The 43,763-nt window shown below is 42.1% G+C and carries 40 protein-coding genes (1 of these 40 only partly in view); 17 read left to right on the forward strand and 23 right to left on the reverse strand.

Features of this window, described 5'->3' with window-relative positions:
- Nucleotides 1-173, reverse strand: partial view of an endonuclease/exonuclease/phosphatase family protein gene (locus ABIX36_RS26825; protein ID WP_128535987.1) — the 5' end (the start) only. The gene continues 925 nt to the left of window position 1, outside the view; the window shows 173 of its 1,098 coding nt (coding positions 1-173); the start codon lies at nt 171-173; its stop codon lies beyond the left edge, outside the window.
- A 197-nt stretch (nt 174-370) separates the two neighbouring features.
- On the opposite strand from ABIX36_RS26825, the gene ABIX36_RS26830 reads away from it, so the two are divergent.
- The 4 genes from ABIX36_RS26830 (at nt 371) to ABIX36_RS26845 (ending at nt 4,436) form a co-directional block, all read left to right on the forward strand.
- On the forward strand, nt 371-1,042 hold the full coding sequence (locus ABIX36_RS26830) for a CatB-related O-acetyltransferase (RefSeq protein ID WP_348085248.1): 672 nt from the start codon (nt 371-373) through the stop codon (nt 1,040-1,042).
- 61 nt (nt 1,043-1,103) lie between these two features.
- The gene (locus tag ABIX36_RS26835) at nt 1,104-2,387 is read left to right on the forward strand and encodes a hypothetical protein (RefSeq protein ID WP_348085249.1); all 1,284 of its coding nucleotides are present in this window, start codon (nt 1,104-1,106) and stop codon (nt 2,385-2,387) included.
- Complete coding sequence (locus tag ABIX36_RS26840) at nt 2,341-3,249, forward strand: glycosyltransferase family 2 protein (protein WP_348085250.1); 909 nt, start codon at nt 2,341-2,343, stop codon at nt 3,247-3,249. Before ABIX36_RS26835 ends, ABIX36_RS26840 begins: the two co-directional genes overlap by 47 nt.
- Nucleotides 3,246-4,436: a glycosyltransferase family 4 protein gene (locus ABIX36_RS26845; protein ID WP_348085251.1), complete on the forward strand. Its 1,191-nt coding sequence runs from the start codon at nt 3,246-3,248 to the stop codon at nt 4,434-4,436. The genes ABIX36_RS26840 and ABIX36_RS26845 overlap by 4 nt, the downstream gene beginning before the upstream one ends.
- A gap of 10 nt (nt 4,437-4,446) precedes the next feature.
- Here the strand turns inward: ABIX36_RS26845 and ABIX36_RS26850 are convergent, their stop codons facing one another.
- From ABIX36_RS26850 to ABIX36_RS26870, 5 genes are all read right to left on the reverse strand, one after another.
- Nucleotides 4,447-5,850 carry an undecaprenyl-phosphate glucose phosphotransferase gene (locus tag ABIX36_RS26850; RefSeq protein WP_348085252.1) on the reverse strand — a complete coding sequence of 468 codons (1,404 nt, stop codon included), beginning with the start codon at nt 5,848-5,850 and terminating at the stop codon, nt 4,447-4,449.
- A gap of 427 nt (nt 5,851-6,277) precedes the next feature.
- A complete protein-coding gene (locus ABIX36_RS26855) occupies nt 6,278-7,690 on the reverse strand; it encodes an undecaprenyl-phosphate glucose phosphotransferase (protein WP_348085253.1) in 1,413 nt (470 codons plus the stop codon).
- Between the two features lie 193 nt (nt 7,691-7,883).
- Nucleotides 7,884-8,813 carry a GDP-L-fucose synthase gene (locus tag ABIX36_RS26860; RefSeq protein WP_348085254.1) on the reverse strand — a complete coding sequence of 310 codons (930 nt, stop codon included), beginning with the start codon at nt 8,811-8,813 and terminating at the stop codon, nt 7,884-7,886.
- An 8-nt stretch (nt 8,814-8,821) separates the two neighbouring features.
- Nucleotides 8,822-9,940, reverse strand: a complete 1,119-nt coding sequence (gene gmd, locus ABIX36_RS26865; RefSeq protein WP_348085255.1) for a GDP-mannose 4,6-dehydratase — start codon at nt 9,938-9,940, stop codon at nt 8,822-8,824.
- Between the two features lie 225 nt (nt 9,941-10,165).
- Nucleotides 10,166-11,038: an SMP-30/gluconolactonase/LRE family protein gene (locus ABIX36_RS26870; RefSeq protein WP_348085256.1), complete on the reverse strand. Its 873-nt coding sequence runs from the start codon at nt 11,036-11,038 to the stop codon at nt 10,166-10,168.
- Nucleotides 11,039-11,144: 106 nt separating this feature from the next.
- On the opposite strand from ABIX36_RS26870, the gene ABIX36_RS26875 reads away from it, so the two are divergent.
- On the forward strand, nt 11,145-12,272 hold the full coding sequence (locus ABIX36_RS26875) for a glycosyltransferase (RefSeq protein ID WP_348085257.1): 1,128 nt from the start codon (nt 11,145-11,147) through the stop codon (nt 12,270-12,272).
- Between the two features lie 189 nt (nt 12,273-12,461).
- Nucleotides 12,462-13,643 carry a hypothetical protein gene (locus tag ABIX36_RS26880; RefSeq protein ID WP_348085258.1) on the forward strand — a complete coding sequence of 394 codons (1,182 nt, stop codon included), beginning with the start codon at nt 12,462-12,464 and terminating at the stop codon, nt 13,641-13,643.
- Nucleotides 13,644-13,655: 12 nt separating this feature from the next.
- Here the strand turns inward: ABIX36_RS26880 and ABIX36_RS26885 are convergent, their stop codons facing one another.
- The 13 genes from ABIX36_RS26885 to ABIX36_RS26945 all read right to left on the reverse strand — a co-directional run bounded on the left by ABIX36_RS26885 (nt 13,656) and on the right by ABIX36_RS26945 (nt 27,896).
- Nucleotides 13,656-14,534, reverse strand: coding sequence for a glycosyltransferase family 4 protein (locus tag ABIX36_RS26885; RefSeq protein WP_348085259.1), 879 nt, complete (start codon nt 14,532-14,534; stop codon nt 13,656-13,658).
- A 264-nt stretch (nt 14,535-14,798) separates the two neighbouring features.
- Nucleotides 14,799-15,302 carry a DapH/DapD/GlmU-related protein gene (locus ABIX36_RS26890; protein ID WP_348085260.1) on the reverse strand — a complete coding sequence of 168 codons (504 nt, stop codon included), beginning with the start codon at nt 15,300-15,302 and terminating at the stop codon, nt 14,799-14,801.
- A 10-nt stretch (nt 15,303-15,312) separates the two neighbouring features.
- Nucleotides 15,313-16,116, reverse strand: a complete 804-nt coding sequence (locus tag ABIX36_RS26895; protein ID WP_348085261.1) for a glycosyltransferase family 2 protein — start codon at nt 16,114-16,116, stop codon at nt 15,313-15,315.
- A gap of 30 nt (nt 16,117-16,146) precedes the next feature.
- Nucleotides 16,147-16,950: a 6-hydroxymethylpterin diphosphokinase MptE-like protein gene (locus ABIX36_RS26900; RefSeq protein ID WP_348085262.1), complete on the reverse strand. Its 804-nt coding sequence runs from the start codon at nt 16,948-16,950 to the stop codon at nt 16,147-16,149.
- Nucleotides 16,937-18,250, reverse strand: coding sequence for an O-antigen ligase family protein (locus ABIX36_RS26905; protein WP_348085263.1), 1,314 nt, complete (start codon nt 18,248-18,250; stop codon nt 16,937-16,939). The genes ABIX36_RS26900 and ABIX36_RS26905 overlap by 14 nt, the downstream gene beginning before the upstream one ends.
- Nucleotides 18,251-18,278: 28 nt before the next feature.
- On the reverse strand, nt 18,279-19,709 hold the full coding sequence (locus tag ABIX36_RS26910; RefSeq protein WP_348085264.1) for a hypothetical protein: 1,431 nt from the start codon (nt 19,707-19,709) through the stop codon (nt 18,279-18,281).
- Between the two features lie 16 nt (nt 19,710-19,725).
- Entirely contained in the window at nt 19,726-20,466 is a 741-nt protein-coding gene (locus ABIX36_RS26915) for an SDR family oxidoreductase (protein WP_348085265.1), read from the reverse strand.
- A complete protein-coding gene (locus tag ABIX36_RS26920; RefSeq protein WP_348085266.1) occupies nt 20,467-21,402 on the reverse strand; it encodes a phosphoglycerate dehydrogenase in 936 nt (311 codons plus the stop codon).
- Nucleotides 21,402-22,085 carry an acylneuraminate cytidylyltransferase family protein gene (locus ABIX36_RS26925; RefSeq protein WP_348085267.1) on the reverse strand — a complete coding sequence of 228 codons (684 nt, stop codon included), beginning with the start codon at nt 22,083-22,085 and terminating at the stop codon, nt 21,402-21,404. The genes ABIX36_RS26920 and ABIX36_RS26925 overlap by 1 nt, the downstream gene beginning before the upstream one ends.
- A gap of 60 nt (nt 22,086-22,145) precedes the next feature.
- A complete protein-coding gene (locus ABIX36_RS26930) occupies nt 22,146-23,102 on the reverse strand; it encodes a glycosyltransferase family 2 protein (RefSeq protein ID WP_348085268.1) in 957 nt (318 codons plus the stop codon).
- A 56-nt stretch (nt 23,103-23,158) separates the two neighbouring features.
- Nucleotides 23,159-24,556, reverse strand: a complete 1,398-nt coding sequence (locus ABIX36_RS26935; protein WP_348085269.1) for a UDP-glucose 6-dehydrogenase — start codon at nt 24,554-24,556, stop codon at nt 23,159-23,161.
- Between the two features lie 133 nt (nt 24,557-24,689).
- The gene (locus ABIX36_RS26940) at nt 24,690-27,095 is read right to left on the reverse strand and encodes a polysaccharide biosynthesis tyrosine autokinase (protein ID WP_348085270.1); all 2,406 of its coding nucleotides are present in this window, start codon (nt 27,093-27,095) and stop codon (nt 24,690-24,692) included.
- A 21-nt stretch (nt 27,096-27,116) separates the two neighbouring features.
- Complete coding sequence (locus ABIX36_RS26945) at nt 27,117-27,896, reverse strand: polysaccharide biosynthesis/export family protein (protein WP_348085271.1); 780 nt, start codon at nt 27,894-27,896, stop codon at nt 27,117-27,119.
- 363 nt (nt 27,897-28,259) lie between these two features.
- On the opposite strand from ABIX36_RS26945, the gene ABIX36_RS26950 reads away from it, so the two are divergent.
- The 4 genes from ABIX36_RS26950 (at nt 28,260) to ABIX36_RS26965 (ending at nt 32,739) form a co-directional block, all read left to right on the forward strand.
- Nucleotides 28,260-28,997, forward strand: a complete 738-nt coding sequence (locus ABIX36_RS26950) for a ChbG/HpnK family deacetylase (RefSeq protein ID WP_348085272.1) — start codon at nt 28,260-28,262, stop codon at nt 28,995-28,997.
- A 425-nt stretch (nt 28,998-29,422) separates the two neighbouring features.
- Nucleotides 29,423-30,190, forward strand: a complete 768-nt coding sequence (locus ABIX36_RS26955) for a WecB/TagA/CpsF family glycosyltransferase (RefSeq protein ID WP_348085273.1) — start codon at nt 29,423-29,425, stop codon at nt 30,188-30,190.
- 138 nt (nt 30,191-30,328) lie between these two features.
- Complete coding sequence (locus tag ABIX36_RS26960) at nt 30,329-31,273, forward strand: right-handed parallel beta-helix repeat-containing protein (RefSeq protein ID WP_348085274.1); 945 nt, start codon at nt 30,329-30,331, stop codon at nt 31,271-31,273.
- A 104-nt stretch (nt 31,274-31,377) separates the two neighbouring features.
- The gene (locus ABIX36_RS26965) at nt 31,378-32,739 is read left to right on the forward strand and encodes an oligosaccharide flippase family protein (RefSeq protein ID WP_348085275.1); all 1,362 of its coding nucleotides are present in this window, start codon (nt 31,378-31,380) and stop codon (nt 32,737-32,739) included.
- 74 nt (nt 32,740-32,813) lie between these two features.
- Here ABIX36_RS26965 and ABIX36_RS26970 read toward each other — a convergent pair whose 3' ends face one another.
- Complete coding sequence (locus tag ABIX36_RS26970) at nt 32,814-33,317, reverse strand: hypothetical protein (RefSeq protein ID WP_348085276.1); 504 nt, start codon at nt 33,315-33,317, stop codon at nt 32,814-32,816.
- Between the two features lie 179 nt (nt 33,318-33,496).
- On the opposite strand from ABIX36_RS26970, the gene ABIX36_RS26975 reads away from it, so the two are divergent.
- Together ABIX36_RS26975 and ABIX36_RS26980 are read left to right on the forward strand one after the other, a co-directional pair.
- Nucleotides 33,497-33,658, forward strand: a complete 162-nt coding sequence (locus ABIX36_RS26975; protein WP_348085277.1) for a hypothetical protein — start codon at nt 33,497-33,499, stop codon at nt 33,656-33,658.
- A 139-nt stretch (nt 33,659-33,797) separates the two neighbouring features.
- Complete coding sequence (locus ABIX36_RS26980; protein WP_348085278.1) at nt 33,798-34,235, forward strand: 5-fold beta-flower protein; 438 nt, start codon at nt 33,798-33,800, stop codon at nt 34,233-34,235.
- Nucleotides 34,236-34,458: 223 nt separating this feature from the next.
- Here the strand turns inward: ABIX36_RS26980 and ABIX36_RS26985 are convergent, their stop codons facing one another.
- The 3 genes from ABIX36_RS26985 to ABIX36_RS26995 form a co-directional block, all read right to left on the reverse strand.
- Complete coding sequence (locus tag ABIX36_RS26985; RefSeq protein WP_348085279.1) at nt 34,459-37,170, reverse strand: PQQ-dependent sugar dehydrogenase; 2,712 nt, start codon at nt 37,168-37,170, stop codon at nt 34,459-34,461.
- 429 nt (nt 37,171-37,599) lie between these two features.
- Nucleotides 37,600-38,772 (reverse strand): TlpA disulfide reductase family protein, encoded by a 1,173-nt coding sequence (locus tag ABIX36_RS26990; RefSeq protein ID WP_348085280.1) that lies wholly within the window; start codon nt 38,770-38,772, stop codon nt 37,600-37,602.
- Between the two features lie 243 nt (nt 38,773-39,015).
- Entirely contained in the window at nt 39,016-39,273 is a 258-nt protein-coding gene (locus ABIX36_RS26995) for a hypothetical protein (protein ID WP_348085281.1), read from the reverse strand.
- Between the two features lie 146 nt (nt 39,274-39,419).
- Here ABIX36_RS26995 and ABIX36_RS27000 point away from each other — a divergent pair, with 146 nt between their 5' ends.
- The 5 genes from ABIX36_RS27000 (at nt 39,420) to ABIX36_RS27020 (ending at nt 43,605) form a co-directional block, all read left to right on the forward strand.
- Nucleotides 39,420-39,659 carry a helix-turn-helix transcriptional regulator gene (locus tag ABIX36_RS27000; protein ID WP_348085282.1) on the forward strand — a complete coding sequence of 80 codons (240 nt, stop codon included), beginning with the start codon at nt 39,420-39,422 and terminating at the stop codon, nt 39,657-39,659.
- A 120-nt stretch (nt 39,660-39,779) separates the two neighbouring features.
- Nucleotides 39,780-40,001 carry a helix-turn-helix transcriptional regulator gene (locus ABIX36_RS27005; protein WP_348085283.1) on the forward strand — a complete coding sequence of 74 codons (222 nt, stop codon included), beginning with the start codon at nt 39,780-39,782 and terminating at the stop codon, nt 39,999-40,001.
- A 131-nt stretch (nt 40,002-40,132) separates the two neighbouring features.
- Nucleotides 40,133-40,744, forward strand: coding sequence for a hypothetical protein (locus ABIX36_RS27010; protein ID WP_348085284.1), 612 nt, complete (start codon nt 40,133-40,135; stop codon nt 40,742-40,744).
- Nucleotides 40,741-41,043: a transcriptional regulator gene (locus ABIX36_RS27015; RefSeq protein WP_348085285.1), complete on the forward strand. Its 303-nt coding sequence runs from the start codon at nt 40,741-40,743 to the stop codon at nt 41,041-41,043. Before ABIX36_RS27010 ends, ABIX36_RS27015 begins: the two co-directional genes overlap by 4 nt.
- Nucleotides 41,044-41,094: 51 nt before the next feature.
- On the forward strand, nt 41,095-43,605 hold the full coding sequence (locus ABIX36_RS27020; RefSeq protein ID WP_348085286.1) for an XrtN system VIT domain-containing protein: 2,511 nt from the start codon (nt 41,095-41,097) through the stop codon (nt 43,603-43,605).
- Nucleotides 43,606-43,763: the final 158 nt, after the last annotated feature.

Raw genomic sequence — 43,763 nt, forward strand, 5'->3', positions numbered from 1 at the left:
CCAAACGCTAAGTATAAATACCCAAAACCTAATAGTGCTATGAAATCGTAATCGCGTGGATCGGTTACCGGTGACAAATAGGACAATAAAAGCGCTACTACTACAAAAATATTCAGGCCTAAAACAATCTTATCAAAAAGGGTGAATCTTTTGTTGTTTTTCGAAGGTTTCATCGGAAAGGGTAAGTTATAAAATTTCCTAAAAATACTGTTTCTCGGTATTTAAAAGAAGCGGTGTAATAAACAAATGCATTAAAAACAATAAAGAAAGTCGCCTATTATTAAAAAAATTACAAATTTTGTGTTTGTTATTTATATTTATCACCACTATTGGCGACAAAATCTTTTTTATTTATGTTTACCCTTATAAAATGAGGAAGTGGCTTAAGCGTAATTACTACCGGTTGATCAACTACAACAACAGTGTTAAAATTGGCGGCGGCGTAGAATTTAACATCCACAATTTTTTTGAAGGGCATAACATTGTTGGGCCCAATGCCATCATTGGCTCAACGCACATAGGCTATGGTACTTATATATCAAGCGCATCTGTAATAAAAAGCACCCTTATTGGCAAATTTTGCTCTATTGGCAGTAACATACAAACGGGGTTGGGCCGCCATCCTTCAAAAGATTTTGTGTCTACCCACCCGGCTTTTTTTTCGACAAAGATGCAGGCGGGATTCTCCTTTGTAGAAGAAGATATTTTTGAAGAACATCTGTTTTTAGATGCCGAACGAAAGTACGTTGTAACCATAGGCAACGATGTGTGGATAGGTAACAACGTAATGATTATGGATGGCGTTAAAATTGGCGATGGTGCAATTGTTGCGGCCGGCGCAATTGTTACCAGGGATGTGCAGCCCTATGAAATTGTTGCCGGTATACCCGCGAAATTTGTAAGAAACAGGTTCGGCGCCGAAGAAATTGCCGCGCTTTTACGTATTAAATGGTGGGACTGGAGCCCCGAAAAAATAAAGGCCAACAGCCATCTTTTTAAAAATATAACCCAATTTATTACAACTGCCGTAGAGCAGGATTGATCAACAGGTTTAACCCAATACTACAAGCCTTTTTATATCAAACAACAAACACCTTAACTGAATGAAGCGCAAGAGAAAAATAGATGTAAATTATATTATAATGCTGGCGTTTTTGCTGTTATCGGCAAATGCGAATATACTTTCATCCACTATGGTAGCCTGGGGCGTAGCTATTGTATCGTTAATGGGCTATGCTATAACCAAAAAGCTAATTACCCGCAGGGATGTAAATATCATCGCGATATTTTCGGGCGTGTACCTGCTGTTTGTAAGCTTACGCTTCTTGTTGGTTAACGATCTGGAGGTGGATTATTTATACAGCGACTACATCTTCCTGTTTAAATATATTTTATTAAGTTTTATAGTATGCACCATACTGCGCGATAAGCTGCTGGCTTACTTTGTAAAAGTAATGGTACACCTCACCATTATATCGTTGGTGTTTTTCGCATTGCAGCTGCTTTCGCCGGTTACCATGTTTAAAATGTTTACCACGTTAAATTTCCCAACCGGTAATACCATCCCGGGATATACAAACGCATTGGTGTTTACCTATACGCAGGGCTTTCACGATTTTAGCAACTCGGGCTTTGTGTGGGAGCCTGGTGCATTTGGCTGTTTTTTGGTGTTAACATTAATGTTCCACTTCTTTTTAAACAGCTTTAAATACGATAAAGTAACCATATTGCTCATCATAGCCAATATCACCACTTTTTCTACAACCAATTACCTTGGGTTACTGGTGCTTATATTTTTATCGTATAGGTTTAAGGTGCCAAAAATCAATTTATACGTGTTGATACTGGTGCCGGCAATCATTTTAGCATTTATTTTTATCCCCTTTTTGGCAGATAAGATAGTTGATACTTACCAGGAAGATATGCGCGACCTTAAGCATTTAAAGGTGCTTGAGAAATACTATCACCATAACCGTATGGAAATACCCTTAAACCGTTTCTCGAGCATGTGGCATATCCTTGATACGTTTGGCAATAAACTTATCTTAGGCGTTAGCAATAAATATAACGAGGTGCTAAATAAATCGTACACGGTGAATATATCTAACGGCGTGTTTGATTTTATTGCAAAATTTGGGGTGGTGGGTTTACTCTTCCTGCTGTATAAGTACATTAGGTTTTGCAAGCCATACCTGCGCAATTGGGAAAATATAGTTTATTGCGTTGTTATTTTACTGGTACTGAGTTTTGGCGAGCCGATCTTGTTTTTGCCTATCATCATGATGTTCCTGTTTATAAGGTTTAAGCAAAAGGGCTTTAACAGGTATAAGAGCGAAGAAGATGAGGAGGAGGAAGTGGATCCCCATGCATATGCAAAAGGAGCTTAATAACGGTAACTGCGCGGTTCTTATTGCCTGTTATAATCGCAGGGAAAAAACCGTGGGCTTTCTTCATAGCTTAACCGGGCAGGATGGCTTTGGAAGCCTCAACCCCGATATATACCTGCTGGATGATGGATCTACTGATGGTACTGCCGAGGACGTAGCAGCCGCTTTTCCGGCAGTGAAGGTTGTTAGAGGAAGCGGTAATTTATTTTGGGCAGGCGGTATGCGCACCGTTTGGAGCCATGCAATTGCCCAAAAGCATTACGATGTTTTTTTGCTTTATAATGATGATGTGGTATTGCTCGATGGTTCGCTTAAGCGATTTGTCACCTCTTATACCGAATTAGGTACTACGGGCGTAGTGCTGGTAGGTTCAACATTAAGCCCGGTGAGCAAACAAATGTCGTACGGTGGGCGGGCTTTGTATAATACAAGGCATGCGGCCTATTACCCGCTTACGCCGCCCGAAGTAACGCCCATTCCCTGCCACCTGGGTAATGCCAACGTTTTTTTGGTTGATGCAGAGGTAGTAGAAAAGATCGGTGTTTTTTGCGATGCCTACACCCACTTCCTGGCCGATTATGATTACACGTTAACCGCTTTTAAAGCCGGGCTGCAGGTATTGCTTGCACCGGGTTTTTACGGCTATTGCGAGCACGATCATGGCGTTAACTGGCTCTCGGGCAAGCAACACCTTAAAAAGCGAATAAACTACCTCTATAGCGTAAAAGGACTGGCGTATAAAGAATACCTGTTTTATATTAAAAAGCACTTCCCGGCCGATTACGTTGGCGCTTTTATTAAATTGTGGATGAAAACACTGTTCCCGGTTATTTGGGATAAGTTTAAAAAAACAGCCGATTGAAAGTAGTAATATTAAATAACGACTTTAGGGCGTACTGGAAAGGCAGGCTTGTTTACCTGCATCAAAGTATGGCTACCCAGGGCGTAAGCATTTTCGCGGTGGAGCTGTTTGGCAAAGGATCACCGTATGCATTTGATACCGTAAACGCCGGCAACGATTGGTGGAGCTGTTTATTCCCCGATAAAAGCGCGGATGAACTGCCCAAAGAAGAGATTAAAAAAAGCATCTTTTTAGCACTCGATAAAATAAACCCGGATGTTATTATAGCGCCTTCTATTGTGTTTTATGCAGGGGCGCTGGGTATTGCATGGGCAAAAAAACGCAGGCGTAAGTTTGTCATGTTTGATGATGCCCGCCCCGCGCAGGTTAAACGCAATTTTGTGGTACAATGGGTTAAAAACCTTATCACCAGCAAGGCCGACGCTTTTTGGCTCCCTACCAAAAGTTATGACAGCGCTTACGCGAATTTTAAACAACAGGGCCTTCATTACTTTTACGGATTTGCGTGTATAAATAACGAATTGTTTAAGCGTAGCCCAGGCACTCCGCCGGCCGGTAAAATCATTATTTGTGTTGCCCGGCTGGTATCCATAAAAAATATTGATGGCTTATTGGCCGCATGGAAAATTGTGGAACAGCAAAATACCGGTTACCGCCTGCTGATAGTAGGCGATGGGCCCGAAGGAGCAAAACTAAAGCAGCAGATGCAGGCGCTTAAATTAAGCACTGTTGAGTTTGCAGACGCTGTGGATAACAATACTCTGCCCGCGTATTTTGCGCAGGCAGAGGCCTTTATTTTGCCCAGTTTTTCTGAAACCTGGGGCCTGGTGGTTAACGAGGCTATGGCCGCGGGTTTGCCTGTGTTACTTAGCCGTACCGTAAATGCCGCTACCGACCTTTTACAGGGGGGGCAAAATGGCTTTGGGTTTGACGCATTTGATACTAACGACATTGCCGCAGCCATACTAAAATATACCGGCTTAGATGACGCTACTAAAGCAAAAATGAGTGAAAACTCACTGGCTGTAATTGGAGGCATGAGCTACGAAAAAATGGCTGCACAGTTAATAGCGGCGTTAGCTGTTATTATAGCTAAGCCATATAAAAGCCCGGGGATTGTTGGTGCCGCTATAATTAGCAACTGGCACGGCAGATACAATACATCCGGTTGGGATAAGTTGTTATAGCCGGCAGGGGTTAAAACGCGTTCTCGTCGCCTTTAAGGCTGTTCCACACGGTGAGGAAGATGATCTTCATATCAAACAGGAACGACCAGTTCTCCAGGTACCATACATCAGCCTCTACACGTTTAAGCATGGCCTCGGTGGTTACGGTTTCGCCACGTAAACCATTCACCTGTGCCCAGCCGGTGATACCGGGCTTTAAGAAATGCCTAACCATAAACCTGTCTATCAATTGTGAGTACTGTATGGTGTGGCTCAGCATATGAGGGCGTGGGCCAACGGTAGACATGTTGCCTATCAATACATTAAAAAACTGCGGTAACTCGTCGATACTTGTTCGGCGCAAAATGGCACCTAAGCGGGTTATGCGCGAATCGTTCCTGGAGGCCTGTCTACTATCGCTGTGGTTGTTGATGCGCATACTCCTGAATTTATAACACCAAAACGGGTTATTATCGCGCCCGGAGCGCAGCTGCTTAAATAATACAGGGCCTTTAGATTCTAATTTTATCAATACGGCCAGGATGGGGAACAGCCAGCTGAAGAAGAAGATGATAACGATCAACGAAAAGCAGATATCGAACAAGCGCTTTAAAGATCGGTTGAGCATGTTCTCTAAAGGTTCTGCCCGTACCGATATTACCGGGATATGCCCAAAACTTTGTATTAAAACGGGTTTAATACCGTAATCATAATATTCGGGTATTATTTTAAACCGGATCAGGTTCTTTTCGGCGCCCGATAATAGTTTTTCTATTTTTTGAGTTTCGGCAACCGGGAGGGTACAAAATATTTCATCTATTTTATTGTTGAGTACATAGTTAATGCACTCATCGGTAGAGCCGAGGTATTTGCCGGTTTGGCCGGTTTGTACAGGGTTGTCATCAAAAAAGCCAATAAGCTTATACCCTCTGTCTGGATTGCCGGCAAAAAAGCGCTGCAAATCGTTACTTATGCGGCCACTGCCAACAATGATCACCTTTCTCGAGTCGAAGAGGGACGCCCTGTCGCTTTTGCGGATAGCTAAAAATATGATTTTCCAAAGCCACAGTAATATCCCAATTAATGCAGAGGCGTAAATGAGGTAAGTGTGCGTTATGTAATAAGCTTTTATACCTACAACAGCTACTATTATAGCAATAAGGGTTACAAAAATAAGGTAGGTTTTTATAACGTTTCTAAAGGTGTTTACCGAATCCTTATTTAAAACCTCATCGTACAAGCGCGTTAAATTTGCCGATAACAGCCAGGTAAGGTTAAAAACCAATACAATGGGAAGGTAGTGCTGGCTGGGCGGCCATAAGATATCTTTTTCGGTGGCTACAATATAATAAGCTATCACCATACCCATGTTTAAAACTATGTAATCAGTAACCAGATTGATAGTTTTAAAGAATGTAGCGTAACGATGAACCATTTATTACAATATTTAACTGATAACAGGCAATTTTAATTAACAACCCTTCATCAAACGTTTGCGCCCTGCATGGGCAAGTAACTTTGCTGAAGTTTGTATGCGTTTAATACAAGAGGGAATTTAATTTGACGGCAATATCCCATTTTAATAGGTATAATGCCCTCATTACTTTATTCGTTCTCGTTGTAGGTTAACTCATGCATAAGCAGTTGCTCATTTGCTTATTATTTTGAGCCCTAAATTATACATTTTTACGAAACTATACTTTATAAGTTCTGCGTTAATTTTAATGTTATACGCAGCTTAATTATTACTATAAAATGCCCGATGTTTAAGCACAGGCTAATACAAATTATTGCGCTTTAATGCGCTTTATATACAGGGGGGAGTGGCAGGTAATTATTTGCGGGCATCATTAAACATGCTTTTAAAAAGCATGTTTATCGCCAACCAAGGTTTTCCAAAAAGTAAGGAAAATGATCTTAACGTCGAGCAGCAGGCTCCAGTTTTCGATATACCAGATGTCATAGTTAACACGGGCCATCATCAGCGAGGGGTCGCTGGTTTCGCCTCTGAAACCATTTACCTGTGCCCAGCCGGTTATGCCCGGTTTAACCAGGTGCCTTACCAGGTAATTATCTATAACCTCTTTCGATTCGAGGTTTAACGGCGTAGGGTGAGGGCGGGGGCCCACTACCGACATATTGCCTATTAGTACGTTGATGAATTGGGGGAACTCATCAAGGTTTGATTTTCTTAAGAAAGCACCAACCCTGGTTATCCTCGGGTCGTTCTTTTTCGCTTGCTGGTATTTACCGCTGTTTTCATCAACGTCTTTAGACATCATCTTCATCGAGCGGAACTTAAAGCATTTTATTTTTTCGTTCTTTTTGCCCCAGCGTTCCTGAATAAAAAATACGGGGCCCGGCGAACTTAGTTTAATAGCTAATGCAATAAGCGGGAAGAGCCACGAACATACCAAAACCAATACAAGGGAGCTGAACAGGATATCGAAAACCCGCTTTATCGACCGCAAGTGGATCTCATCCAAAGGCTCGTGCCTCAAGGTTATCATCGGGAAGCCATTAAAGATGCTTACGTTGTATTGCGAGTTTATCAATTCATGATAAGCCGGTATAATACGCAGCTTTACCGTGTTGCGGCCAACTACGCTGGCAATATGCTTAATTTTATTGTGAGCCCTGTTAGGTAAGGCAACTACCACCTCGTCAAATTCTACCGAGTGGCTTTCCATCATTTCGTCAATTTTATCAACGGTGCCTAAGTACTTACCATTAAGGTAAGGCTTTTGCTCGTCATCCAAAAAACCAATAATTTCATAGCCCAGGTGCATGTTGCCATCAATAATGTTAGAAAACTCCATGCCTGTTTTACCGCCGCCTATAACCAATATGCGTTTTTTGTTCATCCCCTTTTTTTGCAGGAAAACCATCAGGCGCTTATAAAAAAGCTTTTCTAATGGGATGAGTATGCTAAGGAACAATACATAAAAAAATAAAAAGCTCTTACTGTTATAGGTTTGGTGGGAAGTGAAAAAGAAAAGTATAACCAAACAAGCTTGTATAAATATGCTGTTTGCAGTTTTATACAGGTTGGCAGTTAACGATTTTGAGTTAAGATCGTCGGATGTTTTTGTAGAGCGCGAAGAAAAATACCATCCTATTACAAGCAGGGGAAGCATCCAAACATTCAAAAGGATAAAATTGCGGTTATATACCCTGGTGAGGATATAAAATGCAAGAATGAAGCAGACGGTCAGAAGAAGTACCTCGTTAACAAAACGAAAGAAATTGAACCGATATTTATATCTTAATTCCATATACTGTGCAAATAGTCTATTTTGTTGTTAAGAAAATAAATTATTAAATTATACTAATGTTAATAGGGCAGATTAAAGTTAATCATATTCGGAACATTTTTGCTAATTATTAATAATAAGGAATAATAATCAAATAGTTATCTGATTATTACTCGTTAGCAATATTGTTAGGTACATAACCTTTAGTGTGCGTTTAAACTGCAATTTTTAAAAAATCGGCATAGGCTAAAGTTATGCCTTTTTCTAAATCTGTTTTATACTGCCATCCCAGGTCGCGTAACTTGCTTACGTCCATTAATTTTCGGGGCGTACCATCTGGCTTAGTATGATCAAATAAGATCTCCCCCTCGTAACCAACAATTTTTTTAATGAGCACCGCCAGATCTTTTATCGATATATCTTCGCCGGTACCAATGTTAATTAAGCCGTTTTGGTTGTGTGTTTGCATTAAATAAAAACAAGCTTCTGCCAAATCTTCGGCAAACAAAAACTCACGCTTTGGTGTGCCCGTACCCCAAATAGTAACAGAACCCGCCTGTTGCTGCTTGGCTTCGTGAAACCGCCTTATTAAAGCTGGCAGAACATGAGAGTTTTCCGGGTGATAATTATCGTTATACCCATATAAGTTAGTAGGCATAACAGATACAAAATTGCATCCGTACTGTGCAACGTAAGCGTCACACATTTTTATGCCTGCTATCTTGGCGATGGCGTAAGGTTCGTTTGTTGGTTCCAGCAGGCCGGTTAACAAATATTCTTCTTTTAATGGCTGCGGTGCAAGTTTGGGATAAATACAACTCGAGCCCAAAAACATCAATTTCTTAACCTTATTTACAAAAGACGAATGAATAACATTATTTTGTATTTGTAAATTATCATACAAAAAATCGGCGCGATAAATGTTGTTTGCCATGATGCCACCCACCTTGGCCGCTGCCAAAAACACATAGTCGGGTTTTTCTAATTCGAAAAAATCGGCCACTTGTTGTTGGTTACGTAGATCCAGATCTGCCGAAACGCGCGTTACAATGTTGTTAAATCCTTCTTTTTTAAGGAAGGCTACAATTGCAGACCCCACCATGCCACGATGGCCCGCAACATAAACTTTATCGGTTTTTTCCATTCGTGCTATTATTCGAATTGATTTTTGATCTTATAGCCAGAGTCTTTCAGCAATTTCTCGCGCTGGAATAATTCAAGATCAGCAGCAACCATTTCCTTAACCAAAGCCTGTAGGTCATATTTTGGTTTCCAGCCTAATTTTTCGTTGGATTTGGTAGGGTCGCCAATTAGTAATTCAACTTCTGTTGGCCTGAAGTATTTAGAATCAACAGATACAACTTCGGTTCCGGCTTCTAACTGGAAATCCGGGTTGTTGCACTTCACAACAAATCCTTTTTCATTTTCGCCAGTACCCTTAAATGCAACTTCGATGCCAACTTCAGCAAACGCCAGGCGAACAAATTCGCGTACCGTTGTAGTTACACCGGTTGCTATAACAAAGTCTTCTGCAACTTCCTGCTGTAAAATAAGGTACATTGCTTCCACATAGTCCTTAGCGTGGCCCCAATCGCGTTGGGCATCTAAGTTTCCTAAAAATAATTTCCCTTGCAATTTCATAGCAATTTTAGCTACGGCCCGGGTAATTTTACGGGTAACAAAGGTTTCGCCTCTTAAAGGGCTTTCGTGGTTAAACAATATTCCGTTGCAGGCAAACATATTGTATGCCTCGCGGTAATTTACGGTTATCCAATAAGCGTAAAGCTTTGCCACCGCATACGGCGACCGTGGATAAAACGGTGTAGTTTCTGATTGTGGAACCGCTTGCACCAAACCATATAGTTCTGATGTAGATGCCTGGTATATTTTTGTTTTTTTAGTAAGGTTTAGTAACCTAACTGCCTCAAGTATCCTGAGTGTGCCTATACCATCTGCGTTAGCAGTGTATTCTGGTGTATCAAAACTTACTTTAACGTGAGACATAGCCCCAAGATTATAAATTTCGTCTGGTTGTACCTGTTGTATAATACGTATCAGGTTAGTTGAGTCGGACAAATCACCGTAATGAAGTACAAAGCGTTGATCTTCATCATGTGGATCATGGTATATATGATCGATACGATCGGTATTAAATAATGAGCTACGACGTTTTATGCCGTGAACTTCATAGCCTTTAGATAATAACAAGTCGGCTAAATAAGCTCCATCCTGTCCAGTGATACCAGTTACTAAAGCAATTTTTTTATTCATACAAATTTTAGTAGTGTAATTAATCAAATAATTCAAATATACTAAAATTTAAGCCAATTGGTAGTGAAATTCGAAATTTTAATTATTAAATATTAACATAATAAATATTTAACAGGTTAAAAAGAACATCACTTTGCAAAACGGATGCAATAATTTGCCTTCAATATTGGCCATTTATTTCGTTACCGATGGCTTAAATTTATATCTATAATTCTTGCTGGGGGGCTAAAAATTAAATCTGTGGCTTCGGCAACCAACAACCGTGGTTTCCACAACAAATAGCGATCCGCTCAACGGATACTCGTTTAGTTCATCTTCGCTCATTTCACAACTCGCGGTAGTAATATAAAGCTGATTTAGGTTTTTACCGCCAAACGCGCAAGACGTTACCTTAGGTGCCGGTACGTTAACCTTTTGTAATTGCTTGCCAGTTTGCGGATCATACCTGCCTACACCAAAACCGTCCCAAAGGGCTATCCAAAGCATGCCTTCACTATCAATCGTCATTCCGTCGGGGTACCCTTCGGTTGACGGTATTTTAATAATGACCCGTTTATTGGCAATACTCCCGGTGCTCTTATCAAAATCGTACTGCGACACCTCGCCGGTTGGCGTATCTATGTGATACATTAAACTACTATCGGCAGACCAGGCTATCCCATTGGATATAGTTAAGCCGGTTAAGTGTTCAGCAAGTTTAAAATCGCTGGTTAGGCTGTACAGTTTGTTATCGCTGGTGGCATTTCCAACGGTTAACGATCCTACCCAAAACCTTCCCTGCGGGTCGCACTTGCCATCGTTAAATCTTTTATTTTCCTGGTGGATCCCGGTGTTTAACTTATACTCAATTTCGCCGGTAAGTAAATCGAGAGTGGCTATCCCATCCTGCAATGCCACCAAAACTTTGTTATTAGCACAGGGTACTACCGTTCCAATTCTTTTATGGACATTGTAAACCGAGTTTTTTTGCGTTAGCGGGTCGTACACGTTAAACAATCTACCCTCAATATCTACCCAATAAAGCTTTTGATTATCATAGTCCCAGATGGCTCCCTCACCTAAAACGGCGTTAAAATTTAAGAGTAAACTGGCGTTCATTTTTAATAATTTATAATAAGGTGGTTTTCGCGTTGCTAATTAAACAAAAATAGGAATGATATTGATTATTTTTTTTAAAATTACAGGGTAAAACGATTATTACAGCATGACGAACCCGGACAAAATTAAAGTGTTACACATTTCCCAGGTACAGGGAGGAATAGAAACTTATATAGAACAAATCATAACTAACATAGATCGGAACCGTTTTGAAGTGATGCTTGCATGCCCGGCACAAAGAGAATCGATAATTAAAATGGTTAATAAGTACAACGTACCCTACATTAACCTCGAGATAACTATAGAAATTGCGCCTTTAAGCGATTTGAAAAGTATTATTGAAACGATAAAATTAGTGCGCAGGCTTAAACCTGATATTATACATGCGCATAGTTCTAAGGCAGGTATGACAACCAGGCTGGCCAGTATATTTTTTAAACCAAAGGTTTTTTATACGCCAAATGCCTATGCATACTTAGGGCAAAAAGGTTTAAAACGGAAAGTGTTATTATGGATAGAAAAATTAGCAATACCTTTTACCGATTTTTTGCTCGCCGCATCGCAATCGGAGGCGCGCAGGTCTAAGGTGGATGTGGGGTTTCCTGATCGTAAAGTTGTAGTATACCCAAACAGTATTGAAATACTGCCGCAGCGCGACGAACCTGTAGGTGCTCCTAAAAACTTTAAAATGATAACCATGGTAGGGCGGTTGGTTGACCAGAAGAACCCTATGATGTTTCTGCGTGTTTGCAAACTGGTTACCGATCTGCGTAACGATATCCGCTTTCAGATCGTAGGGGCAGGGTTTGATGATAAGTGGAAAGATGCCCTTGAACAGTATATAGCAGAGAATCATCTTGAGGAGAAGATTAACATATTATCATGGAAATCCCGGGAGGAATTGCTCCAAACTATCCGCGAAACGGATGTTTTTGTAATGACATCTATGTTCGAGTCGTTTGGCTATGTTGTAGCCGAAGCCCAAATGCTGCAGGTGCCGGTTGTAGCCACCAATGTTGACGGGCTAAATGAAATTATACAGGATGGCGTTACCGGATACCTGATTGAGGTTGACGACGACCAATCAATGGCCGACAAGATATTAGCTGTTATTGATGACAGCGTAAAAACTGCAGATATGGTAAAAAAGGGCAGAGAGAGAGTTAGCGATTTATTTGATATTAAAACCAACATTAAAATATTAGAGCAATTTTATACTGAAAATAGTTTATAAGGCGTTTAAGCCCAAGTACTAACAAAACATTGTATGAAAGCGCGGAAGAGATTTGTCATTATTAGCCTTGGTTTACCGTTAATACTTTTTAGCAACCTGTTTTATTGTATTTACCCCAAAGCGGCTCAGCCACAAAACATCACAATTTCTGTAGACTGTAGTAAACCACGCATATCGCCCCAAAAATCAATGATTGGCTTCCTGCTTTCGGTAAATGCGCAGAAACCCACATCAGACCTGATACAGCCGCTGCAGCCAAAATACTGGAGGATAAGTTCGAGAAACAAAAAGATGATGGCGCGGATGAAAATTTTTGGTGCAAAGCCTATTTTTTTGGTGAGCGATGTTTTTAAGTATGCAGGCCCCGATAATGATTTTAGGAAAACGCCGGTACTTTTGATGCGCCAATGGAAAGATACCGTACGCAGTGTTATGTTTCAGCATAAAGCAGAGAGGATTAAACCGATATATGATATATGGAACGAGCCCAACGGCAAGCAATTTTGGAGCGGGAGTGACGAAGAGTTTTTTAGTACTTACAAAAATGGTTACGACCAGATAAGGAGCATGGCCGGTGGTAGCACGGCTATGGTATCCGGCCCGTCGATCTCTAAATTTGATGTAGCCTTCTTAGGAAAGTTTTTAGATTATTGCCTCGCAAATAAAATGACGCTGGATGTACTTAGCTGGCACGAATTTAAAAGCGAAGATGATATACCAAAAGTAGCAGACGATATTTTGCTCGCAAAATCGATGTTTGTAAATAACCCTAAGTATGCCGCGCTGCATATTAAATCGGTGCAGATAAATGAGATAATCCCGCAGAGCGACCAGTTTTCGCCCGGCAGCATACTCGCATACTTTGTTTATTTGGAAAAAGGTGGTGCTGATGGTGCGTGTAAGGCCTGCTGGACCGAATCTAACGGCAAAAGCAACTGTTTTAACAATTCGTTAGATGGGCTTATAGATGCGGAAACGATGCAGCCCCGGGCAGCGTGGTGGGCGTATAAATATTATAATTTAAGTTTAACTAACCGGTTGAAGTACCGCTCGAATAACAGCCATGTGGTATGCTTTGCAAATTATCAAACAGATAAGATCCAGGTTTTACTGGGCTATTATGGTGATAAGAGGAAAAATGTATCAGTAACAAATGTTAATTTAAGCTTGAGCAACATACAAGCGTTAGCGTCATTTGCCGGAAAAAGCAGCGTAAATATCTCGGTACTTTCTATCCCCAACACCGGCGAGGATGTGATGGTAGCCCCGAAGGCTACCTATCAAACTACAGCAATCATAACCAACGGGCAAATCAATTTTTCTGTACCGGAGGTTTATTTAAGCGGTGCTTGTGTGGTTAATATCAATTAAGAGGGGAAGTCGTTAACTATTTAGCTTATAAAACTCATGTTCGATACTCTTCAAATAAACGGGTAAAGAATATTTTTCATAAAACAGATCATTACCTCTTATTCCAAATTGTTTAATTATCTCCGGATGATTAATTAAATATTCAATTTTGTCAGCTATTTGATGTTCGTTTTTTATATCAACCAGATAGCCAGACTCGTTGTCGGCCACGATGGATTGTATACCGCGCCACCGTGTTGCTATCACCGGTAATTTATATTGCATAGCCTCCAGTATCACAACTCCCAATGATTCTGATACAAAGAAACTGGGAAAGCAAAAAATGTCGGCTTTTAAGAACGCCTGATTTTTAGAGTCGCCTGTGATCACCCCCAAATGCTCAAAATGATCTTCCATTTTAAGTTCATGCACCCGTGCGAAGAACTTTTCCTTGTAATCGTCAGTTTCAAACACGCCGGCAATCCTAAGTTTTATCTTATAGTTTTTGTTAACCAATAAGCCAACTGCCTCTAATAAAAATCCTTCGCCCTTTGTTGAATTTAATAATCCAACAAATAATATGTTTAAAACTCCGTTTCCGTCAAAAAATACTTTTTTGGTATCTTTAGGGTAAGTGTTGGGAATGCCATAAGCCAAAAATGAATTTATTTTTGATTGAAAAAATAACCCGTCATCGGGATTGAAACGCGAATTAGCTACAGAAAGCTCCGGCTTGTTATATACCAAGTTAATTAGGTATTTGCCCCATTTGTTAAATGAAAAATACTCTTCTGACAGGCCGGCAGCATGAAAGTGGAATATTGTTTTTTTGAATAAAAACCTGGTAGGTAATAATATAATAATGTCTCGGTATACACTTGTTTTAGGTGCATTACTTGGAGGATAGTACAATACTTTTATGTTGTGTTTAAACTTTAGGTACCAGGTTTTTAAAATTATTTCGAACAGATGGGTGAATTTGTAAAAGTTAAACGATCCTTTTTCGTTCATTTCTTTCGAAAAACACATCCTGACGTGAAAGATTTCTATTTTTTCATATTCGCCTTTAACGATGTGATCAATCATTATCGCCTGGCCACCGTATGGAGGGGGTGTTTGGCCAACCACCAGGATTTTTAACTTTTTAGGCATAAAATGGGATTGCGAATTTTAGATTTAGTTATTCTTTATGATGCGTGCCGGGTTACCAACCACGATACAATTAGAAGGAATGTCTTTTGTTATTATTGAGCCGGCGCCTATTTTAACATTATCACCTATTGTTATATGGCCAAGAATACACACGTTGGCACCTATATTTACATTGTTTCCGATTATGGGGCTGTCCAACCGGCTAAACTCTATTTCGCCTTTATTTCCTATTGTTGTAGAATGCCTTAAAATACAGTTGTCTCCCATTATAGTGTTTCCATTTACTATTAATGCCTGGCCGTGAAATAATTGCAATCCTTTCCCGGCGGTTAAATTCCATGAAAGTTCTACGCCTAAAACCCACTCAACAAAAAATCTGTAGAATAACAAATACCAACAAAACAGGACGGTTAATATAATATTTGATTTTACCAAAGTTGCAGATCTAAATAGCAACAGAACCAGCTGACCTTTAAAATACCCTTTGTTAGTACTCCAGTCCTGAAAGATATTGAAATTTCTTTTCATAAGGTTGAGTTTATCCTTTGGCTATTTTTCCTGATAATAGCGGAGTCAACAGGTGTTTTCTTTTGTAAAAGAACTTGCCTATGCTGGTTTGTGCAACGTCCTTTTTAAATACAGACCATCTATACCAAAACCTGGTACTAAGGCCCTGGTCGTTATATTTTTGTACCGATTTATAAAACTCTTTGTACATGTCCTTGTAATGCAAATCGCTCGTTCCTTCTAACCTAAAATTAGCCAGGCTTTTGTTGATGTAAAAAAACGGAACACTTTTGCTTAAAGCTCTGTGTAAAAACTCAACATCCATGGTGTATTTATACTCCTTGGAAAATGTGCCGATTTCTTTATAAACGTTGCTGGTAACAAAAACTGATGGGTGATTAAGCGACATGTACTTCCACATTTTGGAAAGGTCAGATATTCGTATGTAACTCATGTCATCATCAAAGTACCTGATGTCGCCAAAATAAATCCCTTTTTTCTGCTCGTTGTTGTTGTAAAAATCTACCACTGTTTCAATAGTGTCCGGGTAAAAAAAGTCGTCGGAATTCAGTATGCCAATAATTTCACCTGTTGCTTTGTCGATACCTTTATTAAAAGCATCGCTAATACCTTCGTCCTTTTCAGAAACCAGTACTTTCACAAGGTCGCCGTAGGTTTTTACAATATCAATAGTACCGTCTTTAGATCCTCCGTCTATTACAATATATTCTATGTTTTTGTAGGACTGATCTTTAATACTATCAATGCACTTATTTAAAAACCGTTCGCCGTTATAAACAATGGTTATTATCGATACTAATGGACTTGCACTCATGTTACAGTTGCTTATTTACAAAAGGACAGGTTAAGAATTAATGAAATCTTTCAGGTCTAAGCGTTTAAAAAGTTCTAATTTGCCGCCAACCGTGCAATTATATAACTCTCTGCCCGAGGCCTCAAAGTTTTCCCTTGCCAGGTAGTATCCAAATTCACTGGTTGGAATATCGGGTAATTGCCACTTTACGCCACCTGCAAAATATCTCGGATCGAAATGAGATTCGTCTTTTTCACTCGATACAACAGTTTTACCGGCTGAGCCTTTCTCGGCAAAGTTATGATCACATCCAATTACAGCTACTTTTGAGAACCCCATATGAAAAGCTAATTGCAAGGCAACTGTTGTTACGGTTGCCCCCTGCCAAACGCTCATGGAAACATCCCGTGCGAATTTAAATTGCTGGCCGGAATGCAGAAAGGTTACATTTTTTCCCTTTTTTACAACAGATGTGGCGGCCGAATCTAAAAATAATGGGATGGAGGTTTCTTCGTAAAAGTCCTTATTTTGTTCGATCACCATTGCGTTTACAGATACAATTGCATTAGGCCTGAAATCTTCCCTGTCGAATAACAGATTGATTTTGTTTAATCCAAAAGTATAGGTGTCTTTTAACAAGGAAAAATCAGTTTGCAGTAAACTTGGGCCGTTGCAAATAATTACCGCCTTTTTACCGGCCTGGCTGTTTTTTAGCTTACGGAGGGTGCTTCTTGAGCTCCATGCTAACGGATTAAGATCCCACTTTAATCGGTTTGCGAGCATAAAGCCTGCCTGGCGGTAAATGTTTATACTATCACTTGCGGATAATATCGGATGTTCTTTATTCGTCTCCATATGTTGTGGTTACCATTATTATCTGTCGTTTATCAATATATTCATACTCCACGTTAATCACTATGACCACCATGGTAAATAAATAGGTATAATTAATAAGATAGAAGCCGCCTAACGACTCGCTAAAGCCAGCCAAGATGTTATATAAAAGAAAAACAATACAAGCGCCGGCGGTGATGGGCTTAGATTGCCAAATTGCCGTAGTCTTTTTAAAGGATTGGTATAACAGGGCAATGTATACAAGCAAGCCAATGTACCCCTCGTCAAATAAAATAGAGAACACTGTGCTATGCGGGCTTTTCATATTAGCGTTTTTCCACCCTTCAAACAAATAGCCCCATCTTAAGGAAGCACCGGAGGCAAAGTGCCCGGTTTGGCCCCATCCAATAATATGAATTGGCTCAAAAGATTCAAATTGTTTTAACGCGATTTTCCAAATTGTAAAACGTGTATTACCTGTAGCAATATCATTGGAGTGCCTTGATAAGGCTGAACTTATTCCGCTGTCGGCTGCGATGAGAGGAAGTAAATATCCAAAAAGCAGCGGCCCAACAACAACAAGTAACGCCAGGTACTTCAGCGGAAAATTGATCTTGAATTTATACAACAAATAAACTAAGCCGCAAAAAAGGATCGGATATATCAATGCCGCTCTCGAATCTACAAACAGAAGAGAAAATAACATTGCGGCTCCCGCAATTATCATGAAAAATTTACCTTTTTTATAAGTGAGGAAATACCATATTGTAAAACAAAATACACCGCCCATATACGATGTGTATTCGTTCAAACCACTGGCCAATGGAAATATCACCCTCCGTACCGAGATTCCCAAATACGAAAACATTACGGCCATACCCCGCTCATCTTCCGCCAAAACTTGTACCGTTGGATTGATATTTAAAAAATATAGCAGGAAGTTAACCAATGCCAAAATGAAATATGGGATTATTATAAAATTTAAAATAAATTTTTTTGTATCACTGGTTTCTCTTGATATATAGTATATCGCTAAGGCGGCAAAAAAAACAAAAAACAACAAATACAGAACATTGATTACAGCAATTGAGGTCATCTCAATTTTGGGGTCACTATTCCTAAACGAGGCTATACTTAGTAAAAGCAAATAAAATATTAACAAGCCATTAACTTTGCCGATTTTTTTCAAGCTTATATGATTTTGTTTAAAAAGTTTTAGAGATAATGCCAAAAGTATAATGGCAGTCACAACTTTTGCAGCTGGGCTTGGAAAGTTAGTTACCAGTATTAAAGATATTATAGCGAGTATCTGATAGATCATTTTTTATCAATTTTATTAATCGTGAATATCACAAGTTAACTAAGATAACTATAATATAAAGTAAGTTGCACGCAAATGGCAACACAGAAGTGCCGCGTTCAAAGGCCCAAAATGTTACATTTAGCGACTGGTAAGAATACTTCGCAGCATACCATGCGTAAAAGCCAAGGTAGCCTACCAGCATTCCTACAGGGATTGCATAAATACCAATATAATGAATTAATATTAAACTGGATACAATATACATAATACCGGATATGCCATCTGCTATGTGCGAAATAATATGGTTGGTAGATAAATATACCTGCATATGCATTGCACCAAAACGGTGAATGAAAAAGGCAACGCCAAGCAGTAACCAAAGTTTTTGATCTACAAACTGTACGTGGCTGTGAATAAGAATTAGCAGGGGATTAATAAATAAACCAACCCCAATAAAGCCAAAAAGAAACACAATATGGCTTAGCAGCATTCCCCGCTTTACGGTTTTAATAAGTTGAGGAATATCGTTTTTTACACGCAGAATAGCTAATAAGGGCAGTTTGCTGTAAAATGGAGCCATAGAGATCTCCTTTACCTGGTTGATTATCCTTAGGGCCAGTAAATATGCTGCCACAGCAGCAGTATTGCCCACCTGGGCATAAATAAGACCAGTTAGGTTGGTAAGCCCTACCGACATAAAGCCCGATATCCCGCTTCGCCATGCTGGTTGCCATATTTTTATAAATATCTCTTTATTAAAAGGCAGTTTTTTTGATACCTGTAGGTAAAAATTATCATCTACTGTTCGGCATAAGTACCAATCCCGGATGGTTACAATGAGCACCCAAAATTGGTTTACAATAACCAGGTTTAACAGCGAAGGTGCTACGTACAAAATAATGATACTTGTTAAAATACTACCAACAGATGTAAGCGTTTCGATGCGCCTTACGAGGGCTATTTTGTACAAACCTTCCAGGAAGTTCATATAGATCTTTCCGTAAAAGCTTATGCATGATATTACCAGCACTACAGCCCAGCTCCACCATGTTTGTATAATATTTGACCCATCGGTTACGGGTTTTATCATGGCCCAGGTGCCAAATACCAGCATTAAAACAAATACAACCAATGTTAGCCAAACGTAGATGCTTCTCATGGTTGAAACGATACTGTTTAGCAAAGGTTTATTAGGGCCCGCTTCCTCGGTATGATCTGGCGTGGTATCGCTTTTAATTATATTAATGTCTTTCGAACCGCTAAAAGCGTAGGATATTATACGGGAAAAGGTTTGCCTGAAACCAAAGTCGGCAATGCTTTGAAGCGAAATTATGGTAGAAAACAAGTACCATAGCACCACATCGCCCGATGAAAATTGTTTTAATACCAACGGAAGTACACCAAACAAGGTGAGCGCTTTTGTCGAATAGCTCAACCAGGTCATTAATGTAGGAGAATTCCAGGCGCGCTTTAACATCTATTATTTTTACTCATTAATCTAAATCTTTTAGCACGTTGCTTATGCCGCCATCTATATTGAGGTTTGCGCCGTTAATAAAGCCTAATTTGTCTTCGGCAAGCAGCAGGGCCAGTTGCGAAACTTCCTGCGGTTTACCAATACGCTGGCTTGGGTGAATTTCATTAAGCATCTGCACCTTGGCTTCGTTATTATCAAAGCCATCTCTTAGCATTTGGGTATCAATTGCGGCCGGGCTTATGGCATTAACGCGTACGCGGCCCTGCAGATCAACCGAGAGTGCCTTAGTAAGGCCCACCAGCGCGCTTTTAGAGCTTGCATAGGATACGAAGCGCTTTTTGGTAAGCTGGTGGTGTATGCTGGCTATATTGATGATAGAGCCTTTGGCTTTTTCTAACTTTGCCAAAAAGTATTGGCTCAGCATTAAAGGCCCCGTTAAATTTACATTTAACGTTTGGTTCCAGTCCTGTAGCTGTAATTCGCTCAGGCTGGATAATATTTGAACGGCCGCGTTGTTGATCAACACAAAGATCTCAGGGATCTCTACATCAAAAGTTGCTTCGGCCTCGCGTTTATAGTCTGCATCCGAACAATATTTGTGCAGATCGAATTTAAAAAACTTATCGCAGTACGGCGATAGTTGGTCTTTTACATCAAAACCTATTACCGTATAGTTGTTTTCTTTAAAGGTTTGTGCAAGCTGGGTGCCTATGCCGCCCAGTACCCCTGTTATTACAACCGTTTTTTTTGTTTCCAATTATTTAATGTTTAAGTATCCAAACAAAATCTCGATGGCCCTTAGGCTTGCCCTTATTACCGCTTCTTTGGTATTGGAGCCATTGTGTGTGCCAAAAATACACTGTTCAAACTGGCGCAGCGGGCTGTCGGCCGGTAGGGGTTCAACTTCAAATACATCTAAGCCGGCTGATTTTACTTTACCGCTTTCTAAAGCCGCGATCAGCGCTGTTTCGTCAATTAAACCACCACGGGATACGTTAATAATAATTACACCATCCTTCATTAGCTGGATGCTTTTCTCGTTGATGAGGTGGTAGCTGGAAGGTGTTAGCGCACAGGTGATCACCACAAAATCCGCTGCTCCCAAATTCTCCGGGAACGGCAGTATGGTATCAACCCCGGCCTCCTCAGCAGTTAGTTTGGTGAAAGGATCGTACGCGTTTATAGTAACATCAAAAGCTTTTAACCTTTTGGCTGTAGCCAGGCCTATATCGCCAAGGCCTACCAGGGCAACAGTTTTACCACTTATAGACATGCCCGCAGGCTTTATCCAATTACCTGCGCGTACTTCGCGGTCAACCTTGTAGCTTTCGCGGGCAAGGCCGGTAAAGTATGCCAGGGCCATATCAGCCACCTCGTTGCCAAACATGCGCGGGGTATTTGCAATAGGGATGCCCAGTTTTTCGCAGGCTTTAAAGTCAACATTATCTACACCAACGCCCCATTTTACTGCGGCTATCAGCTTGCCGTTCTTGCCGGCGGTAAATACCTTTTCGGTGGCAGGGTCATCACCTATTATCCATGCATCTACAGTAGGTACAAGTTCAATAAGTTCGTCTTCGGTTAAAACCTGTACCACATTTGGTGTTACCAGCTCTAAACCTTTATCTTCAAAATAATGCCTCAATTGCTCAATTGCCCTAAGCATTGGCGGGCAGGTTACTAAAACTTTCATTACTTGATGTTGTTTAATTGTTTGTACAGCAGTTCTGCCATTATAAAATTCAGCTCTACATCAATATCCTGCGCTTCTTCTTCCATCATCTCAAATAAGTAGGGCCTATCGCCTATGCGGTTGTGTTTCTTCGCCAAAATTTCTTTGGTGAAAAGGTACATGCACGAGTTTTCTTCAAAAATAGGGGGGAGGTCCTGCGTACGCAGCAATATGTTTGGGTTATGGTTTATCGGCCTTGCAAGGCTATCCCAGTAACGCACGTTTTTGCGGGTTACAGAAAACAGCGAATCGTACATTGGGTACACCTCAAAAAACTTTTTGATACCCGCAGCTACCGTTTTTGCCGATAGGATAGGGTTTGTACTATGCGTTTGCAGGTAAAATTCTGATGGTACCTGGTTAATGGAGTTCATCAGCACATCATTCATCGGGATGCTGCCATCGCGTAAATGCTCCGGGCGCTCCAACACGATAACCTCAGGGAAAACTTCTTTGGTTTGTTCAATAACTATTGGGCTATCGGTATCTATAATAACCTTGTCAATAAGTTCGCATTCCAGCAAAGTACCAACTACATGATGAAATAACGGTTTGCCCGCAAAATCGCGATAGTTTTTACCTGGTACCCGTTCGCTGGAGTGGCGCATGGGTACAATAGCTACAAGCTTATGTTTATCTGTCATTTTTTTATTGATGAAAAGTATGAGGTAATTAATTGTGATAATATCGATAAGATATTAAGATCAACCCGCGTGGTTGCCTTTTAAATAAACAATTTTTTCAGCGTTTTCTCTTTCCTCGGTAGAACTCTTCCGCAAACCGTTAGGGTAGTAGAAGCGTTGCCTTAAACGGGTGTTTACTTCGCCGTGCTTAAAGCCTTTATAGGTGCCCCAAAATTGCATGTATCTAAACCGTATTATTTCTGATACGTTTTTAAATAATACGCCATCGTGGCGGGCGTGTACAAAATCGCTGAAAGTATTAGCAACATACAAGCGCGCAAAATCTAGCAGGCTCATGTGTTGTTTCGGGAATATTTTCTTCAGGGCTATTGCCTCGCGCATGTACCGGTTTTTTATTTTCGATATCGATTCTTCATGCACATGCACTATAGGTGCATCGGCTTCGTAAGCAATAACGTGCCCTTTTTGTTCAATTTTACGGGCCCAGTCTAAATCTTCAAGGCCTGTAAGTGTTTCATCGTATTGCTGGTTTAACCAAAGCTCTTTTCTTACAACAGCATTGGCGTTATTGCAAAACGGATGATCCTGGTTATAGTTAGAATCATCGGGGAACCACTTTTTAAAGATCTGGCTTTCGGAGTATTTGGTAATCTCGTTACCAATTTGTTTACCATAAACCAGGGCTATGTTTTTATTATCAAACGGCTGGATCATCTTCTTTATCCAGTCGGTATAAACCGGGTAAACGTGCGCGCTGGCAAATAACAGGTATTTACCGGCTGCCATTTCACAACCTTTATTCAAGGCTCTGCCAAACGAAAATTCCTCAGGCTTAATGGAGATCACTTTTGCGCCGTGTTCCAAAGCTATTTTTACAGTATTATCCGTAGAACCGGAGTCGACCAAAATAACCTCCGTTTCGGAATATAAAGTTTGTTTTTTTATACCTTCCAGCAGTCGGCCAATGTGCTTTTCTTCATTAAACGACCGAACAATTAAGCTACAAGTATAATACATGGCAAAACCGTTTTATTGTTATCAAATTAATTGAACTCTTCAAGTGTACTTGGGGCTTATTTACCTATGGTGTACACTTTAAAGCCAATTTGTAATAGTTTTTTCCTGTCAACCACATTACGGCCGTCAAATACAAAGGCCGGCTTGGTCATGTTGGCATAAATTTTCTCCCAATCGTAGGTTTTAAATTCATCCCACTCTGTCATGATGGCTATCGCATGGGCGCCTTTGCAGCACTCGTAGGCATTATCAAGTACAGTAATCAATTCAGCGTTCTTTGATTCGGACCGGGTATGCAGATAGTTCAGATCGCCCAGTATCTGTGTTTCAGAAACTTTTGGATCGTATACAGATACCCTGGCTTCCTCGTTAAGCAGGTCATCTGCAACAAAAATTGCCGGTGATTCGCGGGTATCGTTGGTGTCTTTTTTAAACGCCCAACCCAAAAACGCGATCTTTTTGCCCGATACGGTATTGTAAAGCGTTTTTACAATTTTGTTTCCGAAACGTCTTTTCTGATGGTCGTTCATGATGATCACCTGCTCCCAGTAATCTGCAACTTGTTGTAAGCCGTAAGAGCGGGCTATGTAAACCAGGTTGAGGATATCTTTTTGGAAGCACGAGCCACCAAAACCTACTGATGCATTTAAAAACTTAGGACCAATGCGGCTATCGGTACCAATAGAGCGGGCCACTTCTGAGATATCTGCGCCAGTGTGCTCGCAAAGCTCTGATAAGGCATTGATAGAGGAAACCCTTTGGGCTAAAAACGCATTAGCGGTAAGTTTTGATAACTCAGAAGACCAAAGGTTGGTGGTTAATATCCGCTCTCTTGGTACCCAGTTAGCGTAAACATCAACCAAAGCGTTCAGGGCTTCCTGGCCTTCTTCGGTAGGGTCGCCACCAATTAATATACGGTCTGGGGCGTGCAGGTCCTCAATAGCGGTACCTTCTGCCAAAAACTCGGGGTTTGATAGTATCTGGAACTGAACGCCGTTGCCCGTGTTTTGCAAAATGCTTTTAACTGCTTCTGCCGTTCTTACAGGCAGTGTCGACTTTTCAACAATAATTTTATCGGTAGTTGATACCCTTGCAATTTGGCGGGCGCATAGTTCAATATACTTTAAATCGGCCGCCATACCTTTACCTGTACCATAGGTTTTTGTAGGGGTATTTACAGATATGAAGATCATTTCCGCTTCGGCAATAGCTTCGTCAACCTTGGTAGAAAAAAATAAATTTCTTCCCCTGGCTTCAGCTACTACTTCCGGTAAGCCGGGTTCGTAAACGGGTATGTTATTGGTATCCGCATCGTTCCAGGCATCAATACGCGCCTGGTTCAGGTCAACCACAGTAACTTTAATATTCGGGCATTTTTGTGCAATTACCGACATGGTGGGCCCGCCAACATAGCCAGCTCCGATGCAACAAATTTTAGTAATCTTTTTACTCATATGCAATTTACTATAAAAGGGCTTTGCTAAATAATTAGTTAATTAGTTTGCTTTAATGTTCAACTTATAAAGGTTAATTTATAAGTTGAACTTAAGCTGGTTATACTTATTTTATTACAATTTGAATAGTTAATTAAAATCTCCTTACGAATGTCCTGATCTTTGAACCGATAGTTTCTTTATCTTTATCTGTATAGGTGTTGTATGAGCTGTAGTAGCTGTTTGTATACCCATAGCCGTAGTTAAACTGATCGCGTTTGATACCGTTAAATACAAGCGTGAATTTAGGGAATCGTTTAGCGTTGTCAACATCGTTGATAAAGGTAAGCTCATCTTTAAGCGTATGCCCTTGTCTGATCATGTAAACTACGGCGCCTGCTGTACGCGCTATAATGTAAGAATCGGTAACGAGGTGTATTGGCGGCGAATCTATCAATACGTCATCGTAAGTTTCCTTAAGCGTATTAATTAATTCGTCAAGCTTATCTTTCTCCAAAAGCTCTGATGGGTTTGGCTGGATAGGGCCGCAACCTAAAACATCAAGCCCCGGGATACCAGAAGGCTGAATAAGTTTTTTAATATCGTGGGCGGTTTCTGCCAGGTAATCGCTGATACCAGCGTGTTCCGGCGATAAGCCAAACACGCCCGATATTTTTGGTTTACGAAGATCCATCTCCAATATGATGGTTTTCCGTGACGCATAAGCCAGGGTAACGGCAAGGTTGGAACTTACAAAGCTCTTACCCTCGCTACCAATACTTGATGTAAACAACGTTACACGGCCTTTATCGCTATGCCCGTGCAAGTGCGACAAGTTGGTACGCAGCACACGGAACTGCTCACCAATAGCGAACTTTCCACGGCCCTGTGTTACCACAATAGGTGTAGTATCTTCCTGGTACGAAAGCTCACCCAGGATAGGTACGTTAACCGCGTCTTCAATTTGTTTACGGTTGCTTATACGTTCGTTCAGGCTTTCGCGGGCATATAATAAGCCTATCGGCGCGGCTAAGCCAAATAATAATGCAAGCGCGTAAACTATTGATGGTTTTGGCCATTTGGCTTTGCCGGCGTGGGCATCATCCACAATTTCAGAATCTGAAACAGTAGAGGCGTACCTTAATGAGATGGCTTCGCGTTTTTCAAGCAGGAAGGTGTAAATTTTTTCTTTACTTGCTTGTTTACGTTTCATGGAGGTGTACTCACGGTCTTGCTCAGGGATCTTTTTAAGCCCTGCCTGTATGCCACCCTGGAAATTCGCTATTTGGTTTTTGATGGCAACCTGTGATGCCTTCATAGCCGATATTTTATCCTTAAATGCTTTGCGTAATGCATCTAACTGTTCGTTTACCGAGTTAAACATCGGGTTAGATTCTGGTATAGTTGCCAGCATATCCGATTTTTTCAATTGAGCAACGGTAAGTTTTTCATATAAAGCCATTAAGCTCGGGTCTTCTAAATGCGCGCTTGTTGGTGGCAGGGCACCGGCGTTTTTGGGGTTATCTACCCATTTTTCTATACCTTCTAAAATGCTAAGCTGTAGGTTGGCTTCATTACTTGCTTTAATGTTTGCCTGGCTAATATCCCTGAAACCCTGGCTCTGTGAAGCAATATCCGTCATGCTCGAACTGCTTTTGAATATTTCAATTTGTTTCTCGTCAATATCAAGGTCGTGGTCAAGCGAATCAAGCCTAATGGTAATAAAGTCGATAGCTTTTTGCGCATCCTTATTTTTAGAAGCCATGGCGTCTTCTTTATATTGGGCCATCAGCTCGTTAAGAATATCCTTACCACGGCTTGGCACCTGGTCAGATGTAGAGATGTTTACAAAAGGAGCATCTTTGTTCTCCAGTTCCACCTTTACTTTTCCCAGGTAATCATCAGCAACCTGGTCTGGGTCGTTCACTGTAATATTAAGCGTTGCTCCTTTAAAAGAGTTAAAGTTTGCCGTTGGTGTTAATTTCCATGTACCAAAATCACTTTTTACAGGGCTTCCGTATGCAAAATCTTTGTCCCCATTCTCATCATCAACTAATGTAAATGAGTTGGCATCTTTAATAACTACTTTAATTTTCTCGCCTTTCCCGTCTATCGTGCTGTTTGCTTTAATAAACGCGAATGTTAAAGGTGTTTGCTTATAAAGGTCGGTTTTTTTGCCATCAATTGTTGATTGATAGTTTACCCAAAGCTGCAGATCATTAACAACCTTGTACATCAGCTTTTTCGACTGCATCACCTCTATTTCGTTCTCAACAATAACCGGGGTGCTAATTGGGTCTAAATTTGCATCCTGGCCGCTTTTATTGATAACGGTACCTTCTGAACTGGTTGGACCCTTAAATTCAAGAGTTGCAACTATCGGGTAGGTAGGTTTTGTTACTTGCAGGTAGAAGTATGCACCCACAATAAATAAAATTACTCCCAATACAAACAAGGGCCAGTGAAATAGGTATTTTTTTACAATGTCGCTCGATGCCGAAGTGTCGGTATCGCCCGTTGGTAATGTAAAGGCTTGTACTTGAGTTTTTTGCTTGCTCATATATTTTATATATAGTATGTATTATCTGGTTAAAAGGATGGCAATTATTGACAAAACAGAGACTATTATGCCCGCTCTTTGGAAGGTAGATCCATCGTTAGCTGCACGTTGCTCATTTGGCGTTACATAAATAATGTCATTTTTTTTAAGGTAGTAGTACGGCGAATTAATAAAGTTTTTTGATTGAAGATTCAACGGAATATAAAGACGCTCGCCATCAACCTCTCGTATCAGCGTTATTTTTCTTATACCGGTTATATTTAAATCTCCTGCTAAACTTAAAGCTTCTAAAACGTTAGTTTTCTCATTGGTTATATAGTAAGTATTTGGCAATTTCACATCGCCTATAACCGATATTTTGAAGTTTTGAAGACGAACGTTAACACTTGGTTTTGTTAACACCGTGCTTAACTTCTCTTCCAGATCATGGCCGAACGCTACTGTACTCATGCCGGTAGCTTTTACTTTGCCAATAAGCGGTAGCGAAACATTGCCTTCATTGTCAACATAGTAACCCACAACGGCGTTTTCTTCCGAACTGGTTAAATTACCGGTAGGGCCGTAAGGGCGCTCCAAATTGTAATTAAACATGGCAGATGCTTCCAGGCTTAAACTTACAACGTGTATACCCAGTAAATCGCCGTTTTGAATAGTGAGAGGAGTGTAGTTTGAAATTTTCTCCCGCGAAATGGAATCCCTGTTCAAATCCAGTAAGTAAGGGATGTTTTTGTAAGATGTACAAGAAAAATTAAATAATATTAGTACAGCTGCAAAAAAAGTAAATAGGTGTTTCAATTTCATATTTTGTAATTTAACGATAGATTTAAACTGTAGTGATGATTTGGCATAGTAGGCAATATGAGTAATAGTTTTTAGTTAAAAAATATTAAAAACGAAATGTATTAATAAGCATGGATTTAAGCAAAGCGAGATTTACGACGGCTAAATTAAAGGTAGGGGCCCAATAAATTTCTTTTATGCTGCCTGCCATTCTCGTTTGCTTTGTTATTAATTTACTGATGCGAAAATAACAAAAAATATGAAATGATGAATTTTAAAAGTTTTTTTTTGCGTAAATTATAGTTTATTCGCCTTTATGTTTACGAATTTTTAATTTTGAACACATTTTAAGTTAACTCATCTTTTAACTAATAATTGGTTTTTATGCCTTTTCCGGTTAATATTTTGGCCAATGCCGATGACTTTGGATACAGCGCATCTGTAAACAAGGCTATATTATTTTGCTTCGAAAATGAATATATTAACAGTGCTACGCTCTTAACAAATACGCCGGGGTTTGACGAAGCCGCGCAACTAACGCGCGATAACCGCTGCGTTAAAAATATAGGGATACATGTTAATTTGGCCGAGGGGAAACCCCTGACAAATGTAGGCGAAGCCTTTTTAAATGCCGAGGGTTGCTTTAACTTGCAAAGAACCGGTAAAGCCTCCGCCTTTTTTACACAGGCAGAAAAACGTGCGCTTACAACGGAAATAAGCGCTCAAATAAATAGAGGCCTAAGCCAGGGTATAGCCATTAACCACATCGATTCGCATTATCATTTACACACTTTACCGGGGTTGTTTAATTTGTTTTTGCATACGGCAGGGCAGTTTAAGTTAAAAATGAGGCTGGCCCAAACGTACAGGGAGGGGAGTTACCTTAAGTTTTGGTACCGGCAGTATGTGAATAGCCGGATTACCGCGCGCAAACTTAATTATGCCGATAGGTTTGAAACTGTGAACTATTTCTTATCGCAGGGCCGGTTGTTTAACGGGGATCAAAATACAGAGATCATGCTGCATCCGGATTTTGACGCCGACGGCAGGCTTACCGACCATTTTGATGCACCAACCATGTTGGATTGGTTAAATTATTTAAAGCAACTGCCAAACGGTTAAAATCGTATATAAGTATAATGGGCGGTGATATTATTTCAATTATTGAGTTTAAATGCGCTTTTTTAACGTTTTAGCTACTTATTTTAATTGTGAAAAATTGTTACAATACTATATATGTCTACAGGATACTTTGTTATGTATCTGAATATTAAATAGTTACAAGTAATTAATGCTAAATTTAGAATGAAAATTCATTTTGGTTGTAAATTTTATAATTTTAAACCCTTATTAGCTGTTAATTTTAATTAATAAATTGGCAGGGAAGATTATTTTTGACGGTTGCTTATATAAATGATGCCGGCCGGTTGATAAATGAATTTAATTAATGATATATAAAGCATTTTTTATATGTTTAACGAATGTGTTATATATGAATGGTATTCTTATTCCGAAGCATGTCAGATTTACTTACTTTTTAAAGAAAAATGGATAAATACCAGACTTTAAAATTATTCGACTATTCTATTTTTACCTCGAGCTTAGATCAATTTGATATTAACCAGGAGTCTAAGTGCGTTATTAACACGCTAAACCAGTACTGCTACATTATTGCGGAAAAAGACGCTGTGTACAAAAAGGCCCTGGTTGAATCTAATTTGCTGCTTCCGGATGGGATTGGCATTGTTGGCGCTGCAAAAATTCTGAAGCAGGCCCGTATCAAAAAAATTGCCGGGGCCGACCTGCACAACTACCTGCTTAAAAAACTTAACAAAACCGGCGGGAGTGTTTTTTACCTCGGTTCTTCTGAAGAAACGCTTGAGGGCATTCGCAAACGCCTCTCGCTCGATTACCCTAATATTAAAGTAGGTGTATACTCGCCCCCCTTTAAAACAAAATTCAGCGATGCCGATAATGCCCACATGGTAATGCACATTAACAAATTTAAGCCCGATGTGCTTTTTGTTGGTATGACCGCTCCAAAGCAGGAAAAGTGGGTTTACGCGCATAAAGATGTACTGGATGTAAATGTAATATGCTCTATTGGCGCCGTGTTTGATTTTTATTCGGAAACGGTTAAACGCCCCAGTAAGTTTTGGATAAACTTAGGGCTGGAGTGGTTTATACGCCTTTTGCACGAGCCCAACCACCTATGGCGCCGTTATTTGCTCTACGGACCTGTTTTTATTTACCTGGTACTGAAAGAAAAGCTTACCCTGATGCTTAAAGGGCAAAAACAATTGGCAGATAATTAAATATTGCTGCCAGCTCCCCGCTTTTAACGAGAGAAGGCCAGTCCCCGGGCCGTCTTCAAATTAAATTCCAATAAACTTTCCGGTAACTTTTTTGGCTATCGCCCGTTGTGTATACATCATACCCAAAAACATTCAATCATGTTTATACCCAGGCTGCTCTATTTTTTTGCTGTAATTATACTTGTAATGGCGGGTATAACCTCCTGCGGGCCGGGTAAGGTTGGTTCATATCAAAAATCGGGACCGCTTGTATTGCGGGGCCAACATGATAAGGTTATAACCAACCTGGATATTACAGGCGATACCGCCGATTGTATCTTATTGGTTAAATGCTACAACATCACCATAAAAAACTCGCGCTTTCATCACTCAACAAAAAATGGAGTCACCATTTTAGCCGGACACAATATAAAGGTGGTCAACTGTTACTTCGAAAAACTGGCAACTGGCGTTTCCGCCACCGAAGGCGAGGGGATAGATATCAGCCATAACCGCTTTAAAAATATGCAAGGGCCATTCCCCCGTGGGCAGTTTGCCCAGTTTGATGCTGTTTATGGCGCGGACAACAAAATTAATTATAACACCGGCGAAAATATTGCCGGCCAAAGCGATCCGCAGGATGCCATTAATGTATATAAAACGCATGGCACAGCCACAAGCCCTATACAGGTGATTGGTAACCATATCCGGGGCGGCGGCCCAAGCAAGGCTGGTGGCGGCATTATGCTGGGCGATAATGGCGGCGCGTATATCATAGCAAAAGATAATATTTTGGTAGATCCCGGGCAGTATGGCATGGCCATAGCAGGCGGCAATCACATCAGCATCATAAATAATACCATATATGGCCGCAAACAACCGTTCACCAACGTGGGGCTATACATCTGGAACCAGCACCAAAGCGGCTGCCTGCTAAACACCATTGCCGGCAACAAAGTAAACTTTACCAACGCCAAAGGCGCGCCAAACGCAGGCTGGAACCAGGGTAACTGCGGCCACGTTGCGGGTTGGGAAAGCAATGTGTTCAATGCCCCGATAGACGCCACCATCCTCCCCAAGGAAATTTTGACCGTGCTGCAATAAAATGCGCCTTAAAAGCGATAATGTTGCCGCTTTATATAAATTTGCGGTAAGCAGTAAATATTAATGTATAATACCCCACAACACCACCGCTTAAACTACGCCCTATGCTTCCCCTTATAAAAAATAAGGTACAGGCCTTTTGGAGGCAAGGGAACGAGCGCAGCCTGCAGGTAAAAAAGAATATCATCTACACTTTTTTAATACGCGGGCTTAGCGTATTGATAGGTTTTATGCTGCTGCCGCTCACTATTAATTACCTCAACCCAATGCAATATGGTATATGGGTAACCATAGCATCGCTGGTGGCATGGATAAACACCTTTGATATTGGGTTGAGCAACGGCCTGCGTAACAAGCTTGCCCATTCGCTTGCTCTAAACGAGGAGGAGGCCGTTCACCGCGATATCAGCACCACGTATGCATTGCTTTGTTGCATAGCTACCGCCGTTTTTGTGGTGTTTTACGGCGTAGGGCTCTTTTTTAACTGGAACTGGCTGCTGCGCGTACCGCCTACGGTGACGTTCGATCTGTGGCCCGTGTTGGTTATTACACTGGCATCTTTTTGTATCCAGTTTATATTACAGCCGGTAAACAGCATCCTTTTGGCCATGCATCAGCCGTTTAAAGCATCGCTGATATTGCTTTTTGGGCAGGCGCTTACCTATATATTAATTTGTGCGCTCTCTTTTTTCACCAAAGGCAGTTTGTATATGCTGGTTTTGGTAGCATCGGGGTCGCCGGTGCTGGTGCTGCTGCTGGCCAATATCTACTTATTTGCAACCAGCCTCAAGAGTTTTATGCCCCGGTTTAAGAACGTATTCCTCAAAAACGCCAAAAGCCTGATGAATGTAAGCGGCGCGTTCTTTTTTATACAAATAGGAGCGCTGGTACTTTACGAAACTGATAACGTAGTGATCTCCCGAATACTTGGTCCGCAGGATGTTACCACCTTTAATATCCCGTTCAAGTATTTTTCGGCAATAAGTATTGTTTTTTACATCATCATAACCCCGTACTGGAGCGCTTTTACGGATGCTTACGCCCGGCAGGATTTCGACTGGATCCGCGCATCTGTCAATAAGCTCCGCAAGTTTTGGCTTGCCGCCGTAGGGTTAGCTTGTGTTATGCTGCTATGCTCGGACTTGGTGTACAGGTTATGGATTGGTAAAGATATAGCGGTACCGTGGATGCTTTCGCTATCTATAGCGGTTTATACCATATTACAAACCTGGATGGTGATCCACGCCTACCTGCTGAATGGTTTGGGCAAGCTACGGGTGCAGCTGATACTGGTAGTAACCACCGGCATTATCAATATACCACTATCGGTATTGCTGGTAAAACAGGTGGGATTGCCCGGCACCGTATGGGCAAATATTATTGTAATGCTTATTACCAATATATTTATCACCTGGCAATGCAGGCTCATTATGGCCAACAAAGCAACCGGTATCTGGAATAAATAATGCGCTAACCCGTAGAGAAGCGATACTTCGCGTCTTTTTTTGACCGGAATTATAACGACGTGATAGTAACGGATCTACCCGTTGACTACTACACTTTTTTCTTCTTTTAGCTTACGCACCTGGAAGGTAACGCCTGTAATAAAGAATACGATAAGCAGCATTAAGCACGATTTTATTTCGGAAGCGTCCTGGCTGGCAGCGATAGGTGCAGAGATAGGCAGCCTGGTAAGGGTTTCAACAACGGCGGGTATCATCGAAAAAAACAACGTTCCTGACATTAGTATGGTTTCTACATATTTGGCCTTGTTACCAAGTATACGGAACGACCTGGAATAAATGGCCAGCGGGATCATGATCAGTATCATTACTCCTAAACCGTGAGCGCCCGTGAAATGCCCTGTTTTCATGATAGGGAAACCGGTAATGCAGGTAATAACGGTAAAGATGGTGTACCATTTGCCTGCGCCTTTAAGCGGGTTTATTTTATCGAAGCGGAATGCCGCATAAAAACCAAAAAATAAGGCCACTATACTGATAACAGTGTGAACAATCCCTAAAACTGAAAGATGATTTGGCATGGTTGTGAAGTTTAAGGTGATAGATAATATTAATTATAGCTAATATATAGTATTATTAAATATTATACAACCTTTGGTTGCAATTACCGTAAACCGGCGCTTTTAGCGGCTGCGTCGCTTGCTTTGGTAGGGTATTATTTTCAACGGTATTGCTTAGCTTTGGCTATAGACGCGTAACAATGGATAACCAACCAAAAATAAGACCCGAATGGGTGCCGGAAGCATATAAGGAACAGGCGGACGATAAAAACCAGGCGGTGAGCCTCGTAAAACATTTCGGTAGTGGCAATAACGGTTTTACGTGGGGAGTACGCAAGCGGGCAAATAGGAAGCGGATTTAAAACCTAAGCATTGCATGGGGCGTGGCAACTCCGGCGGCAATGGGTTATTTAACAGGTGACGCGTATCATTCTTTAGTGTGCCTGCTATCACGGAACGCTCCTTATTTCTCATCTACCTTTGAATAAAAAAGGTACGATCATGAAAAAACTTACATCTCTGTGCTTCGCAATAATTATAGCCTTCGCGGGTTTAACCGTTTTTGCGCAACAGCACCAAATGGCACCCCAGCAAATAAATATTGACGGCAAAGGCGGCATATTTAGCCACGATGGCACCAAACTTGGCTATATAGACCGTGACAATGTGGCCCGCAACAACGCTGGCAACAGGGTGTATGCAATAGATAAAAATGGAAACATTGTTGACCCTAAGGGCAAGAAACTTGGCAAAGCTGGCAAAAATGGCGTTTACTACAACGTAGCCGGCGAAACTATCCTCACGGTTAAAGACCTGGATGCCGAAAAATGCGCCATTTTAGACCCCCAAGGCCATAATTACGGCACTGTGCACAAAAACTACAAACAACATGCCTGCGCAGCCCACTGTTTCTTTTTAGCAAAGGCAGGCAAAAAATAATATTGTTTTGATGTGATGGTGGATGAAAGGCCTCCGGTTGTTTTGTATGGCCGGGGGCTTTTTGCTCAATACTTTTTGGGGCAAGCCGCCATTTTAACCGCATCTTTAAAAACCAAACCGGCCAAACCCCGCCCGCCTGCAAAAATCAAGATATGATACAAAAAAACCAGGAGCGTTCTGCACGTCCTGGTTCCTGATGTCTTGTATCTTGATTCTCTAACCGCTATTCATTATTAAATTTCACCCCATTCAGCCTCGCGGGGTTGCCTGTAAATACAATATACAGGTCTTCCTTGCCTTCGGCGCCGGTTACGGGGATCCGCAGGGTGTTTAGGCCTACATAGCTGCCGGTGAAGTTGCCCAGTACTTTGCCGTCTGCCGCGCCCGAGCGGATCTCTACTGTGCCCGGGGGATCGGTTGCGCGACCACGTGGGAGTAATTTCAGTTCGATGTTTTTAATATTGGTAAGGTCTACCTTGTTGAATTTAAGGTAGGCGCCCGGCGTTTTTACCACTACGATGGTGCTGTCCCGGTTGTAGGCCATTTCTTTGGATTCGTTAGCCTGCGATGGAGTTAACAGCGAACCACGCAACACCAACAGGTTTTCGGTAGTTAAAGCTGCTGCGGAAGCCGTGCCCCTGTCAGTATACGATGCACGGAAGATGTAGCTGCCGTTATCGTTTTCGCCTTTTGGGATCGTTGTGGTGTAGGTACCTGTTACCGGCATCGATTTTTGCGTTTTCTGCGGCGTGGCTGTGCTCAAAATATAACGTACGATGCTGCCCAGTTCGTTATTGGTTAAGGCCGGATGGGCTGGCATCTCGGCATGCCCCCATGTACCCGAACCACCGTTTTTTATCTTTTTACTCAGGGTGGCAACTGCCGATTGGTCGTTTTTGTACTTTTTGGCTACTTCAATAAAAGATGGGCCAAGCACCTTATCTTTCACCGAGTGGCAGGCCCTGCAATCGCTTTTGGCAATGAGCGCTATACCTGCTGCGTACCTTGCAGTGGCATCAACACCCTGTTGTTTTTGGGCTATGGCGGTCATGTTATACCCTTCGGATAAATAATTGGCACTTACCGAAACCTGCGAAGCGGCAATGCGCTTGTTGGCCAGGCTGCCGTCTTCCTTATCGCTTACATTTATTTTGTAGGCGATGGTTTTGTTGGGGAAGAAAAAGCTGCTGTTGCCCTTTGTTACGGTTACAGCAACCACGGGTGGCTCGTTACCGGCTTTTACGGTAAGCGATTTACTGTTGGTTGATCCTTTCAGATCGGTAACCGTCAAGGTTGCTTTATAAATCCCAGGCGTGCTGAACGTTACCGATGGGTTTTGCGTTTTAAATGTTTTAAAGGGCTTGCCGCCCTTGGTCACCTTCCACTCGTAAGTAAGCACATCATCGTCGTCAAAATCTTTGGTGCCGGCAGATGACAGGGCCACTGTTAGCGGCAAGGCACCCGCCGTTTTGCCGGCTGTTGCCTGTACCTGCGGCTTGCGGTTGCCGCCATTATATTCTATACGGATCAGCTCCGCTTCGGGGTTGTTTTTAAAATAGCCGTTACCGTATTCCAGCACATACAAGTCGCCTTCGGGGCCGAACTTCATATCGATAGGACCGCGCAGGCGCAGTTCCGGCAGGAAGCGTTCCATGGATTTGTATTCGCCGTTCTCGCCAATCTCTACCACGTTCACCCAGCCGCGTACCCAGTCGGTAATCAGCCATTTGCCTTCATAATAATCGGGGAAGGGGCGTTTGGCGTTCTTAAAGTCGGCCTTGCGGAAAATAGGGCCGCCAACCGCGCTGTTACCGCCGGTTTCCATCAGCGGGAACTGTGTGCTCACGCCCTTGGCATACCAGATAAAGGCAGGTGTTGCAGGTGGCAGCTCGGTAAGTCCGCTGCTGTTTGGCGAATGATTCTCCGGGTGCTCTGCATTAAACAGTTCGCCCGATTGTTTGGTGCCGAAATCGTACTTGCGGTAGGCTTTGTTATCGCCCACAAAATAGGGCCAGCCATAGTTGCCCGGCTTTTTGGCCTGGTTAAACTCATCATATGACTGCGGACCGCGTTTTTCGAAATCGTCCTTCGAGCCATCGGGGCCAACCTCACCCCAGTACAGCCAGCCGGTTTTGCTATCAATAGTTAAGCGCCATGGGTTGCGGTTACCCATGGTATAAATTTCGGGTTTGGTTTTTGGTGTGCCCGGGGCAAACAGGTTGCCTGCCGGCACGGTGTACGAGCCATTTGCTTCGGGGTGGATGCGCAGGATCTTACCCCGCAAGTCGTTGGTATTGCCAGATGATTTCTGCGAATCCTCCGGCGACATGCCCGGCCGCTCGTCCAGCGGACTAAAGCCATCACTCGCTCTCGAAAACGTATTATCCCCCGTGCTCAGGTACAGGTTCTTGTCCTTATCGAACAGCATCCCGCCGCCTACGTGGCAGCATTCCTCGCGCTGGGTGGGTACATCAAGCACTGTTTTTTTGGTATCGCGCAGTATCTCTTTGCCCAGCCAGGTATAGCGCTCCAGGGTGTTTTTGGCCACATCGCCGACGGGGGCGTAATAAACGTATATCCAGTGGTTGGTATCGTAGTCGGGGTCCAAAATAATGCCTTGCATCCCGTCCTCGCCTTCGCTTACTTCGCCTTTTTTGCTTACATATTTGGTGCTTACGGCAAATTCGGCTATTACGGTAATTTTGTTGGTGGCAGGGTTGTACACCTTTATTTTGCCTTTGCGTTCGGCGTAGATCACGCGCCCGTCTTTCATGATCTGGAACTGCATCGGCTCCTCCACGCCCTGGGCCAGTACCACTTTGGTGAAGCGGTTGTCCTCGGGTTTCTTGGCGGTTTGTGCCCCGGCAGACGCCGCGCACACTGATAATATTAAAAAAGCAGGCAGCGCTTTTAAAAGGTTTTTAGGATTAAACATGTATATTAATGTGAGATGAATAGCTGAGTAAATTGATTTAGCCAAAGTAGGGATTTTTAGTATAAATACATGTAACATTTTTATTTAGTTGATTTTACTAAATGAGAATTGGGGAGGGTGAGAGATGGGGGTTTTGAAAAGCAGGTGCAGTGGCGTTTGGGTTAGGTTCGGCCCCGCTTTCTGTACAAGCCGCTGATAGAAGCGGGCTTTTCCGCCAATCGGGTTTAGGTGGGAGGGGGGTTGAGCTAATATATTAAAAGCCCAATCAGCCGTCCACGCCTGGTTGCAAACATTTGCGAGCGTCCACGCTTGCGGATAGCGACGGATTAGGAAAAGCCAAACACGTCAGCGTGGACGCTGCCAAATTTATACAGTCAGGCGTGGACGCCTGACCGGGCGGGGTAATTTACTTTAAAGGACAATTTCTCTTTATTTTTTACTTAAAAGATCATTAATTATTGAAGTTACTTTCCCTTCAAAATCATCATTGTAACCAACAAATACATTTCCTATTTTTCCTTCTTTATCAATAAAATAAAAAGTCGGAAAACCTGTGACATGGTATGATTTCATAACCTGATCCGCATTAATATAACCTGTATATTTGATTTTATAACGTCTCTCGAAGTCGAGAACAGCCTTCTTACTATCCCTTTCGGTTAGGCTTGCTATAATCAAGTCTTTGTTTTGGTACTTTTCATATATAACATTTAGTGGCTTTATTGAAGCCATGCACCCTGAACAGCCAATGAAATAAAAGTCTAACACTACTACTTTACCCTTTAACTCACTTAACGAAAGCTTTTTTCCATTTGCATCATACAACGTCCAGTCAGGCGCAGTAGTCCCCACGGCTAATAAATCAGGTGTTATTTTATTTACGGGAGGCTTAAACCCTTTGGGTATTACGAAACTCACAATAGTAATATCTGCTCTGTCCAACTTATAATCAAAATATTTAGTCTCATCGTAATAATCGTTCACAGGTCCGTTATATTTAGATCTTCCTTTAATTGTAATCAAACTGGGTAAACCTGTTTGTTTATTAATGTAATAATGCCTATTTGAGTACAAATGATCGTTATTGTCGAGCGTATCGTATACGTTTGCAATAAGATGCGAATTGGTAACGCCATTGATAATCGTGTCTTTAAGCATAGCTATTTTAAATGGTCTTTTATTAAAACGATCTCTCAGAAATTTTAGGCCACCCATAAGTGATCGGCTATATTCGGAAGAGGGCCTTTTCTCGAGGGAGAATGTACTGTCTTCGGGTGATAAAATATTCAAACCATCTCCATTGTACAAGTCTATCTTGTGAAACTTTTCTGTTTTGTAATCGGTTTCTATACTATACAGGTATCCATATAACTTGTCATGAGGCGCTTTTAAAAATAATTCCTTGTTGTGTGCAACTGTGGTGTCAGCGCTCATATCCCTTCGTTTGATTATAGATTGATAGCTAAAGTTATTATAGCTTTCTATTTTATTAATTAGATTTTCAATCCGGGAAATTTGTGCGTCTACTGCGCTGCTATGCAAAAATACAGTAAGGCAGAAAGCGGATTGAAGAAGTCTTTTAACAAAGCAGGTCAATGCCATTGATTAAGTTAGTTATTGATGACTTAGTAACTGTTTTGCTAAACTACAATGAAAATTAAGCTATTAGTTAGATGTGCCAGCTATTTAACAAATTTTAACCAATCAGTTATTGCGGTTATATATTCTCACCAGGCTTTCCACTTTCGATTACTTACAAACAGAAAAGTAAAATTCTACACGCTTGCCGGTATGAGAGGATTAGAAAAGCTGAACACGCCAGCGTGGACGCCATACCTATAGAGGTTAATCTTCCTGATTTTCTCCCTCATTCGCCTCTTCCGGGTGCTCTTTAAAATATTCGCGGGCTTTTTTTAAGCCGGTTGCTATGGCGATGCCTTCGTCGCTGCTTTCTTTCAAAATTTCGTTGGCAATTTCTACTGCCTTTTGCCGCAGCTTTGGCGGTTGGTTTTTGTAAGATGGCGGGTAATCTCCGTTGTACCAGGGCATAAAACCTCCTTTTGAGGTATCAACAAACAAAAAAGCACTTTGGTTTAATTTCATGTCACCGTGTTTGTGAACAAGAGTAATGTCGCAGTTTATTTTTAAGAACAAAAACTGCCTAATAGTTAATTTCGTAATTTCCATTGGGAGCGCAGAAACCTAAGCCTTTATTGTTAAATCGTAAACTGCCTGCGCCTGGTTATATTATGAAATACAATGGAAAAGTGCTGGCGACGGTTATTCGCGAGCGCCGGCTGCAATTGAACTACTCGCAGGATTATGTGGCCGGGAGATTAGAGATGTCGCAAAACGCTTACAGCAAAATGGAACTTGGGCAAACCGGCATTACGTTGGGCAAGTTTATTGTTTTATGCGAAGCGCTGGAGATAGACATGACGGATATGCTGGCCCTGTACCGCCAAAATTTAAACAGGACACTCGGCTAAAACATAGCGCTGTGTACTTAGATGTACGTCGCGGAAACCGGGGGGCCGTTAATTCCGTAATTTATTAAAACCTGGTTATTTAATACTTGTTCGGCATTCTAATTATAAATCAAAATATTAATGTTTAACGGAAAATTACTGGCAATGGCTATCCGTAGCCGCCGATTGCAGCTGAACTACACGCAGGAGTATATCGCGTATAAATTAAACATGTCGCAAAATGCTTACAGCAAGCTGGAGCTTGGTTATACCGCTGTTACCATAGGGCGTTTTGTAGAGATCTGCAGCGCGCTGGAGGTGGATGTGTATGATATGCTGAAACCTGTTTTACAGGTGGCCTGATAAACGGGCTGAGGTCGCGCAAGTTCCCCAATACCTAAAAGCATCCCTACTTTTTATTTCTAAAAAATTTCTCATAAAACTCTTGCACATATCAATTCTATTCCATTACTTTGAATAACAAAGTACTTTACATGGAAGATAAAGATCTGATCGCCGAAATTAGTTCCATCCGTAATATCATGGATAGGAGCACCAAGTTTATTTCGCTAAGTGGTTTATCTGGCGTTATGGCTGGTATATACGCGCTTGTTGGCGCTTGGCTGGCGTACAAACTGCTGTATGTGACCGATGATTCGTTTATTGTACGCGGGTACTACAGGCTGCTGGAAGAGCGCCTTATTTTAATTGCAATGGCGGTGCTTTTCTTGTCGGTACTTACCGGGGTATTGCTTACGTTGCGCAAAGCCGGTAAAAAAGGGCAAAGTGTTTGGAACCAAACCAGCCAATCGCTGTTATTGAACGGTGCACTGCCACTGGCTACCGGCGGCGTCTTCTGCGGTATAATGCTGTTACGCGGGCATTACGAGGTAATTGCACCATGCACATTAATTTTTTACGGCCTGGCCTTAGTTGCGGCAAGTAAATATACCTTTGGCGATGTAAAATGGCTGGGCATATTTGATATTGCGCTGGGTTTGCTGGCTGCCGTTTTCCCGGGCTACGGATTGTTTTTTTGGGCCTTTGGCTTTGGTGTACTACACATTTTGTATGGTACTATTATGCACTTTAAATACGACAGGTGAAAGTTACCTTAACTAATTTTGATAAAGCTTTTGAGAACCGCATACGCCTGCAAATAATGAGCGTACTGGTAGCTAACGAGAGCTACGATTTTAATTCGCTGAAGGAACTACTGGATGTTACCGACGGCAACCTGGCATCGCACCTTAAAGCGCTGGAAAAAGAGGAGTACATCACGGTGAACAAATCTTTTTTGGGGCGCAAGCCAAACACGCGCTACGTGGCTTCGGCATTGGGTGTGCAGGCATTTAAAAAACACCTGCAGGAACTGGAAAATTTAATAAGGCAGCAGCGAGGCTAATTTTTTTTACACTATAACTTTGAAAAACAAAGTACTTTTAATAAATAAAAAATGAAAAACATCGGCACCTATTTACAGCAGGATAAGGTTACTACAGCAGGACTGGGGCTTATCGTTCTCTCGGCTATCATATTCGTATTAACGGGCATCTACGGCCATTCAAATGCAGCCTTTGGGGCCTTTATTGGCAACTATATCTTATCGCTTGGTGTATTGGTAGCGGTTTTAGTGGTGACCATTCAAAAGCATGGCTGGCGGTATTCGCGGGGTAAAGCCGAGCACACGGTGGTAATGCTGGTGCTTTGGTTCATCAGCGCATTCGCCCTCAACCGCGAGATGAACGTGTTTGATGATAGTGCCGACTGGCTAAGCATTTGGGTGGTTGTGTCATCTGTGGCCTTATTGCTGGCCATGCGCTACCGGCTGCTTGGCGGGATCCCTAAATATTTTACCTTTTTTTTACTGGGGGCGGGGCTGCTGCTTTTCGTGTACTATGCCTTTTACCTGCTGCCGCTTTATTTGCTTAGCGTTATCGGCATCCTGGCCATCGGCATTTCACTGCACACTTTTATACCGCTGTGTTTGGGTATCATCACCACGGTTATTATCATTAAGGCCAGTCGGGACGATAAGGCGGTGCTATATACCGCTATAGCCGGTTTTGTGTTGCCGGTGATGGCCGCCGGGGTGTTCCTGTTTTGCTGGAACCAGCACAGCCAGCGGATAAACCATATCATCAATCAAAACACCCTCAACGAAGGTAAGCTGCCCGCCTGGATCGCCGTGAGCAGGGAAATAGATAAATCTCCGGTGGCCGAGCGTATCCTCAAAGCCGGGCTGGTGTATCATGAGGTTTCCTCAACAAGGAATTTCTTTTTCGGGGGGATGCCGAGCCAATCGTTCGACGAACGCAAACAGCACGACCCGCTGGTGGTACTGGCCACCCTGTTTTTTGAGAAGCCCAACCTGGACGAAACCGAACGCATCAATATCCTCAAGGCCATGTACAATAGCCGCCACCAAGCACAGGACAGGCTGTGGAGCGGCGATAAGCTGCAAACCATCAGCGTTATCAGCAATGTAAAGCTGTACCCCGAGTACCGCCTGGCCTATACCGAAAAAACGCTCACTATCCGCAATAATTCACAATCGAAATGGAGCAACCAGGAGGCCATTTACACCTTTCACCTGCCTGAGGGTTCGGCAATAAGTTCCCTGTCATTGTGGATAGACGGGAAGGAAGAGAAGTCGAGGCTTACGACAAAGGCGAAGGCAGATTCGGCCTACAAAACCGTGGTGGGCGTTGAACAGCGCGACCCATCAGTGGTCCACTGGCAGGAAGGTAACACCATCAGCGTACGCGTTTTCCCCTGCGGTACCGAAGAGAACCGCAAATTCAGGATAGGGATCACCAGCCCGCTGCGGTTGGATGGCAAACGCCTGGTTTACGAGAACGCATGGTTCGACGGCCCCTTTGCAACAACGGCCCTGGAAACCCTGCAGCTGAGTTTTAGCCGTAAGCCTGCGAATTTGGACCTGCCCGCCATATTTAAGCAAACCGGCGATACCTACACAGCCGACAGGACCTACCAACCCGGCTGGAAAATTAGCTGCGACGCGCCGCCGCTGACGAACACTGCTTTCGCTTTTGCCGATACCGCTTATAAGGTAAGCAGCTACCAGCAACAGTACGAAAGTTTTACACCCACGGCGGTTTACCTGGATGTGAACAGGGCCTGGACAGCGGAAGAATTTAAAGTGGTTTACGCGAAGCTGCAAGGCTTGCCGGTATATGTGTATTATAATAAGCTGATAAAAGTGACCGACGATAACCTGGGCAGTTTATACGAAATGCTGAGCAGCCAGAATTTTAGCCTGTTCCCGCTGAACGAGATCAGGGTACCCGAGAGCGCCTTGCTGATAACCAAGGGTGGAGATACTTCGCCCAATCTTAACGATTTGGAAGGCAGTGCTTTTGCAACCGACCTCACCAACTATTTAAAAACGCCGAAGCAGATCCGTTTGTATAATATAGGCTTCGAGCTTAGCCCATATTTAAAGGCGCTGAAGGAACTGCGGGTGTTTGGCTACGCCGATGGCACAACCGAAGAATTGGCCGCCATGCTGAATAAGCACAGGTTTGTGCGCAACCAGGAGAACGACAGCACCGTGGTGATAGATAACGCAGGGCTGATGATCCAAAAAGCACCGGGGCTTAAAACTACCGAAGCGCCCGACCACCTGCTGCGCCTTTTCGCCTATAACGATATTATGAAAAAAGTGGGAGCCGATTACTTCAGGCATGATTATGTGCAGCCCCAAACCATAGCCGAGGCCGAGCAGGGTTACATTGTATCGCCCGTATCGAGCATGATCGTGCTGGAGACGGCGAAGGATTACGAACGCTTCGGCATCGATGAAAATAAGAACAGCCTGAAAAATGCTTCCATGAAATCATCCGGCGCCGTCCCCGAGCCACAGGAATGGATGCTGATTATCCTGGCCGGAACGATAGTGGGCACCTTTATTTATAAGCGGAAGAAAGCGGTGCCGCAAGTGTAGAACAAAGCGCTTCAAATTCCCCTCTCGAGAGGCATAGCCGTCAACTTAAGCCCGAAAAAATGTTTTTAGCGCAAGAATCGAAACATCAAAATTGAGCCAATTACTACAAAAGCTTAATTCAGAGGTATTTAATGAAGGAGTTTTGGATAGACTTGCTA

This window comes from Mucilaginibacter sp. (assembly GCF_039925265.1).
Classification (GTDB): domain Bacteria; phylum Bacteroidota; class Bacteroidia; order Sphingobacteriales; family Sphingobacteriaceae; genus Mucilaginibacter.

Coding starts and splice junctions, on each gene's coding strand:
- ABIX36_RS26830 (WP_348085248.1), top strand. CDS start 371: ATGAGGAAGTGGCTTAAGCGTAATTACTACCGGTTGATCAACTACAAC.
- ABIX36_RS26835 (WP_348085249.1), top strand. CDS start 1,104: ATGAAGCGCAAGAGAAAAATAGATGTAAATTATATTATAATGCTGGCG.
- ABIX36_RS26840 (WP_348085250.1), top strand. CDS start 2,341: ATGAGGAGGAGGAAGTGGATCCCCATGCATATGCAAAAGGAGCTTAAT.
- ABIX36_RS26850 (WP_348085252.1), bottom strand. CDS start 5,850: ATGGTTCATCGTTACGCTACATTCTTTAAAACTATCAATCTGGTTACT.
- ABIX36_RS26855 (WP_348085253.1), bottom strand. CDS start 7,690: ATGGAATTAAGATATAAATATCGGTTCAATTTCTTTCGTTTTGTTAAC.
- ABIX36_RS26860 (WP_348085254.1), bottom strand. CDS start 8,813: ATGGAAAAAACCGATAAAGTTTATGTTGCGGGCCATCGTGGCATGGTG.
- gmd (WP_348085255.1), bottom strand. CDS start 9,940: ATGAATAAAAAAATTGCTTTAGTAACTGGTATCACTGGACAGGATGGA.
- ABIX36_RS26870 (WP_348085256.1), bottom strand. CDS start 11,038: ATGAACGCCAGTTTACTCTTAAATTTTAACGCCGTTTTAGGTGAGGGA.
- ABIX36_RS26875 (WP_348085257.1), top strand. CDS start 11,145: ATGACGAACCCGGACAAAATTAAAGTGTTACACATTTCCCAGGTACAG.
- ABIX36_RS26880 (WP_348085258.1), top strand. CDS start 12,462: ATGATTGGCTTCCTGCTTTCGGTAAATGCGCAGAAACCCACATCAGAC.
- ABIX36_RS26890 (WP_348085260.1), bottom strand. CDS start 15,302: ATGAAAAGAAATTTCAATATCTTTCAGGACTGGAGTACTAACAAAGGG.
- ABIX36_RS26895 (WP_348085261.1), bottom strand. CDS start 16,116: ATGAGTGCAAGTCCATTAGTATCGATAATAACCATTGTTTATAACGGC.
- ABIX36_RS26900 (WP_348085262.1), bottom strand. CDS start 16,950: ATGGAGACGAATAAAGAACATCCGATATTATCCGCAAGTGATAGTATA.
- ABIX36_RS26905 (WP_348085263.1), bottom strand. CDS start 18,250: ATGATCTATCAGATACTCGCTATAATATCTTTAATACTGGTAACTAAC.
- ABIX36_RS26910 (WP_348085264.1), bottom strand. CDS start 19,709: ATGTTAAAGCGCGCCTGGAATTCTCCTACATTAATGACCTGGTTGAGC.
- ABIX36_RS26920 (WP_348085266.1), bottom strand. CDS start 21,402: ATGAAAGTTTTAGTAACCTGCCCGCCAATGCTTAGGGCAATTGAGCAA.
- ABIX36_RS26925 (WP_348085267.1), bottom strand. CDS start 22,085: ATGACAGATAAACATAAGCTTGTAGCTATTGTACCCATGCGCCACTCC.
- ABIX36_RS26930 (WP_348085268.1), bottom strand. CDS start 23,102: ATGTATTATACTTGTAGCTTAATTGTTCGGTCGTTTAATGAAGAAAAG.
- ABIX36_RS26935 (WP_348085269.1), bottom strand. CDS start 24,556: ATGAGTAAAAAGATTACTAAAATTTGTTGCATCGGAGCTGGCTATGTT.
- ABIX36_RS26940 (WP_348085270.1), bottom strand. CDS start 27,095: ATGAGCAAGCAAAAAACTCAAGTACAAGCCTTTACATTACCAACGGGC.
- ABIX36_RS26945 (WP_348085271.1), bottom strand. CDS start 27,896: ATGAAATTGAAACACCTATTTACTTTTTTTGCAGCTGTACTAATATTA.
- ABIX36_RS26950 (WP_348085272.1), top strand. CDS start 28,260: ATGCCTTTTCCGGTTAATATTTTGGCCAATGCCGATGACTTTGGATAC.
- ABIX36_RS26955 (WP_348085273.1), top strand. CDS start 29,423: ATGGATAAATACCAGACTTTAAAATTATTCGACTATTCTATTTTTACC.
- ABIX36_RS26960 (WP_348085274.1), top strand. CDS start 30,329: ATGTTTATACCCAGGCTGCTCTATTTTTTTGCTGTAATTATACTTGTA.
- ABIX36_RS26965 (WP_348085275.1), top strand. CDS start 31,378: ATGCTTCCCCTTATAAAAAATAAGGTACAGGCCTTTTGGAGGCAAGGG.
- ABIX36_RS26970 (WP_348085276.1), bottom strand. CDS start 33,317: ATGCCAAATCATCTTTCAGTTTTAGGGATTGTTCACACTGTTATCAGT.
- ABIX36_RS26975 (WP_348085277.1), top strand. CDS start 33,497: ATGGATAACCAACCAAAAATAAGACCCGAATGGGTGCCGGAAGCATAT.
- ABIX36_RS26980 (WP_348085278.1), top strand. CDS start 33,798: ATGAAAAAACTTACATCTCTGTGCTTCGCAATAATTATAGCCTTCGCG.
- ABIX36_RS26985 (WP_348085279.1), bottom strand. CDS start 37,170: ATGTTTAATCCTAAAAACCTTTTAAAAGCGCTGCCTGCTTTTTTAATA.
- ABIX36_RS26990 (WP_348085280.1), bottom strand. CDS start 38,772: ATGGCATTGACCTGCTTTGTTAAAAGACTTCTTCAATCCGCTTTCTGC.
- ABIX36_RS26995 (WP_348085281.1), bottom strand. CDS start 39,273: ATGAAATTAAACCAAAGTGCTTTTTTGTTTGTTGATACCTCAAAAGGA.
- ABIX36_RS27000 (WP_348085282.1), top strand. CDS start 39,420: ATGAAATACAATGGAAAAGTGCTGGCGACGGTTATTCGCGAGCGCCGG.
- ABIX36_RS27005 (WP_348085283.1), top strand. CDS start 39,780: ATGTTTAACGGAAAATTACTGGCAATGGCTATCCGTAGCCGCCGATTG.
- ABIX36_RS27010 (WP_348085284.1), top strand. CDS start 40,133: ATGGAAGATAAAGATCTGATCGCCGAAATTAGTTCCATCCGTAATATC.
- ABIX36_RS27020 (WP_348085286.1), top strand. CDS start 41,095: ATGAAAAACATCGGCACCTATTTACAGCAGGATAAGGTTACTACAGCA.